The 56,867-nt window shown below is 71.2% G+C and carries 52 protein-coding genes and 2 riboswitches (1 of these 54 cut by a window edge); of the genes, 37 read left to right on the forward strand and 15 right to left on the reverse strand.

Going from position 1 to position 56,867, the window contains the following annotated elements; translation table 11 throughout:
• Positions 1-69: 69 nt before the first annotated feature.
• Complete coding sequence (locus tag ACFVFH_RS14210) at positions 70-999, reverse strand: LLM class F420-dependent oxidoreductase (RefSeq protein WP_383767295.1); 930 nt, start codon at positions 997-999, stop codon at positions 70-72.
• Between the two features lie 234 nt (positions 1,000-1,233).
• Between ACFVFH_RS14210 and ACFVFH_RS14215 the strand changes: the two genes are divergently transcribed.
• The 4 genes from ACFVFH_RS14215 (at position 1,234) to ACFVFH_RS14230 (ending at position 7,586) form a co-directional block, all read left to right on the forward strand.
• On the forward strand, positions 1,234-3,456 hold the full coding sequence (locus tag ACFVFH_RS14215) for an NADP-dependent isocitrate dehydrogenase (RefSeq protein WP_383767297.1): 2,223 nt from the start codon (positions 1,234-1,236) through the stop codon (positions 3,454-3,456).
• A gap of 532 nt (positions 3,457-3,988) precedes the next feature.
• Entirely contained in the window at positions 3,989-5,719 is a 1,731-nt protein-coding gene (gene ctaD / locus ACFVFH_RS14220) for a cytochrome c oxidase subunit I (RefSeq protein ID WP_383767300.1), read from the forward strand.
• Positions 5,716-6,093 (forward strand): hypothetical protein, encoded by a 378-nt coding sequence (locus tag ACFVFH_RS14225; RefSeq protein ID WP_383767303.1) that lies wholly within the window; start codon positions 5,716-5,718, stop codon positions 6,091-6,093. Before ctaD ends, ACFVFH_RS14225 begins: the two co-directional genes overlap by 4 nt.
• Before the next feature lie 131 nt (positions 6,094-6,224).
• Positions 6,225-7,586 carry an NAD(P)/FAD-dependent oxidoreductase gene (locus ACFVFH_RS14230; RefSeq protein WP_383767306.1) on the forward strand — a complete coding sequence of 454 codons (1,362 nt, stop codon included), beginning with the start codon at positions 6,225-6,227 and terminating at the stop codon, positions 7,584-7,586.
• A gap of 59 nt (positions 7,587-7,645) precedes the next feature.
• Here the strand turns inward: ACFVFH_RS14230 and ACFVFH_RS14235 are convergent, their stop codons facing one another.
• From ACFVFH_RS14235 to mutA, 5 genes are all read right to left on the reverse strand, one after another.
• Entirely contained in the window at positions 7,646-8,644 is a 999-nt protein-coding gene (locus ACFVFH_RS14235) for an aldo/keto reductase family protein (protein WP_383767308.1), read from the reverse strand.
• Between the two features lie 86 nt (positions 8,645-8,730).
• Positions 8,731-9,906, reverse strand: coding sequence for a transcription termination factor Rho (rho, locus tag ACFVFH_RS14240; RefSeq protein ID WP_383767311.1), 1,176 nt, complete (start codon positions 9,904-9,906; stop codon positions 8,731-8,733).
• Positions 9,907-10,520: 614 nt separating this feature from the next.
• Positions 10,521-11,510 (reverse strand): methylmalonyl Co-A mutase-associated GTPase MeaB, encoded by a 990-nt coding sequence (meaB, locus tag ACFVFH_RS14245; protein ID WP_383767313.1) that lies wholly within the window; start codon positions 11,508-11,510, stop codon positions 10,521-10,523.
• Positions 11,511-11,522: 12 nt separating this feature from the next.
• A complete protein-coding gene (scpA, locus tag ACFVFH_RS14250; RefSeq protein ID WP_383767316.1) occupies positions 11,523-13,724 on the reverse strand; it encodes a methylmalonyl-CoA mutase in 2,202 nt (733 codons plus the stop codon).
• The gene (gene mutA, locus ACFVFH_RS14255) at positions 13,724-15,586 is read right to left on the reverse strand and encodes a methylmalonyl-CoA mutase small subunit (RefSeq protein WP_383767319.1); all 1,863 of its coding nucleotides are present in this window, start codon (positions 15,584-15,586) and stop codon (positions 13,724-13,726) included. Before mutA ends, scpA begins: the two co-directional genes overlap by 1 nt.
• 554 nt (positions 15,587-16,140) lie before the next feature.
• Between mutA and ACFVFH_RS14260 the strand changes: the two genes are divergently transcribed.
• From ACFVFH_RS14260 to ACFVFH_RS14275, 4 genes are all read left to right on the forward strand, one after another.
• The gene (locus ACFVFH_RS14260) at positions 16,141-16,938 is read left to right on the forward strand and encodes a tyrosine-protein phosphatase (RefSeq protein ID WP_383767322.1); all 798 of its coding nucleotides are present in this window, start codon (positions 16,141-16,143) and stop codon (positions 16,936-16,938) included.
• A gap of 149 nt (positions 16,939-17,087) precedes the next feature.
• The gene (locus ACFVFH_RS14265; RefSeq protein ID WP_383767325.1) at positions 17,088-18,023 is read left to right on the forward strand and encodes a hypothetical protein; all 936 of its coding nucleotides are present in this window, start codon (positions 17,088-17,090) and stop codon (positions 18,021-18,023) included.
• Between the two features lie 139 nt (positions 18,024-18,162).
• Complete coding sequence (locus tag ACFVFH_RS14270; RefSeq protein ID WP_383767328.1) at positions 18,163-18,567, forward strand: DUF1992 domain-containing protein; 405 nt, start codon at positions 18,163-18,165, stop codon at positions 18,565-18,567.
• A 58-nt stretch (positions 18,568-18,625) separates the two neighbouring features.
• Positions 18,626-19,114 carry a GNAT family N-acetyltransferase gene (locus ACFVFH_RS14275; RefSeq protein WP_383767330.1) on the forward strand — a complete coding sequence of 163 codons (489 nt, stop codon included), beginning with the start codon at positions 18,626-18,628 and terminating at the stop codon, positions 19,112-19,114.
• Between the two features lie 70 nt (positions 19,115-19,184).
• Here ACFVFH_RS14275 and ACFVFH_RS14280 read toward each other — a convergent pair whose 3' ends face one another.
• Positions 19,185-19,574: a VOC family protein gene (locus tag ACFVFH_RS14280; protein ID WP_383767333.1), complete on the reverse strand. Its 390-nt coding sequence runs from the start codon at positions 19,572-19,574 to the stop codon at positions 19,185-19,187.
• Between the two features lie 212 nt (positions 19,575-19,786).
• Here ACFVFH_RS14280 and ACFVFH_RS14285 point away from each other — a divergent pair, with 212 nt between their 5' ends.
• The gene (locus ACFVFH_RS14285) at positions 19,787-20,302 is read left to right on the forward strand and encodes a DUF6328 family protein (RefSeq protein WP_383767335.1); all 516 of its coding nucleotides are present in this window, start codon (positions 19,787-19,789) and stop codon (positions 20,300-20,302) included.
• 24 nt (positions 20,303-20,326) lie between these two features.
• Here the strand turns inward: ACFVFH_RS14285 and ACFVFH_RS14290 are convergent, their stop codons facing one another.
• Positions 20,327-21,154, reverse strand: a complete 828-nt coding sequence (locus ACFVFH_RS14290; protein WP_383767338.1) for a VOC family protein — start codon at positions 21,152-21,154, stop codon at positions 20,327-20,329.
• Positions 21,155-21,291: 137 nt separating this feature from the next.
• Positions 21,292-21,624 carry a DUF6479 family protein gene (locus ACFVFH_RS14295; RefSeq protein WP_383767341.1) on the reverse strand — a complete coding sequence of 111 codons (333 nt, stop codon included), beginning with the start codon at positions 21,622-21,624 and terminating at the stop codon, positions 21,292-21,294.
• A 284-nt stretch (positions 21,625-21,908) separates the two neighbouring features.
• Here ACFVFH_RS14295 and ACFVFH_RS14300 point away from each other — a divergent pair, with 284 nt between their 5' ends.
• From ACFVFH_RS14300 to ACFVFH_RS14330, 7 genes are all read left to right on the forward strand, one after another.
• Positions 21,909-22,298 carry a hypothetical protein gene (locus ACFVFH_RS14300; protein ID WP_383767344.1) on the forward strand — a complete coding sequence of 130 codons (390 nt, stop codon included), beginning with the start codon at positions 21,909-21,911 and terminating at the stop codon, positions 22,296-22,298.
• A gap of 106 nt (positions 22,299-22,404) precedes the next feature.
• Entirely contained in the window at positions 22,405-22,971 is a 567-nt protein-coding gene (locus ACFVFH_RS14305) for a 2Fe-2S iron-sulfur cluster-binding protein (RefSeq protein WP_383767346.1), read from the forward strand.
• The gene (locus ACFVFH_RS14310; protein ID WP_383767348.1) at positions 22,968-23,954 is read left to right on the forward strand and encodes an FAD binding domain-containing protein; all 987 of its coding nucleotides are present in this window, start codon (positions 22,968-22,970) and stop codon (positions 23,952-23,954) included. Before ACFVFH_RS14305 ends, ACFVFH_RS14310 begins: the two co-directional genes overlap by 4 nt.
• A gap of 37 nt (positions 23,955-23,991) precedes the next feature.
• Positions 23,992-26,091 (forward strand): xanthine dehydrogenase family protein molybdopterin-binding subunit, encoded by a 2,100-nt coding sequence (locus ACFVFH_RS14315; RefSeq protein ID WP_383767351.1) that lies wholly within the window; start codon positions 23,992-23,994, stop codon positions 26,089-26,091.
• A 149-nt stretch (positions 26,092-26,240) separates the two neighbouring features.
• Positions 26,241-26,774: an ATP-binding protein gene (locus ACFVFH_RS14320; protein ID WP_383767354.1), complete on the forward strand. Its 534-nt coding sequence runs from the start codon at positions 26,241-26,243 to the stop codon at positions 26,772-26,774.
• Between the two features lie 169 nt (positions 26,775-26,943).
• The gene (locus ACFVFH_RS14325) at positions 26,944-28,368 is read left to right on the forward strand and encodes an NADP-dependent succinic semialdehyde dehydrogenase (RefSeq protein ID WP_383767357.1); all 1,425 of its coding nucleotides are present in this window, start codon (positions 26,944-26,946) and stop codon (positions 28,366-28,368) included.
• 98 nt (positions 28,369-28,466) lie between these two features.
• A complete protein-coding gene (locus tag ACFVFH_RS14330; RefSeq protein ID WP_383767360.1) occupies positions 28,467-30,863 on the forward strand; it encodes a phosphoketolase in 2,397 nt (798 codons plus the stop codon).
• A 65-nt stretch (positions 30,864-30,928) separates the two neighbouring features.
• Here the strand turns inward: ACFVFH_RS14330 and ACFVFH_RS14335 are convergent, their stop codons facing one another.
• Positions 30,929-31,252 carry a plasmid stabilization protein gene (locus ACFVFH_RS14335; RefSeq protein ID WP_383767363.1) on the reverse strand — a complete coding sequence of 108 codons (324 nt, stop codon included), beginning with the start codon at positions 31,250-31,252 and terminating at the stop codon, positions 30,929-30,931.
• A 179-nt stretch (positions 31,253-31,431) separates the two neighbouring features.
• Entirely contained in the window at positions 31,432-32,547 is a 1,116-nt protein-coding gene (locus tag ACFVFH_RS14340; protein ID WP_383767366.1) for a chemotaxis protein, read from the reverse strand.
• 128 nt (positions 32,548-32,675) lie between these two features.
• Here ACFVFH_RS14340 and ACFVFH_RS14345 point away from each other — a divergent pair, with 128 nt between their 5' ends.
• Together ACFVFH_RS14345 and glsA are read left to right on the forward strand one after the other, a co-directional pair.
• Complete coding sequence (locus tag ACFVFH_RS14345) at positions 32,676-32,942, forward strand: hypothetical protein (protein WP_383767369.1); 267 nt, start codon at positions 32,676-32,678, stop codon at positions 32,940-32,942.
• Positions 32,943-33,071: 129 nt separating this feature from the next.
• Positions 33,072-34,421 (forward strand): glutaminase A, encoded by a 1,350-nt coding sequence (gene glsA, locus ACFVFH_RS14350; RefSeq protein ID WP_383767372.1) that lies wholly within the window; start codon positions 33,072-33,074, stop codon positions 34,419-34,421.
• A 33-nt stretch (positions 34,422-34,454) separates the two neighbouring features.
• Here glsA and ACFVFH_RS14355 read toward each other — a convergent pair whose 3' ends face one another.
• Positions 34,455-35,279, reverse strand: a complete 825-nt coding sequence (locus ACFVFH_RS14355) for an endonuclease I family protein (protein ID WP_383767375.1) — start codon at positions 35,277-35,279, stop codon at positions 34,455-34,457.
• Positions 35,280-35,528: 249 nt separating this feature from the next.
• On the opposite strand from ACFVFH_RS14355, the gene ACFVFH_RS14360 reads away from it, so the two are divergent.
• The 12 genes from ACFVFH_RS14360 to ACFVFH_RS14415 all read left to right on the forward strand — a co-directional run bounded on the left by ACFVFH_RS14360 (position 35,529) and on the right by ACFVFH_RS14415 (position 48,942).
• Positions 35,529-35,729, forward strand: a complete 201-nt coding sequence (locus tag ACFVFH_RS14360) for a hypothetical protein (protein ID WP_329201853.1) — start codon at positions 35,529-35,531, stop codon at positions 35,727-35,729.
• A 296-nt stretch (positions 35,730-36,025) separates the two neighbouring features.
• Positions 36,026-37,183, forward strand: a complete 1,158-nt coding sequence (locus ACFVFH_RS14365) for a methyltransferase (RefSeq protein ID WP_383767380.1) — start codon at positions 36,026-36,028, stop codon at positions 37,181-37,183.
• Between the two features lie 166 nt (positions 37,184-37,349).
• Positions 37,350-38,528, forward strand: a complete 1,179-nt coding sequence (locus ACFVFH_RS14370) for an acyl-CoA dehydrogenase family protein (RefSeq protein ID WP_383767383.1) — start codon at positions 37,350-37,352, stop codon at positions 38,526-38,528.
• A 321-nt stretch (positions 38,529-38,849) separates the two neighbouring features.
• Positions 38,850-38,914, forward strand: a riboswitch (Fluoride riboswitch).
• A 133-nt stretch (positions 38,915-39,047) separates the two neighbouring features.
• On the forward strand, positions 39,048-40,010 hold the full coding sequence (locus ACFVFH_RS14375) for a respiratory chain complex I subunit 1 family protein (RefSeq protein WP_383767386.1): 963 nt from the start codon (positions 39,048-39,050) through the stop codon (positions 40,008-40,010).
• Positions 40,010-40,693: a hydrogenase gene (locus tag ACFVFH_RS14380; protein WP_383767389.1), complete on the forward strand. Its 684-nt coding sequence runs from the start codon at positions 40,010-40,012 to the stop codon at positions 40,691-40,693. Before ACFVFH_RS14375 ends, ACFVFH_RS14380 begins: the two co-directional genes overlap by 1 nt.
• A 7-nt stretch (positions 40,694-40,700) precedes the next feature.
• Positions 40,701-42,173 (forward strand): proton-conducting transporter membrane subunit, encoded by a 1,473-nt coding sequence (locus ACFVFH_RS14385; protein ID WP_383767392.1) that lies wholly within the window; start codon positions 40,701-40,703, stop codon positions 42,171-42,173.
• Positions 42,170-43,693, forward strand: coding sequence for an NADH-quinone oxidoreductase subunit C (locus tag ACFVFH_RS14390; RefSeq protein ID WP_383767395.1), 1,524 nt, complete (start codon positions 42,170-42,172; stop codon positions 43,691-43,693). The genes ACFVFH_RS14385 and ACFVFH_RS14390 overlap by 4 nt, the downstream gene beginning before the upstream one ends.
• Positions 43,694-44,482 carry an NADH:ubiquinone oxidoreductase gene (locus tag ACFVFH_RS14395; protein WP_383767398.1) on the forward strand — a complete coding sequence of 263 codons (789 nt, stop codon included), beginning with the start codon at positions 43,694-43,696 and terminating at the stop codon, positions 44,480-44,482.
• Positions 44,479-46,536, forward strand: coding sequence for a proton-conducting transporter membrane subunit (locus tag ACFVFH_RS14400; RefSeq protein WP_383767400.1), 2,058 nt, complete (start codon positions 44,479-44,481; stop codon positions 46,534-46,536). Before ACFVFH_RS14395 ends, ACFVFH_RS14400 begins: the two co-directional genes overlap by 4 nt.
• A gap of 39 nt (positions 46,537-46,575) precedes the next feature.
• Positions 46,576-47,031, forward strand: a complete 456-nt coding sequence (locus ACFVFH_RS14405) for a universal stress protein (protein WP_383767403.1) — start codon at positions 46,576-46,578, stop codon at positions 47,029-47,031.
• A 703-nt stretch (positions 47,032-47,734) separates the two neighbouring features.
• On the forward strand, positions 47,735-48,379 hold the full coding sequence (locus ACFVFH_RS14410; protein WP_383767406.1) for a phosphatase PAP2 family protein: 645 nt from the start codon (positions 47,735-47,737) through the stop codon (positions 48,377-48,379).
• 127 nt (positions 48,380-48,506) lie between these two features.
• A riboswitch (Fluoride riboswitch) is annotated at positions 48,507-48,586 on the forward strand.
• 149 nt (positions 48,587-48,735) lie between these two features.
• Complete coding sequence (locus ACFVFH_RS14415) at positions 48,736-48,942, forward strand: DUF2180 family protein (protein ID WP_383767408.1); 207 nt, start codon at positions 48,736-48,738, stop codon at positions 48,940-48,942.
• 236 nt (positions 48,943-49,178) lie between these two features.
• Here the strand turns inward: ACFVFH_RS14415 and ACFVFH_RS14420 are convergent, their stop codons facing one another.
• Both ACFVFH_RS14420 and ACFVFH_RS14425 read right to left on the reverse strand, forming a co-directional pair.
• Positions 49,179-49,724: a hypothetical protein gene (locus ACFVFH_RS14420; protein ID WP_383767411.1), complete on the reverse strand. Its 546-nt coding sequence runs from the start codon at positions 49,722-49,724 to the stop codon at positions 49,179-49,181.
• Entirely contained in the window at positions 49,721-50,005 is a 285-nt protein-coding gene (locus tag ACFVFH_RS14425) for a DUF211 domain-containing protein (RefSeq protein WP_383767413.1), read from the reverse strand. The genes ACFVFH_RS14420 and ACFVFH_RS14425 overlap by 4 nt, the downstream gene beginning before the upstream one ends.
• 1,012 nt (positions 50,006-51,017) lie before the next feature.
• Between ACFVFH_RS14425 and ACFVFH_RS14430 the strand changes: the two genes are divergently transcribed.
• From ACFVFH_RS14430 to ACFVFH_RS14460, 7 genes are all read left to right on the forward strand, one after another.
• Complete coding sequence (locus ACFVFH_RS14430) at positions 51,018-51,290, forward strand: hypothetical protein (protein ID WP_383767416.1); 273 nt, start codon at positions 51,018-51,020, stop codon at positions 51,288-51,290.
• Positions 51,291-51,761: 471 nt separating this feature from the next.
• Positions 51,762-52,265: an inorganic diphosphatase gene (locus ACFVFH_RS14435; protein ID WP_383767419.1), complete on the forward strand. Its 504-nt coding sequence runs from the start codon at positions 51,762-51,764 to the stop codon at positions 52,263-52,265.
• A 303-nt stretch (positions 52,266-52,568) separates the two neighbouring features.
• A complete protein-coding gene (gene eno, locus ACFVFH_RS14440; RefSeq protein WP_383767422.1) occupies positions 52,569-53,843 on the forward strand; it encodes a phosphopyruvate hydratase in 1,275 nt (424 codons plus the stop codon).
• A gap of 234 nt (positions 53,844-54,077) precedes the next feature.
• Positions 54,078-54,584: a fluoride efflux transporter CrcB gene (crcB, locus tag ACFVFH_RS14445; RefSeq protein ID WP_383767425.1), complete on the forward strand. Its 507-nt coding sequence runs from the start codon at positions 54,078-54,080 to the stop codon at positions 54,582-54,584.
• Positions 54,581-54,928 carry a DUF190 domain-containing protein gene (locus tag ACFVFH_RS14450; RefSeq protein ID WP_383767427.1) on the forward strand — a complete coding sequence of 116 codons (348 nt, stop codon included), beginning with the start codon at positions 54,581-54,583 and terminating at the stop codon, positions 54,926-54,928. The genes crcB and ACFVFH_RS14450 overlap by 4 nt, the downstream gene beginning before the upstream one ends.
• On the forward strand, positions 54,925-55,314 hold the full coding sequence (locus ACFVFH_RS14455; protein ID WP_383767430.1) for a fluoride efflux transporter FluC: 390 nt from the start codon (positions 54,925-54,927) through the stop codon (positions 55,312-55,314). The genes ACFVFH_RS14450 and ACFVFH_RS14455 overlap by 4 nt, the downstream gene beginning before the upstream one ends.
• 363 nt (positions 55,315-55,677) lie before the next feature.
• Positions 55,678-56,304, forward strand: coding sequence for a phosphatase PAP2 family protein (locus tag ACFVFH_RS14460; protein WP_383768025.1), 627 nt, complete (start codon positions 55,678-55,680; stop codon positions 56,302-56,304).
• Between the two features lie 279 nt (positions 56,305-56,583).
• Here ACFVFH_RS14460 and ACFVFH_RS14465 read toward each other — a convergent pair whose 3' ends face one another.
• A protein-coding gene (locus ACFVFH_RS14465) for a hypothetical protein (protein ID WP_383767433.1) crosses the window boundary here: on the reverse strand, positions 56,584-56,867 show its 3' portion. Its footprint extends 97 nt past the window's final position; the window shows 284 of its 381 coding nt (coding positions 98-381); the start codon falls outside the window, past its right edge; it ends in the stop codon at positions 56,584-56,586.

Genomic DNA, 56,867 nt, shown 5'->3' on the forward strand with positions numbered 1-56,867 from the left:
GGCGGGTACCGCGCAGGGCCGCCGACGAAGCCCCGGCCGTCCCCTTCCGTACCGGGCGCCGCCGTGCGGTCAGACGCCTGCCGCCCGTGCCTCCGCGTACACCTCGGCCGCCACGTCGATCAGCTCCGCGGCGTCGCGGGTCGTGCCCTGGAGGTCCAGCAGGATCTCCGGGACGCCCGTTTCGGCGTGCGCCACCAGGTCCTCGACGATCTGCGCCACACTGCCGTGGAAAGGCGCGCGGTCCGCGCCGTCGACCGGTTCGGCGCTGTACCTGGCGTTGGCGCGGGCACAGACGCCGACCGGACGTTCCCGGCCGCGCTCCGCGGCCAGGTCCCGTACCCGCTTCCACTGCTCGGCCAGCTGGTCGGCGCCCATGGCCACGGGCATCCAGCCGTCCGCCCGGTCGACCACGCGGCGGGTGGCCCGGGGGCTGTTCGCCGGCAGATAGACCGGGATGGGCCGGACCGGCTTCGGACCGACCACGGACGGTGCGATGGTGGTCAGCTCGCCCTCGTACGAGACCGGGTCCGGGCCCCAGACGGCCGCGCACACGTCGAGCAGCTCGTCCAGGACCGCGCCGCGCTTCTCGAACGGGGCGACCGAGGCGGCGGCGTACTCGTCCAGCGACCAGCCGGTGCCGAGGCCCGCCACCACACGTCCGCCGCTCGCGGCATCGAGCGAGGCGAGCGAACGCGCCAGCTGGAACGGCACGTGCAGCGGCGCGACCAGGACGCTGGTGCCGAGGCGGGCCCGGCCCGTCGCCCCGGCGGCCAGCGCCAGGGTGATCAGCGGGTCGGCGACGCTGCGGTACTGATCGGGCCAGGGCAGCCCCGGAACGCCGTACAGCCCCTGGGTGGCGGGCTCGGGGAAGAGGACCCGCTCGAAGACCCACAGACTCTCGTAACCGGTCTCCTCCGCGGCGCGTGCCACGGCGGCCACATCGCGGCCGATGTCGTACTGCTTCATCTGCGGGAGACCGAGACCCAGCGAGACCGGCATGAGCGCACTCCTTCTGATGGGCGGTGGGGCAACCACCGTATGCCACCGGCCCGTTGCCCGCCGGGCCGCGCGCCGGGGGAGCCGCCCGCAGGGGCCGCGCTCCGGGCCGGGTGCGCGCCGCGCGACCGGGCGGTCACGCTTCGCCGTCGGCGTAAGCAGGGCCCTGTCGAGGCCGGGGCGATCACGAGATATCTTGATGTCAAGCAATGTTGCAGACGTGGAGCGGAGCACAGGGTGACTGACTCGACCATCATCTATACACACACCGACGAGGCCCCGGCCCTGGCGACGTATTCGTTCTTGCCCGTCGTCCAGGCGTACGCCTCGACGGCCGGGGTCAATGTCGAGAGCCGTGACATCTCGCTGGCCGGACGCATCATCGCCGGCTTCCCCGAGCGTCTCCAGGAGGGCCAGCGCATCGACGACGCGCTCGCCGAGCTCGGTGAGCTGGCCAAGCGCCCCGAGGCCAACATCATCAAGCTTCCGAACATCTCGGCCTCGATCCCGCAGCTGAAGGCGGCCATCGCCGAGCTCCAGGCACAGGGCTACGCGCTTCCGGACTACCCGGACGACCCGCAGACCGACGAGGACAAGGACGTCCGCGCGCGCTACGACAAGGTCAAGGGCAGCGCCGTGAACCCCGTGCTGCGCGAGGGCAACTCGGACCGCCGAGCCCCCGCCTCGGTCAAGAACTACGCCAAGGCCCACCCGCACCGCATGGGCAAGTGGTCCGCCGACTCGAAGACGAACGTCGCCACCATGGGCGTCGACGACTTCCGCTCCACCGAGAAGTCCACGACCATCACCGAGGCCGGTTCGCTGCGCATCGAGCTCGCGGGCGACGACGGCAGCACCACCGTGCTGCGCGAGTCGGTTCCGGTGCTCGCGGGCGAGGTCGTCGACGCGGCGGTCATGCGCGTCGCGGCCCTGCGTGAGTTCTTCACCGCTCAGGTCGCCCGCGCCAAGGCCGAGGACGTGCTGTTCTCCGTCCACCTCAAGGCCACCATGATGAAGGTCTCCGACCCGATCATCTTCGGCCACGTGGTCCGCGCCTTCTTCCCGAACACCTTCGCCAAGTACGGCGAGGTGCTCGTCGCGGCCGGTCTCTCCCCGAACGACGGCCTCGGCGCCATCCTCCAGGGCCTGGACTCGGTGCCGCACGTGGGCGCCGAGATCAAGGCGTCCTTCGAGGCCGAGCTGGCCGAGGGTCCCGCCCTGGCCATGGTCGACTCCGACAAGGGCATCACCAACCTGCACGTCCCGAGCGATGTCATCGTCGACGCCTCCATGCCGGCCATGATCCGCACCTCCGGTCACATGTGGGGCCCGGACGGCCAGGAGGCCGACACCCTCGCGGTCCTCCCGGACAGCAGCTACGCGGGCGTCTACCAGGTCGTCATCGACGACTGCCGCGCCAATGGCGCCTTCGACCCGTCGACCATGGGCTCGGTGCCGAACGTCGGCCTGATGGCGCAGAAGGCCGAGGAGTACGGCAGCCACGACAAGACCTTCGAGATCCCCACCACCGGTACGGTGCGGGTCGTCGACGGCAAGGGCGACGTCGTGCTGGAGCAGGCCGTCGGTGCCGGTGACATCTTCCGCATGTGCCAGGCCAAGGACCTGCCGATCCAGGACTGGGTCAAGCTCGCCGTCACCCGCGCCCGCGCCACCGGCGTCCCGGCCGTGTTCTGGCTCGACGAGGACCGCGCCCACGACGCGCAGCTGATCGCCAAGGTCAGGACGTACCTCGCCGACCACGACACCGAGGGTCTGCAGATCGAGATCATGTCGCCGGAGAAGGCGACCGCGTTCTCGCTGGAGCGCATCCGCCGGGGCGAGGACACCATCTCGGTCACCGGCAACGTGCTGCGTGACTACCTGACCGACCTGTTCCCGATCCTGGAGCTGGGCACGAGCGCGAAGATGCTCTCGGTCGTCCCGCTCATGAACGGCGGCGGTCTCTTCGAGACGGGCGCGGGCGGCTCCGCGCCCAAGCACGTCCAGCAGCTCGTCAAGGAGAACTACCTGCGCTGGGACAGCCTCGGCGAGTTCTTCGCGCTCGCGGCCAGCTTCGAGCACCTGGCGACGACCACGGGCAACGCGCGCGCCCAGGTCCTCGCCGACACCCTCGACCGCGCCACCGGCACCTTCCTCAACGAGGACAAGTCGCCGAGCCGCAAGCTGGGTGGGATCGACAACCGCGGCAGCCACTTCTACCTGGCCCTCTACTGGGCCCAGGAGCTGGCGCAGCAGACCGACGACGCACAGCTCGCGCAGGCGTTCGCCGGGCTCGCGAAGACGCTGGGCGAGCAGGAGCAGACCATCGTCGACGAGCTGATCGCGGTACAGGGCTCGCCGGCCGACATCGGCGGCTACTACCAGCCCGACCCGGCAAAGGCCGCGGCCGTCATGCGCCCGTCGGCCACGTTCGTCCAGGCCATCGCCGCCATCGGCTGACGAAGGACCCGCGAACGGGGGCGCGTCCAGGCGCCCCGCACTCCCGCCCCGGTCGGCACCCTGCCCGGCCGGGGCGGTTCCATGCCCCGGGCCGGAATCCGCGCCCCGGCACACTGCGGTCCGCGCCACGGGCGCCCGCCAACAGCACCGTGCAGCGAAGGAGTTCGGCCCGCCACCGGTCGCCCCGCGCCGAACCGCCGACATGAAACGCCGTGCGTCAGCCGTCGGTTGACGGCACGGTGGCCCCGCGCCCCGCGCGCCCGACCGGCACGGCGCCCCGTCGCGCCGCCGGTACGCGTACGGGGCCCGCCCCCCCCCACGACCCCGCCACGGCGCCCGCGGACGGACACCCTGACGGGTGAAAGTCACGCGGCGGCGGGCGGTGGGCCGCGCATGGCGGCCGCGTGGCTGATTTGCTGCACCTGGAATCCGGCGTGACGCGCGTGGGACCGGTCGGCCGGCCGTCCCGGTGGACACGGTGCCCTGCCGGGTGCCCGGTCCACCCGCGAACGACGATCGAAGGAGCGGCCCAGTGACGACGACGGGCACAGCAGGGGCAGCCGAGGAAGAGGAGTCGTACGCGAACGAGGTTCCGGTCCACGCCAAGGAACCGGGAAACGTCGTCATCAAGTGGCTGACCACCACCGACCACAAGACGATCGGCACGCTCTACCTCGTCACCTCGTTCGCCTTCTTCGTCATCGGCGGTGTGCTGGCCCTGGTCATGCGCGCCGAGCTGGCGCGGCCGGGGCTCCAGATCGTCTCGCCGGAGCAGTTCAACCAGGCGTTCACGATCCACGGCACGATCATGCTGCTGATGTTCGCGACGCCGCTGTTCGCCGGTTTCACGAACTGGATCATGCCGCTGCAGATCGGCGCGCCCGACGTGGCGTTCCCGAGGCTGAACATGTTCGCCTACTGGCTCTACCTCTTCGGCTCACTGGTCGTGGTGGCCGGTTTCGCCACGCCGAACGGTGCGGCGGACTTCGGCTGGTTCGCCTACTCCCCGCTGACCGACGCGGTCCGCTCGCCGAACATCGGCAGTGACATGTGGATCATGGGGCTGGCCTTCTCCGGCTTCGGCACGATCCTCGGCTCGGTCAACTTCATCACCACGATCATCTGCCTGCGCGCCCCCGGCATGACGATGTTCCGCATGCCGATCTTCGTCTGGAACGTCCTGCTGACCGCGGTACTGGTCCTGCTGGCCTTCCCCGTCCTCGCCGCCGCCCTCCTGGTGCTGGAGGCGGACCGCAAGTTCGGCGCCCATGTCTTCGACCCGGCCAACGGCGGCGCGCTGCTCTGGCAGCACCTCTTCTGGTTCTTCGGCCATCCGGAGGTCTACATCATCGCGCTGCCGTTCTTCGGGATCGTCACCGAGGTCTTCCCGGTCTTCAGCCGCAAGCCGGTCTTCGGCTACATCGGGCTGATCGGCGCCACCATCGCCATCGCCGGGCTGTCGGTCACGGTGTGGGCCCACCACATGTTCGTGACCGGTGGTGTGCTGCTGCCGTTCTTCTCGTTCATGACGTTCCTGATCGCGGTACCGACCGGGGTGAAGTTCTTCAACTGGATCGGCACGATGTGGAAGGGCTCGTTGTCCCTCGAAACACCGATGCTCTGGTCGATCGGGTTCCTGGTCACGTTCCTCTTCGGCGGTCTGACCGGTGTGATCCTGGCGTCGCCCCCGATGGACTTCCACGTCTCGGACTCGTACTTCGTCGTCGCGCACTTCCACTACGTCGTCTTCGGCACCGTGGTGTTCGCGATGTTCGCCGGATTCCACTTCTGGTGGCCGAAGTTCACCGGGAAGATGCTGGACGAGCGGCTCGGCAAGATCACGTTCTGGACGCTGTTCGTGGGCTTCCACGGCACGTTCCTGGTGCAGCACTGGCTGGGTGCCGAGGGCATGCCGCGTCGTTACGCGGACTACCTCGCCGCGGACGGCTTCACCGCGCTGAACACGATCTCGACGATCTCCTCGTTCCTGCTCGGTCTGTCGATGCTGCCGTTCTTCTACAACGTGTGGAAGACCGCCAAGTACGGCGAGAACGTCGGGGTCGACGACCCGTGGGGCTACGGCCGCTCGCTGGAGTGGGCGACCTCCTGCCCGCCGCCCCGGCACAACTTCCTCACCCTGCCGCGGATCCGTTCCGAATCCCCGGCGTTCGATCTGCACCATCCCTCGGTCCGCGCACTCGACGAAGCCGCCCGCCGTCCGGTCACCGAGATGCCCGGCGCCCCCGGGGACGGGCCGGCGTGAGCAGGGCGGCCCGGCGGACGGAGGAGCGAGCGGCCCCGGACGAGGAGGACAGCGCCCGCGGTCTGGTGCGGCTGCAGGGCTACCTGGTGTGGAGCGCCGAGGTCGAGGAGGCCCGCCGCCGGGCCGTCCGCTTCACCGACGAGCTGCCCTGGCTCACCACGGCGCAGCGCGAGGACGTGGCACGCGTCTACACCGCCGACCGTCTCGCCGCATCACGGGCGATGCTCTGCCGGGTCACCGCCCGCGCCGCCGCGCTGCGCGGCGAGTACGAGGCGCGCTACCGCGTGCTCAAGGCACGCTGCGTGGCCACCGGCGTGGTGCTTGTCGGCGCGATCGGCGGCACCTGCACCGCACTCACCCTGCTGACCCGCTGACCGGGTGGCGTCGTCCGTCCGCCGTTCCCAGCAGGCGAACTCGTCCGGGGCTCGTGAAGATGGGGGTGACGGCCGCGTGCGACGGGGCAGGCGAACGGATGACCGTCCACGCCCGAGAAGGGACGAACACTGTGGCACGACCCAGGATCCTCGTTGTCGGCGCCGGATTCGCCGGAGTGGAGTGCGTACGCCGTCTGGAGCGCGGGCTCGTCCCCGGCGAGGCCGAGATCGCGCTCGTCGCCCCGTTCTCGTACCAGCTCTACCTCCCTCTGCTGCCCCACGTGGCGGCGGGCGTGCTCACCCCGCAGTCGGTCGCCGTCTCGCTGCGCCGCAGCCGCAGGCACCGCACCCGGATCGTTCCGGGCGGGGCCATCGGCGTGGACCCCGAGGCGAAGATCTGCGTGATTCGCAAGATCACCGACGAGATCGTCTACGAGCCCTACGACTACCTCGTGATCAGCGCCGGGAGCATCACCCGCACCTTCGACATCCCCGGCCTGGTGGACAACGCGCGAGGCATGAAGACGCTGGCCGAGGCCGCCTACATCCGCGACCACGTGATCGCCCAGCTCGATCTCGCGGACGCCAGCCACGACGAGAACGAACGGGCCTCCCGGCTGCAGTTCGTGGTGGTCGGCGGCGGTTACGCGGGCACCGAGACGGCGGCCTGCCTCCAGCGCCTCACCACGAACGCGGTCAGGCACTATCCTCGCCTCGACCCGAAGCTGATCAAATGGCATCTCATCGACATCGCCCCGAAGCTGATGCCCGAACTGGGCGACAAGCTGGGCCGGAGCGCCCTGGCGATGCTGCGCGCCCGTGGCATCGAGGTGTCGCTCGGCGTCTCGATCGCCGAGGCCGCCCCGGAGAAGGTGACCTTCACCGACGGCAGGGTCCTGCCCTGCCGCACCCTGATCTGGACGGCGGGCGTCACCGCGAGCCCGCTGGTCAGCACGTTCGACGCGGAGACGGTACGCGGCCGGCTGGCCGTCACGCCCGAGATGAGCCTGCCCGGCTTCGACGGCGTCTTCGCCCTCGGCGACTGCGCGGCCGTACCGGACCTGAGCAAGGGCGACGGGGCCATCTGCCCGCCGACCGCGCAGCACGCCATGCGCCAGGGCCGCAGGCTCGCCGACAACCTCATCGCCACCCTGCGGCGCCAGCCGCTGAAGCCGTACGTCCACAAGGACCTCGGTCTCGTCGTGGACCTCGGCGGCAAGGACGCGGTCTCCAAGCCGCTCGGCATCGAACTGCACGGGATCACCGCCCAGGCCGTCGCCCGCGGCTACCACTGGTCGGCGCTGCGCACCAATGTGGCCAAGGCCCGCGTCATGACCAACTGGGTGCTCAACGCGGTCGCGGGCGACGACTTCGTACGCATCGGCTTCCTGTCCCGGCAGCCGGCCAAGCTGCGCGACTTCGAGCACACCGGCGCCTACCTCACCCCGGCGCAGGTCCGCGAACACACCGCCGCGCTGCACACCCGCGCCTGACCGCGCGCCCCCGGCCCCGGCCTCGCACGTGGCGGGACCGGGGCCGGGGGCGCGGCGGATCAGCTGTTGTCGGCGTGACCGGCCGTCAGCCCGGGGTCGCGCTCGACCACCGGGCCCAGGACGTCGTCGATGCCCTTCAGCAGCTCCGCGTCGAGCGTCACCCCGGCCGCCACGATGTTCTCCGTCACCTGCTCGGGCCGGGAGGCGCCGATGATCGCGGCGGAGACATTGGCGTTCTGCAGCACCCACGCGACGGCGAGCTGGGCCAGGCTGAGCCCGGCACCGTCGGCGAGCGGCCGCAGTCGCTGGACGCGTTCCAGCACGTCGTCGCGCAGCCACCTGGCGACCATGGTGGCGCCGCCCTTGTCGTCGGTCGCCCGTGAACCGGCCGGGAGCGGCGCACCGGGCCGGTACTTGCCCGTCAGCGCGCCCTGGGCGACCGGGGACCAGACGATCTGACCGATGCCCAGCTCCTCGGAGGCGGGCACCACCTCGTCCTCGATGACCCGCCACAGCGCGGAGTACTGCGGCTGGTTGGAGATCAGGGGGATCCGCAGCTCGCGGGCCAGTCCGTGTGCGGCGCGGAGCTGGTCGGCGGTCCACTCGGAGACGCCGATGTAGAGGGCCTTGCCGGAACGGACCACGTCGGCGAACGCCTCCATGGTCTCTTCCAGCGGGGTCGCGTGGTCGTAGCGGTGGGCCTGGTAGAGGTCGACGTAATCCGTCTGCAGACGGCGCAGCGAGTTGTCGATGGACTCCATGATGTGCTTGCGGCCGAGCCCCCGGTCGTTGTGTCCCGGGCCGGTCGGGAAGTAGACCTTGGTGAACACCTCCAGGCCCTCGCGCCGTTCGTTGCCGAGCGCCCGGCCCAGCACGGCTTCCGCCCGGGTCTGGGCGTAGACGTCGGCGGTGTCGAAGGTGGTGATTCCGGCGTCCAGGGCGGCACGGATACAGGCGACCGCCGTGTCCTCCTCCACCTGGGAGCCGTGGGTCAGCCAGTTGCCGTAGGCGATCTCACTGATGGTCAGGCCGCTGCGGCCGAGTCGGCGGAACTCCATGTGGCTGCTCTCCCTGTGCTCGTGAGGCGCTGATCATGCCCGATCGGCCCATGCTATTGCGCGCTCGCGGATCCGCCCGGACCGGCTCAGGCGTCCGGGACGGTGCCGTGGACGGCACGGAGGAAGGCGGCGTTGTCCGGGGTACGCCGGATCCGGTCCAGCAGCGTCTGCAACGCGGTCTGCGGGTCCCTGGTGTGCAGTGCGCGCCTCAGACCCCGTACCGCGCGCAACTCTCCCTCGGGCACGAGGAGTTCCTCGCGCCGGGTGCCGGACGCCGTGATGTTCACGGCCGGGTGGACGCGCCGTTCGGCCAGCGAGCGGTCGAGCCGGAGCTCCATGTTGCCGGTGCTCTTCAGCTCCTCGAAGAAGTAGTCGTCGGCGCGGGACCCGGTCTCCACCAGGGCGGTGGCCAGGATGGTGAGGGAGCCGCCCTCCTCGGCGAGCCGGGCGGCGCCGAAGAGCTGCTTGGGGCCGAGCAGGGCGGACGCGTCGACACCGCCGCTCAGGGTGCGCCCGCCCGCGGCGGAGGCGTTGTTGTGGGCGCGGCACAGACGGGTGAGGGAGTCGAGCAGGACGACGACGTCCCGGCCCTGCTCGACCAGCCGCTTGGCGCGTTCGACCGCGAGTCCGGCGAGGGCGATGTGCTCCTTCGCCGGCCGGTCGAACGTCGAGGCGAGCACCTCGCCCCGTACGGACCGGCGCATGTCGGTGACCTCCTCGGGGCGCTCGTCGACCAGTACCACCATCAGGTGGCATTCGGGATGGTTGGCCGCGACGGCGGCGGCCACCTGCTGGAGCAGCACCGTCTTGCCGGTCCTGGGCGGCGCGACGACGAGCCCGCGCTGTCCCTTGCCGATCGGTGCGACCAGGTCGACGAGGCGCATCGCGGCACTGCCGGACGGTGTCTCCAGCCGCAGCCGCTGCCGGGGGTGGAGCGGGGTGAGGTCACGGAAGTGCGGCCGGCCGCGCAGCGCCTGCGGGGGACGGTCGTTGACCCGCTCCACGGCGGACAGGGTGCGGGGCCGGTCGCAGAGCCCTTCGACGGCGTCGCCCCGGCGCAGGCCGTGGCGGCGGATCAGGGCGGCCGGGACCGTCACGTCTCCGGGGGAGGGCAGGCCGTCCCGGGCGCGCAGCGCGCCATTGCCCTGGTGCGTGATGTCGAGGACCCCGGCGGCGCGGACGGCCCGGGGCGCCGCGGCTGCCTCGACGGCTTCTGTGGTCGACTCCCGCTGGAGCAAAGGGAGTTCGAGGGTGCTGGTCATGGTGGGAAGTCCTTTCGCGGACATGGCGAACGAAGGGGCCGGACGGCGCGGGCGGAAGGAATCACGCCCCGCGCGACGGCGGGAGAGCCCGGAAGGGGAAGTCCTGGTCCGGACTGGGCGAGGTGATGCGCGAAAGCTGGATCGCCGGAAGAGAACGGGCGCGGCAGCCTCGGAGAGATGATGCGGCACCGGCGCCTCGAACCGAGGCGGACTCATGTGCCATCTGCACCGTACCACGGACCTCGGGCGGCAGGACCGGGCCGGACGTCCCGCATTCGGTCGCCACGGCGTTCGCGGAGCGGCGTGGCGCTCCTCGCGGGCCGCCCGCTCACCCGTTCCACCTGCGGTGACCGTGGAGGACCCCGCCCCCGGCGCACCGCTCCCCACGGCTTCGCCGGTGGATGAAGGAGAGGCCCGTCCTCAGCCCCTGCGAGGGCTCCCGGCACCCGGCCGGGCCGCTGACGGACCCCGCCGACGGCGATGCGCGGTGGCGGAGCGTCGATGAGGCGCTCGGCCACCGGCGGTCGCGCCGCTCGGTCCCGTACCGGCGCGACCCGCGGGAGCGGTACGGCCGGTGTCCGGGACGGGCTCCCGGACACCGGCCCGCCCCAGGATCAGCCCGTGCCCCGGAACGCGGCCAGGATCTGCTCCGCCGCCAGCGTGGCCGTCAACTCGCCGTCCCGCACCCGCTGTTCCAGCCCCGGTGTGAGCGCGCGCACCTCCGGATGGCCGCGCAGACTCTCCAGCAGCTCGTCACGCACCATCGTCCAGGTCCAGTCGACCTGCTGGTCACGCCGCTTCGCGGCGAGCCGGCCGGTCGACTCCAGCAGCGCGCGGTGCTGCTCCAGCCGCTCCCACAGGGTGTCGAGACCGGCCGACTCACGGGCGCTGCAGGTGAGGACCGGTGGAGTCCATGCCGCGTCCACCGGGTGCATCAGCCGCAGCGCGCCCGCCAGTTCACGCGCGGCGGCACGGGCGTCGCGCTCGTGCGGACCGTCCGCCTTGTTGACCGCGATCGCGTCCGCCAGCTCCAGCACCCCCTTCTTGATGCCCTGGAGCTGATCACCGGTGCGGGCCAGCGTCAGCAGCAGAAACGTGTCGACCATATTGGCCACCGCCGTCTCCGACTGCCCGACGCCGACCGTCTCCACCAGCACCACGTCGTACCCCGCGGCCTCCATCACCACGATGGACTCCCGGGTCGCCTTCGCCACCCCGCCGAGCGTCCCGGCGGTCGGGGACGGGCGCACGAAGGCCGCCGGGTCCACCGCGAGCCGCTCCATCCTGGTCTTGTCGCCCAGGATGGAGCCGCCCGTACGGCTGGAGGACGGGTCGACGGCCAGTACCGCGACCCGGTGCCCCAGCCCGGTGAGCATGGTGCCCAGGGCGTCGATGAAGGTGGACTTCCCGACCCCGGGCACACCGCTGATGCCGATCCGCCGGGCGGCCCCGGAGTGCGGCAGCAGCGCGCGCAGCAACTGCTGGGCCAGCGCCCGGTGGTCGGCACGGGTGGACTCGACGAGAGTGATGGCGCGCGCGATGTGCGCACGCTTCCCGTCGAGCACCCCCTTCGCATAGCTGTCGATGTCGATCGTCGGAGCCATCGGGTCAGCGGCTCACAGCTCGTGACCGTGCGCGGCACCGAGCCGCGTCACCAGGTCGTACGCGGCATCCGGAATGACCGTGCCGGGCGGGAACACCGCCGTCGCACCCGCCTCGTGCAGCGCCTCGACGTCCTGCGGCGGGATCACCCCGCCCACCACGATCATGATGTCCTCGCGCCCCTCGGCCGCCAGCTCCTCGCGGAGCGCGGGCACCAGCGTGAGGTGTCCGGCGGCCAGCGAGGAGACGCCCACGATGTGCACGTCCGCCTCCACCGCCTGCCGCGCCACCTCGGCCGGTGTCTGGAACAGCGGGCCGACGTCGACGTCGAAGCCCAGGTCGGCGAAGGCCGTCGAGATCACCTTCTGGCCGCGGTCGTGGCCGTCCTGTCCCATCTTGGCGACCAGGATGCGCGGACGGCGCCCCTCGGCCTCCTCGAACCTGTCCACCAGCGCCCGGGTCCGTTCCACGGAAGGGGACTCACCTGCTTCGTTGCGGTACACACCGGAGATGGTACGGATCTGGCCCGCATGCCTCCCGTACACCTTCTCCAGGGCGTCCGAGATCTCGCCCACGGTCGCCATCGCACGGGCCGCGTCGACGGCGAGGCCCAGCAGATTGCCTTCGAGGCCGGGGCCGGGATCCCGCTCCGCCGCGGCGGTGAGCGCGCGCAGCGCGGCCCGGCACGCCGACTCGTCGCGCTCCTCGCGCAGCCGCCGCAGCTTCTCGATCTGCTGGGTGCGCACCGACGAGTTGTCGACCTTGAGCACATCGATCTGCTCATCGGTCTCCACCCGGTACTTGTTCACCCCGATCACCGGCTGGCGTCCGGAGTCGATCCGCGCCTGGGTGCGGGCCGCGGCCTCCTCCACCCGGAGCTTCGGGATGCCCGCGTCGATGGCCTGCGCCATGCCGCCCGCCGCCTCGACCTCCTCGATGTGCTGCCAGGCCCGGCGCGCCAGGTCGTACGTCAGCTTCTCCACGTACGCGCTGCCGCCCCACGGGTCGATCACCCGGCCGGTCCCCGACTCCTGCTGGAGCAGCAGCTGGGTGTTGCGGGCGATCCGGGCGGAGAAGTCCGTCGGCAGGGCGAGCGCCTCGTCGAGCGCGTTGGTGTGCAGCGACTGGGTGTGGCCCTGGGTGGCGGCCATCGCCTCCACACAGGTCCGGGTGACGTTGTTGAACACGTCCTGCGCGGTCAGCGACCACCCGGACGTCTGCGAATGGGTGCGCAGCGACAGCGACTTGGTGTTCTGCGGACCGAACTCCTTGACCAGCTTGGCCCAGAGCAGCCGGGCCGCCCGCAGCTTCGCGACCTCCATGAAGAAGTTCATGCCGATCGCCCAGAAGAACGACAGCCGGGGCGCGAACGCGTCCACGTCCAGCCCGGCGTCCCGCCCGGCCCGCAGATACTCCACCCCGTCCGCGAGGGTGTACGCCAGCTCCAGATCGGCCGTCGCACCCGCCTCCTGGATGTGATACCCGGAGATGGAGATCGAGTTGTAGCGCGGCATCTTCTGCGAGGTGTACGCGAAGATGTCGGAGATGATCCGCATCGAGGGCTTCGGCGGATAGATGTAGGTGTTGCGGACCATGAACTCCTTCAGAATGTCGTTCTGAATGGTCCCGGCCAGCTTCTCGGGCCCGACGCCCTGCTCCTCCGCGGCCACGATGTACAGCGCCAGCACGGGGAGCACCGCGCCGTTCATCGTCATCGACACCGACATCCGGTCCAGCGGGATGCCGTCGAAGAGCTGACGCATGTCGTAGATCGAGTCGATCGCCACGCCCGCCATGCCGACATCGCCGGTCACCCGCGGATGGTCGCTGTCGTAGCCGCGGTGGGTCGGCAGGTCGAAGGCGACGGAGAGGCCCTTCTGCCCGGCCGCGAGATTGCGGCGGTAGAAGGCGTTGGACTCCTCGGCGGTGGAGAACCCGGCGTACTGCCGGATCGTCCAGGGCTGGTTGACGTACATCGTCGGGTACGGGCCCCGCAGATACGGGGCGATGCCCGGATACGTGCCGAGGAAGTCGAGCCCTTCCAGATCGCGCCCGGTGTACAGCGCCTTGACCGGGATGCCTTCCGGGGTCTCCCACAGCAGATCGCCGTCGGAACTGCCGGAGGACTCCTTCACCGAGGTACGCCACCGGTCCTCGGACACCTCGGCGGCGGCGCCCGGACCGAGCTCGATGCCGGAGAAGTCGGGGATACGCATTACGCCACATCCATACGGTCGAGAAGGGAGGAGAGCACGGCCACCACGTCGCAGCCCGCGAAGACGTATGTGTCGACACCGGCGTATTCGGCGGGCCGGCCGGCCAGGAGGACCTGGCGCGCACCCGCGGAGCCGAGCGCCCCGGCGACCGCCTCGGCCTGCTCCGCGTAGAGCGCGTCTCCGGAGCAGAGGCACGCCACCGTCGCCCCGCTCGCCGCGAACGCGTCGGCGGCCGTGGCCGCGTCGACCGTGACGGGGTCGTGGACCGGCTCGATGCCGCCCGCTTGGAAGAGATTGGCGGCGAACGAGACCCGCGCCGTGTGCGCCGCGGCCGGGCCGAGCGCGGCGAGGAACACCTTCGGCCGCTGCCCGGTCGCCGCGAGGTGCGCGTCCGACCGGGCCCGCAGCGCCTCGAACGCCTCGTCGCGGCGGACCCGGGGCAGACCGCCCGGAGCCGCGGCCGGACCGGCGGGGAACGGCTCGCGCTCCACCGGACGCTCCGCCAGCTGCGGGAACTCGCTGACCCCGGTGATGGGCTCCTTGCGGCGCGCCAGGTCCTTGCTGCGCGCCGCCCAGGTGGCCGCGAGGCGCTCGCCGATCATCCCCGAGCGAAGGGCGGTGGCCTGCCCGCCGGACCGCTCGATCTCCTGGAAGAACGACCAGGCGGCGTCGGCGAGTTCGGCGGTGAGCCGCTCCACGTACCAGGAGCCGCCGGCCGGGTCGATCACCCTGGCCAGGTGCGACTCCTCCAGCAGGATCGTCGACGTGTTGCGGGCGATGCGCCGGGCGAACGCGTCCGGCAGGCCCAGGGCGTGGTCGAAGGGCAGCACGGTGACGGAGTCGGCGCCGCCGACACCCGCGCCCAGACACGCCAGCGTCGTGCGGAGCATGTTCACCCAGGGGTCGCGCCGCGTCATCATCACCGACGACGTCACCGCGTGCTGGCGCTGCGCCCCGGATCCGGGGGCGCCGCAGACCTCGGCCACCCGCGACCAGAGCCGCCGGGCGGCCCGCAGCTTGGCGATGGTCAGGAACTGGTCGGCGGTCGCCGCGTACCGGAACTCCAGCTGCCCGCAGGCCTCGTCGACCGTAAGCCCGGCGTCCGTCAGCGCCCGCAGCCAGGCGACACCGGTCGCCAGCGAGGCGCCCAGCTCCTCGGCCGCCGAGCCGCCCGCCTCGTGGTACGGCAGCGCGTCGACGGTCAGCGCCCGCAGCCCGGGGAACTCCCGGGCGCACCGCCGTGCCCAGTGGACCGCGTCCGACAGATCGGGTTCGGCGCCGCTCCGGGCGGCCCGGCCGAACGGGTCCGCGCCCAGGTTGCCGCGTACGCTCCGGGCGTCCACGCCCCGCTCCGCGCAGATCCGCAGCAGCTCCGTCGCCGCGGCACCGGTCTCGTCGCCGGCGTCGAGCACCACGGGCGCCAGATCGAGGTAGACGCCGTCCAGCGCTCCCGCCAGCGCGGCCACCGGAACGCCCGCGGCACCGCCCACGGCCAGCCACAACGAGGTGACACCGTTCTCCAGATCGGCGAGCACCGCCTCGTTGAGACGCGCGGGGTCCGGGAGGGCGTGCCGCTGCCGTACGTCCCAGCCGCCCGTCGCGTTGCCCTCGGCCTTGCTGCCTCGGGTGAAGGGGGCGAAGCCCGGGTATCCGGCATCGGGCGCGCTGTCGCGCGAGGTGTAGAGGGGGCGGGTGATGAGCCCGTCCTCCACCGTGGTGGACAGTGCTTCCTCGGCTGCCGGACCCGCGACGTCCTTGCCCGACTTGCGCAGCACGCCTTCGACGAGGCGTTGCCATTGCTCATGGGCGGGGGCGGGGAACTCGGCGGCCAACGAAAGCCCGTCGGCAGGCAGGACCGTCATGCCCAGATGCTAGGTCAGGGCGCTCGGGGGCAGCATCGCTTCTTCTTGTGACCTTGCCCTCTCCGGAACGCACTTGATCCTTCACCCACCGTGGCCTAGACGGCGCCCACCTGCGGGAGGGCGGACGGGCAGGGCCGCCGGGACGGGGTGCGGGCGGCGCCGGGCTCCTCGGCGGATGTGCTCCGCCCGGGGCGGCGCCCCGGGCGGCCGAGGCCCGTGCCGTCCCGCCGGGGACGAGGATTCCGCGCCCGGCCATATCGGGGCCGGGAATTCGGGACGGAAATCAGGAACGGCGACCGCGGTCCGTCCGAGGGCCCGCACCACCCTCGGCGCGGAGTTCCGGAACACATGTTCCGGGGAACATACCGCCATGTGTGTGACACGTCCCTGACCTGGGCGAGAGCCGTTTCGTTTTCACATTTCCCGTGTCCCCGGACGTGCCATCGATCGATGCCGACCGGCGTTTTACTTTGTCGATTTCCCGGCCGCGTGCGACGTTTGTCCGGCCAGGCCGAATGAATTCGGAAAAGCGTCGGGAAAAGGGGAAGTTCATCGTGCAGACCGCCAGGACCGTCCCGGCATCCACCGTCCTCAACCTGCGCGACCTGGGCGGCATCGCCCTGGGTCCGGACCACCGGGTCCGGGCGGGTGCCGTGCTGCGGTCCGGACAGCTCAGCGGGCTCGACGCGGAACAGGACGAGCAGGTGGCCGCCCTCGGCATCCGTACCGTCGTCGACCTGCGGACCGCCGACGAGCGCGCCGCGGCACCCGACCGGCTGCCTCCCGGCGCACGGCTGTTCGTCGCCGATGTGCTCGGGGACAACCCGGGCGTGGCGCCCGCCCGGCTGCGCGCGCTGCTCACCGACCCGGTCGAGGCCGAGCGGATGCTGGGCGGCGGAAAGGCGGAGGGGCTGTTCGCCGACACCTACCGCCAGATGGTGCTGTCGCCGGGAGCGTCCGCCGCCTACCGGGCCTTCGTCGAGACGGCAGCCGACGACCGGGCCCGCCCGGTGCTCTTCCACTGCACGGCCGGCAAGGACCGCACCGGCTGGGCCACCGCCCTCCTCCTGATGGTGCTCGGCGCGTCGCGCGAGGTCGTGCGCGCCGAGTTCCTCGCGGTGAACCCGGTGGTCCGGGCCGCCTTCGCGCCCTACGTCCAGGACTTCCTCGACGCGGGCGGCGATCCGGACATCGCCTCCGCGATCACCGAGGTGCGCCCCCGTTACCTCGACACGGCGCTGGACGCCATGGACGAGCGGTGGGGCGGGCTCGACGGGTACGTGCGCGACGGCCTGCGCATCCCGGCGGCGGCGGTGGAGCGGTTGCGGGAGGGGCTGATGGTGCCCGCCTGAGCGCCGCGCCCGGTCCGGCGGTTCCTCTGTCGTGCCGGGCGCACTCCCTCCGGTGATGGCACCCACCCGGGTTGACTTGATACCCCCAGGGGGTATCTTGTGACGCGTCGGGGAGCACCGCCCCCGGTCCACCGCTGGAGGAGACCGTCATGAACAACGCACTGAGGATCACCGCCTTCGCCGCCGCGCTCGCCGCGACCTTCGGCGCCGCGTACGGAGTGGGCAGGGGCGTCGACCCGCTGGTGGCCGCGGAGGACCGTCCCGCCGGGCAGCACCGCGGCCACGACGGAGGAGGGGAGGGTGGCGCGGAGGCCGCGGCGGACCATGCGCCCGGCGGACTCCAGATCTCCGAAGGCGGCTACACGCTGGCTCTGGAGACACCGGTGGTCCCGGCCGGGGCCCGGTCCGAGCTCCGGTTCGCCGTCGAGGACGGCAGCGGACGGAAGGTCACCGCGTACCGGCGCGAGCACGGCAAGGAGCTGCACTTCATCCTCGCCTCCACCGACCTCACCCAGTACCGGCATCTGCACCCCGTCCGGGCGGCCGACGGCACCTGGTCGACCTCCGTCGATCTTCCCGAAGCCGGTGGCTACCGGGTGTTCGCCGACTTCACCCCGGCCGCGGCGGATGCCGTGAACCTCACGCTGGGAGCGGACCTGGCCGTCTCCGGCACCTACCGCCCGGCCGCTCTCCCGGCCCCGGCCGCCGTCGCGGAGGTCGACGGCTACCGCGTCACGCTCGGCGGCGAGCTCCGCGCCGGGCGGCCCGGCGCACTGAGGCCGTCCATCAGCAGGAACGGCCGGCCCGTCACCGACCTGGAGCCCTACCTCGGCGCCTACGGACATCTGGTCGCCCTGCGCGCCGGTGACCTCGCCTATCTGCACGTTCACCCCAATGAGGGGAAGCCCGGCCCGGAGGTCTCCTTCACCGCGACGGCGCCCAGCGCCGGGACGTACCGGCTCTTCCTCGACTTCAAGCACCGGGGCGTGGTCCGCACGGCGGCGTTCACCGTCCGGGCGGCGGCGCCGGGCGACGACGCGCACCGGGGGAGCGGGACCGGGGCGCCCGCCGGGCACGCGCACTGACGGGCCACGGCGGCCCTGGTCCCGAAGTGCCCTGAGAAGCGGGCGGGTTGAGCTCTCGGCACCGCAGTGCCGGGGCCCGTCGCGGCGGCTGGGTATCGTGGGAGGACCGGATGCCGAGAACCTCCGAGAGGGGCGTACGTTGACCGAACGCAAGCCTGCGGGCGTCAGCTTCGAATCATGGGTCGACAAGCAGATCCGGGAGTCCGAGCAGCGCGGCGACATCTCGCAGTTGCCGGGATTCGGCAAGCCGCTGGACAGCCTCGCCGCTCCCTACGACGAGAACTGGTGGATCAAGCAGAAGATGCAGCGCGAGGGGGTGTCGGTGCTCCCGCCGGTGCTGGCCCTGCGCAAGCAGGTGGAGGACGTCGCCGAAGCCGTGTCCGGGGCGCGGTCGGAGGCCGAGGTGCGGCGCATGCTGGCCGAGGTCAACGAGAAGATCCACGCGGCCATCAGGCGGCCGCCGCCGGGGCCGGTGCTGAACGTGCAGCCGTTCGACATCGATGCCGTGGTCGACGAGTGGCGCACGGCGCGCGAGTCCTCCTGAATCCCGTGCCCCCAGGGGCGCGCGGTGCCATGGAATCCGGGTACGTCATACTCGGCTCATGACATCGGGCACGACGCGCCGGGGCGAGGCGCAGCGGGAGAACGTACACGTCAGACGGGCCACGGCGCGGGACGCGGAGCGACTCACCCGCCTGGTCAGATCGTCCCGCGCCTACGAGGGGCAGTACGCGGCCATGGTCGCGGGGTACCGGGTGGGTCCCGACTACATCGAGACCCACCGGGTCTTCGCGGCGGTGGACACCGGCAGCGAGCGGGTGCTGGGCTTCTACTCGCTCGTCCTCTCGCCGCCGGAGCTCGACCTCATGTTCGTCGCCGACGAAGCGCAGGGGCTCGGCATCGGACGGCTCCTCATCGGGCATCTGCGCGGCGAGGCGGAACGCGCGGGCCTCACCGGCGTCCGCATCGTCTCGCATCCGCCCGCCGAGGGCTTCTACCGGAGTGTGGGCGCCCGGCCGACCGGCACCCTGGCGGCCAACCCGCCCGTGGTGTTGTGGGACCGGCCCGAACTGCTGCTGCCGATCGGCTGAGCCCGCCCGGAAGGGGCCGGCCGGGACCCGTGCGCGAGCCCCGGCCCAACCCCCCGCTCACCAGGCGGGGTTACGCGGGAAAGCCCCCGTACGGGCGGGTGATGAGCTCCATGGCGTGACCGGCGGGATCGAGGAAGTACACGCCCCGGCCGCCGTCGTTGTGGTTGATCTCGCCCGGATGCTTCCGGTGCGGATCCGCGTAGTACGTGAGCCCGAGCTCCTTGATCCGGGCGTACGCCGCGTCGAACTCGGCCTCCGAGACGAGGAAGGCGTAGTGCTGCGCGGTGATCGAGGCCTCGGGAATGGTCGCGAAGTCCAGAGTGACTCCGTTCGCGGTCTCCAGCGCGACGAACGGGCCCCATTCCGCGCCGACTTCCAGCCCCAGAATGTCCGCGAGGAACTCGGCGGACTCCCGGTTGTTCCGGGCGTGGACGATGGTGTGATTCAACTCGACTGACACTGTGGAATGCCTCCAACGGGCATCTCACGGGCACCTCCACGCCTCACCCGGCCGGTGACCGGCGCGCGATGCCGTACTCAAAGCCTAGGTGACGTCGAACGGGCCGTCGAGGGCGGGCGGGCGATTCGGCCACGACCCCCGATCCGGTGACCGGTTACGGTGGGGACGGGGGAAAACACGACGTACTCCGGGCATGCGGACGGAGGCTCCCGGTGACCTCGACAGCACCTCCTCCCGACGGCGAGGGCCGCGATCCGGGCCGTCACGAGACGCCCGAGGAGCGGGCGGACCGGCGGTGGACCGATCTGCTCCAGGAACTGCGGGTGGCCCAGACCGGCGTGCAGATCCTGTTCGGCTTCCTGCTGGCCGTCGTCTTCCAGCCCCGCTTCGCCGAGATCTCCCACACCGACCGCACCATCTACGTGGTCACCGTGCTGCTGGGATCGGCCACGGCCGCCGCCCTGATCGGGCCCGTGTCGTACCACCGGCTGCTCACCGGACGACGGCTCAAACCACAGACGGTCACCTGGGCCTCGCGCATGACCGTGGTCGCGCTCGGTCTGCTGTTCTGCACCATGTGTTCCACCCTGCTGCTCATCCTGCGGGTGGCCCTGCACGACGCGGGCGCCCTGTGGCTGGCCGGCGGCATGGCGCTGTGGTTCCTGATCTGCTGGTTCGTCTTCCCGGCCTGGGCGCTGACCCGCTCCCCGCCCGGACGCGAGAAGTGACCGGGGCGCGGGGGAGCGCCGGGGTCAGCCGGGATGGGGCGTCGTGACCCCCTGGACGTCGGTGACCGTGAACAGGCCGCCGTCCGGGTCCAGCAGGGTCGCCTCGCTGCCCTGCGCCAGCCGCTGCCGCTCCACCAGACCGCCGCCGTTCTCCCGCGCCGCCGCGACCGTGGCCGCCACGTCGGAGACGAGGAAGTACACCTGCCAGTGCGGGCGGACCAGCGGATCGGGGGCCGACTCCACCGCGCCGGAGCTGATCCGCGCCAGCCGGCGCCCGTCGCAGTCGACGACCACCTCGTCCTTCTCGTACGAGACCTCGCAGCACCCCGGGTGCCCGCTCGCCCAGCCGAGCACCTCTCCGTAGAAGATCGCGGCATCGAAGGCGTTCCTGGTGTGCAGGCGCAGCCAGGCGTGCGAGTGCTCGTCCGGTGCGGGTGGTGAGGACGCGGGCTCCACCCGCTGCCAGAAGCCGAAGACCGCGCCGTCCCGGTCCGCCGCCAGCGCCCCGCGTCCCTTGCCGAGCGCCATCGGGCCCACGGCGACCGTGCCGCTGCGCTCGCGGACGCGTGCGGCCGTCGCGTCGGCGTCGGCGACGGCGAAGTAGGGCGTCCAGGCCACGGCCACCCGGTAGGCGGTCGCCACCGCGCCGATCCCGGCGACCGGTACGTCGCCCCGGCGGGCGACCGAGAACTCCTGCCCCAGCCTGGCCGGACGGAAGCTCCACCCCAGCACGGCACCGTAGAACTCCTGCGCCGATGCCAGGTCGCGGGTCATGAGGTTGACCCAGCAGGGCGCTGCGGATCCGGTCAGCGGCGCCGGTGTCGGCGCCTGCCCCGGGTGGCTTCCGGTCATGGTCCTACTGCCTTCATCGGTTCCGAGGTCTGTGTCCGCCCGCGGACGTCGGGCCCACACCAGCCTCACCGGGGGCGGCCGCCCCCGCAACACGCGACATCCCTCCCCGTGGACGGCTGCCGGAGAGGGACGCGGGGTCAGTCGCGCCGCTCGTCGTTCTCGCGGCGGATGGTCTCGTTCCCGTGGTCACCGAGCTCGTAGGGCGACAGACCCCGGCCGTCCGGCGGGAAGTGGTCGTCGCCGTGCACATCGCGTTCCTCGATGTGGCTGCGCTGCTCCGGCCGCAGGGGCTGCTCGTCGGGCGTGGGCGGCGGCAGCTCCTCGGCCCGGCGCCGCCTGCCCAGCCAGACCGCGCCGATCAGCACGGCCACCAGCACCACTCCGACGATGCCCATCACCGAGCCGGTCGCGCCCCGGTCGTCGGCGAGGAACAGGGCCAGCGAACTCAGGTCTGCGTTCGAAACGTCCATGCTTGCCGGATACCCCGAGGCAGACACCTCACTCGATAATCAACACGAATTCATGTTTTAAGTGGATATGACCTGAAAAGAGTTTCGTGTCGGGTCTGCCGTGACCGGCCCGGTTCCGGGGGCGGGACGCGGCGTGGGCCGGTGGTCTCGTGTCGCCGTAGTCCCGGCGCGGGGTGAGCCTGGAGACATCCACGAATCGCCCCACGGACGCGGCGGCCGCCGCCGGGGCGGTCGGACTCGTGCGCGGGGACGTGCAGCGGAACGCCGAGCGGAAGGAAACCGCGGTGAACACCATCAAGGAGAAGCAGACGGAGGAGAGCGGGTACGGCCAGGAGGTCTCGGTCGTCATCAGCGGATGCGAGAAGGCCGACGCGCGGATGGTCTTCGACGTGCTGCGGGCCGCGTTCACCACCGACCGGGCCTCGGCCGACGTCCCCCGGAACCTCGCGGAGAAGCGTCCCACCGCCTGGGCGGTCACCGTCGACGTCACCGAGGAGAGGGTGGTCTCCGGCCCGGTCGCGCTCGGCGCGCCCGTGAGCGTCGACGTGCAGGGCGGCTACTGGGCGGTGGAGCGGCTCCGCCGCAGCCTGGCGCACGCCTTCGACGTCAAGGTCGTCGGGACCGTCTCCGGTGACCAGGAGGAAGAGGTGCGGCTGCGGCTGTCGAGCCGGTAGCCCGATGGGCCGACGGAGCACGGCCCGGCGGTGCGGCAATGAGGCGGGGAGCCATCGTGCGTCTGGTAGAAAGCGGACAAAAGCCACCTCTGAAAGGTGCGAGTGCGTGGACCCCTCTCACGGGCGGGACGACGGTGCGCGACAGCCGGGAGCAACCGGTGACCGTTCCACCCTGACCCTGCACATCAACGGAACCGAGCGGACGCTCACGCTCGATCACCGCACCACCGTCCTGGACGCCCTGCGCGAGCACCTGGACCTCACCGGTGCGAAGAAGGGCTGCGACCACGGACAGTGCGGGGCGTGCACCGTCATCGTCGACGGGCGCCGCGCCAACAGCTGCCTGCTGCTCGCCGTCGCCCACGACGGCGCCGCCATCACCACCGTCGAGGGCCTCGCCGACGGCGACCGGCTCCATCCCCTCCAGGAGGCCTTCCTGGAACGCGACGCCCTGCAGTGCGGCTACTGCACCCCCGGCCAGATCTGCTCGGCCCTCGGCATGCTGGGGGAGGCGGCGGACGGATTCCCGTCCCACGTCACCCCCCGAACCGCGCCCGTGACGGCCTCGGCGTCGCTCGGCGCCGAGGAGATCCGCGAACGGATGAGCGGCAACCTCTGCCGCTGCGGCGCCTACCCCCGCATCGTCGAGGCGATCGAGGACGTGGCGCCGTGAAACCCTTCGCCTATCTCCGCGCCCGGTCCACCGAGGAGGCGGTCCAGCAGAGCGCCGCCCGCCCCGATGCCGTGTTCCTCGGCGGCGGCACCAACCTCGTCGACCTGATGAAGCTCGGCGTCGAGGCCCCCGAACTGCTCATCGACATCACCGGACTGCCGCTGGACCACGTGGCCGACACCGCCGACGGCGGCCTGCGGATCGGCGCCACCGTACGCAACAGCGACCTGGCCGCCCACCCCGGCGTACGGACCCGCTACCCCGTGCTGTCCCAGGCGCTGCTCTCCGGTGCCTCCGGGCAGCTCCGCAACACCGCCACCACCGGTGGCAACCTGCTCCAGCGCACCCGCTGCCCGTACTTCCAGGACACCTCCAAACCCTGCAACAAGCGGGAACCCGGGACCGGCTGCCCCGCCCGCGACAGCGCCCAGCGCGATCTCGCCGTGCTCGGCCACTCCGCGCGGTGCGTCGCCACCCACCCGTCCGACCTGGCCGTCGCGCTGTCCGCCCTCGACGCCACCGTCCACCTGCACGGACCGGACGGCGCGCGGACCGTACCCGCCACCGGATTCCACCGCCTGCCGGGCGACACCCCGGAGCAGGACACCGAGATCCGTCCGGGCGAACTCATCACCGAGGTGGTCCTGCCGCCCCGCCCCGACGGCGCCGTCTCCCTCTACCGCAAGGCCCGTGACCGCGCCTCCTTCGCCTTCGCCCTCGCCTCCGTCGCCGCCGTGCTGAGCGTCCGCGGCGGCCGGATCGGCCACGCCGCCCTGGCCTTCGGCGGGCTCGCCCACCGGCCCTGGCGGGCCCACGCCGCCGAGGACGTGCTCCGGGGGGCACCGGCCACCGACGAGACCTTCGCGCGCGCCGTGGACGCCGAGCTCGCCGCCGCCCGGCCACTGCGCGAGAACGCGTTCAAGGTGGGCCTCGCCCGCAACCTGGCCGTCGACGCCCTCGCCGAACTCGCCGCCGACCACTGACCCCGCCAACGCCGACCCCTGCCGTGAGGACCCCGTCATGAGCCAGGCCCCGCCAGCCCTGGGCACCCCCGTCGTCCGCCGTGAGGGCCGGGACAAGGTCACGGGCACCGCCCGCTACGCCGCCGAGCACACCCCGCCCGGGTGCCTGTACGGCCGGCCCGTTCCCGCCACGATCGTCCGCGGCCGCGTCGACGCCGTCCACGCGGACGAGGCCCTGGCCCTGCCGGGAGTGCGCGCCGTCCTCACCCACGACAACGCGCCCCGCCTCAAGGAGCCCGACGACCCGATCCTCGCCGTCCTCCAGAACGACCGGGTCCCGCACCGGGGCTGGCCCGTCGCGCTCGTGGTGGCCGAGACCCCGGAGGCCGCCCGCGCCGGGGCCGAGGCGCTGCGGATCACCTACGAGACCAGCGGTCACGACGTCCTGCTGACCGAGGACCACCCCGGCCTGTACACCCCGGAGACGGTCAACGGCGGCTACCCCGCCGTCCGGGAGCGCGGCGACACCGACCGGGCCCTCGCCACGGCCCCCGTACAGATCGACGCCACCTACACCATCGGCGCCCTGCACAACCACCCCATGGAGCCGCACGCCACGACGGCACGGTGGGACGAGCACGGCCATCTGACCGTCCACGACTCCAGCCAGGGCTCCACCACGGTCCGCGACAGCCTGGCCACCGCGTTCGGCATCCGGCCCCAGCAGATCACCGCCGTCTCCGAGCACGTCGGCGGCGGCTTCGGGTCCAAGGGCACCCCGCGCCCGCAGACCGTCCTGGCGGCCATGGCCGCGCGCCACACCGGGCGCCCCGTCAAGATCGCGCTTCCCCGCCGCCAGATGGCCGCCGTGGTCGGCCACCGCGCCCCCACCATCCAGCACATCCGCCTCGGCGCCGACCTCGACGGCAACCTCACCGCGGTCGACCACGAGAGCATCACCCACACCTCCACCGTCAAGGAGTTCGTGGAGCAGGCGGCCGTACCGACCCGCGTCATGTACGGTTCCGGCGCCGGCCGCACCACCCACAGGGTGGTCGCCCTGGACGTGCCGAGCCCCTCCTGGATGCGCGCACCGGGCGAAGCCCCGGGCATGTACGCGCTCGAATCGGCCATGGACGAACTCGCCTCCGCGCTCGGCATGGACCCCGTCGAACTGCGCATCCGCAACGACCCGGCGAACGAACCGGACTCCGGACGCGCGTTCAGCAGCCGCGGCCTGACCGCCTGTCTGGAGAAGGGCGCCGCCCGCTTCGGCTGGTACGACCGCGATCCCCGTCCCGCGATCCGTGAGGAGGGCCCGCTGCTGCTCGGCACGGGCGTCGCCGCCGCCACCTACCCGGTGTACGTCTCCGCCTCCAGCGCCTCGGCGCACGCGGCCCCCGACGGCTCGTACCGCATCCGGGTCAACGCCACCGACATCGGCACCGGTGCCCGCACCGTGCTCGCACAGATCGCGGCCGACGTGCTGGGCGCCCCCGTGGAGCTCATCCGGACCGAGATCGGCAGCAGCGACCTCCCCGACGCCCCACTGGCGGGCGGCTCGTCGGGCACGGCCTCCTGGGGCTGGTCCGTGCACAAGGCCTGCACCCTGTTGCGCAGACAACTGGACGAACGCACCGGCCCGGTCCCCGCGGACGGGCTCACCGTCACCGCCGACACCCGGCGGGAGACCGAGCGGGAATCCCCTTACGCGCGCCACGCGTTCGGTGCCCACTTCGCCGAAGTCGCCGTGCACGCACGGACCGGAGAGGTGCGGATGCGCCGGATGCTCGGCGTCTTCGCCGCCGGACGCATCCTCAACTCCCGTACCGCGCGCTCCCAGTTCATCGGCGGCATGACCATGGGGATCGGCATGGCGCTGACCGAGGCCAGCACCATGGACCCCGTCTTCGGCGACTTCACCGAGCACGACCTCGCCTCCTACCACGTGCCCGCCTGCGCCGACGTGGCGGAGATCGAGGCACACTGGATCGACGAGGAGGATCCGCACCTCAACCCGATGGGCAGCAAGGGCATCGGTGAGATCGGCATCGTCGGTGCCGCCGCAGCCGTCGGCAACGCCGTCAGGCACGCCACCGGTATCAGACTGCGGACTCTTCCGCTCACCCCGGACGCGCTGCTGCCGTATCTGCTGTGACCTGGGCGCTCGTGCCCTGTGTTGCGCGACCGGTTCCGCCGGGCCACGCTGGGGAGTGACCCAGAAGAGACATCTGCTCACTCTTCGTGCTCGGGGGTCGTTGTCCAACGGGGCGAAGCCAGTGGGCCTCGATGTGAGGAGCCTCGACGATGACCGTTCCACTCGACCGGCACTATCTGGTCGAACTCCAGGTTTCGGCAGAGCGTGTGTCCCAGCTGCGGCGAATAATCGCGGCGCACCTCCGCCACTGGAGTCTCGAACTCCATATCCGGCCGGTGTGCCGTGGTGTGGAGGAGCTGCTGACCAATGTCCACCGGCATGTCGGTGACGACAACAACTGCGTCGTCGAACTCCGCTGGTCCGGGCGGCATCTCACGGTTTCCGTCGCCGACAACGGCTCCGAGATGCCGAAGCTGCTCAGCACCGGAGGCGGTGGCCTGAGCCGGGTCATGGCCCTGAGCGACAGCTGGGGGACCTGCCGTACGGCCGAGGGCAAGGTCGTCTGGTTCACCAGGTACGCCAAGGAGCCGTTCGACGTCGACCTGGTGCCGCTCCCGCCGCTGCCCGGTGTGGGTGAGTTCCGCAGCTCGCCCGGCGTGGTTGCGGCGCCCGTCGGGGAGCCCGGCACCCTCGCGGCCCCCGCCGGCGAGCCCGAGACGGCGCCGGATCCCGCCCTGGTCTGAAAGGGACCGCCGGTCCCCGTATCCGCTGGACGTTTCCCCTCCCGGCGCGGACGACGTGCACCGCGCACGCACGGACCGCGCCGGCCGGGTGTCCGCCCGGCGGCGTCCGCCTTGCGGCGCGGCGCGCGGCGCGGCACGGTCGAAGAACCGAGTCAAGGAGGACACGGCCATGCCCATCGCGACGGTCAATCCCGCGAACGGCGAAACCATCAGAACGTTCGAAGCGCTGGACAAGGCGGGGATCGAGCAGCGGCTCGACGCCGCCGACTCGGCGTTCCGGCGCTATCGGACCACCGGGTTCGCCGAGCGGGCCCGCCTGCTGAACCAGGCCGCCGTCCTGCTCGACGAGGACCAGCGGGACATCGCGCGCACCATGACCATCGAAATGGGCAAACCGATCGGGGCGGCCCGCGCGGAGACCGCCAAGTGCGCCAAGGCGATGCGCTGGTACGCGGCCCACGCGGAGGAGCTCCTCGCGGACGAGCACCCGTCCGCGGCCGACGTACGGGACTCCGGCGCCTCCCGGGCCCATGTCCACTACCGGCCGCTCGGCGCCGTGCTCGCCGTGATGCCGTGGAACTTCCCGCTCTGGCAGGTCGTGCGCTTCGCCGCCCCGGCCCTCATGGCGGGCAACGTCGGCCTGCTCAAGCACGCCTCCAACGTCCCGCAGACGGCCATGTACCTGGAAGGACTGTTCCGGCGGGCCGGATTCCCGGTGGGATGTTTCCAGTCGCTGCTGGTCGGATCGGGCGCGGTGGAGGGGATCCTGCGCGACCGCCGGGTCGCCGCCGCGACCCTCACCGGCAGCGAACCGGCCGGCCGCTCGGTGGCGTCGATCGCCGGTGACGAGGTGAAGCACACCGTCCTGGAACTGGGCGGCAGCGACCCGTACCTCGTCATGCCGTCGGCGGACGTCGCCAGGGCCGCCCGCACCGCCGTGACCGCGCGGGTGCAGAACAACGGGCAGTCCTGCATCGCGGCCAAACGGTTCATCGTGCACACCGAGGTGTACGAGGAGTTCGCCGAGCGGTTCACCGTGGGCATGAGCGATCTGACGGTCGGCGACCCGATGGAGGAGTCCACCGACATCGGCCCGCTCGCCAGCGAACAGGGCCGCGCCGACCTGGAGGAACTGGTGGACGACGCGGTGCGGCAGGGGGCGAGTGCCCTGTGCGGCGGAGCCAGGCCGGAAGGTCTGGCCCCCGGGCTGGAGCGCGGCTGGTTCTACGCCCCCACCGTCCTCACCGGAATCACCCCCGCCATGCGCATCCATCACGAGGAGACCTTCGGCCCCGTCGCCTCGCTCTACCGGGTCGACGGGCTGGACGAGGCCGTCGCGCTCGCCAACGACAGCCCCTTCGGCCTCAGCTCCAACGTGTGGACGCGGGACCAGGACGAGGCCCGCCGCTGCGTCCGCGACCTGGAGGCGGGCGGTGTCTTCTTCAACGGCATGACGGCGTCCCATCCCGCTCTGCCCTTCGGCGGTGTCAAGCGCTCCGGCTACGGGCGCGAGCTCGCCGGGCAGGGCATCCGCGCGTTCTGCAACGCGACCACGGTCTGGTACGGGCCCGAGCCCATGGGCGACACCGACTGAGGACTCCCGTCGGGACCGCGCCGAGCGCGTGTGCCCCCGCTCCCCGATCCGGCCCGGTCCGGACGAAAGACGCCAGAGCCTTCCCGCTGGAGACAACCATGAGCAACGCCCCCGGCCCGTCGGCCACCGTGGGCCCGTCAGGCCCGTCCGACGAGGAGATCGCGGCCCTCGACGCGCACTGGCGGGCCGCCAACTACCTGGCCGTGGGCCAGATCTATCTGATGGACAACCCGCTCCTGACCCGGCCGCTGGTCCGGGAGGACATCAAGCCGCGCCTGCTCGGCCACTGGGGCACCTCGCCCGGACTGAACCTGGTCCACACCCACCTCAACCGGGTCGTCAAGTCCCACGGCGTCCAGGCCCTCTGCGTCTGGGGGCCCGGCCACGGCGGACCCGCCGTCCTCGCCAACTCCTGGCTGGAGGGCAGCTACGCGCAGACGTATCCCGATGTCGGCCGTGACGCCGAAGGCATGGGGCTGCTGTTCAAGCAGTTCTCCTTCCCCGGCGGGGTACCCAGCCACGTGGCACCCGAGACACCCGGCTCCATCCACGAGGGCGGCGAACTGGGCTATGCCCTCACCCACGCCTACGGAGCCGCCCTCGACCACCCCGATCTGCTCGTCGCCTGCGTCATCGGCGACGGCGAGGCCGAGACCGGGCCGCTCGCCGCGTCCTGGCACTCCAACAAGTTCCTCGACCCGGTGCACGACGGAGCCGTCCTCCCGGTCCTCCACCTCAACGGCTACAAGATCGCCAACCCGACCGTGCTCGCCCGCCTCCCCGAGACGGAGCTCGACGCCCTGCTGCGCGGCTACGGGCACGACCCCCTGTACGTCGGCGGTGACGACCCGGTCTCCGTCCACCGGGCGATGGCCGCCGCGATGGACCGGGCCGTCGACCGGATCCGGGAACTCCAGGCCGCCGCCCGCGTCGGCGGCGGCACCGGCCGTCCGCACTGGCCGATGATCGTGCTGCGCACTCCCAAGGGCTGGACCGGCCCGGTGGAGGTCGACGGGGTGCCGGTCGAGGGCACCTGGCGCGCCCACCAGGTCCCGCTCCCCGGGGTTCGCGACAACCCGGACCACCTGCGGCAGCTGGAGGAGTGGATGCGCTCCTACCGCCCCGAGGAACTCTTCGACGCCTCCGGGCGGCCCAGCGCCCAGGTGCTCGCCTGCGTGCCCGCGGGCGACGCCCGGCTCGGCTCGACCCCCTACGCCAACGGCGGTCTGCTCCTGCGCGATCTGCCCATCCCGCCGCTGGAGGACCACGCCGTCGAGGTCGACAGGCCCGGCACCGTGCTGCACGAACCGACCCGGGTGCTCGGCGGACTGCTGGAGGCCGTCATGGCCGCCACCGCCGAGCGCCGCGACTTCCGCGTCGTGGGGCCCGACGAAACGGCGTCCAACCGGCTCGACGCCCTCTACGGGGCCACCGCCAAGGCGTGGCAGGAACGCGTGCTGCCCACCGACGAGCACCTCTCCCACGACGGACGCGTCATGGAGGTGCTCTCGGAGCACCTGTGCCAGGGCTGGCTGGAGGGATATCTCCTCACCGGCCGGCACGGACTCTTCTCCTGCTACGAGGCGTTCGCCCATATCGTCGACTCGATGGTCAACCAGCACATCAAATGGCTCAGGACCTCCCGCCGGCTGGCCTGGCGCCGCCCCATCGCCTCGCTCAACTACCTGCTCACCTCGCACGTCTGGCGCCAGGACCACAACGGCTTCTCCCACCAGGACCCCGGCTTCGTCGACCACATCCTCAACAAGAGTCCCGAGGTCGTACGGGTCTACCTGCCGCCGGACACCAACACCCTGCTCGCCGTCGCCGACCACGTGCTACGCAGCCGCGACTACGTCAATGTGATCGTGGCGGGCAAGCAGCCCTCCTTCGACTGGCTCACCCTCGACCAGGCCCGCGCGCACTGTGCCCGGGGCGCCGGTGTGTGGAAATGGGCGGGTACGGAGGACGGCAGCCGCGCACCCGACGTGGTGCTCGCCTGCGCGGGCGACGTCCCCACGCTGGAGACCCTGGCCGCGGCGGACCTGCTGCGCGAGCACCTGCCGGAACTGGTGGTACGGGTGGTCAACGTGGTGGACATGGCACGGCTGCTGCCCCGCGAGGAACACCCGCACGGAATGCCGGACTTCGAGTACGACGCGCTGTTCACCAGGGACGCCCCCGTGATCTTCGCCTACCACGGCTATCCCTGGCTGGTCCACCGGCTCGCCTACCGGCGCGCGGGCCACGAGCACCTGCACGTGCGCGGCTACAAGGAGGAGGGCACCACCACGACGCCCTTCGACATGGTGGTCCGCAACGACCTGGACCGCTACCGGCTGGTCATGGACGTCATCGACCGGGTGCCCGGTCTCGGCGTCCGTGCCGTGGCGGTACGCCAGGCGATGGCGGATGCCCGCACCCGCCATCACGCCTGGATCCGTGAGCACGGCACGGACCTGCCCGAGGTGGCCGAATGGACCTGGAGCGGCTGACGTCGCCCGGTTTCCCGTGGCGCGGGCTCAGCGGCTGACGTCGCCTGGTTTCCCGTGGCGCGGGCTCAGCGGCCGACCGCCCGTGCCAGCTCGGCCTTCGTCATGCTCGACCGGCCGTGGACGTTCTTCTTCCGCGCCTCTTCGTAGAGCTGGTCGCGGGTCGGCCCCTCCGCTCCGCTGTGGGAGCGCAGACCGCCGCGCCGGGAGGACGAGATGTCCTCGATCGAGGTCCGGCTCGCGGTCCTCGACTCCCCGGCGCGGGCGCGGGCCTTGTTGACCGTACGGGCCGCGATCTCCTCGGCCCGTTCCTCGCTGACCCCGCGCTCCTGCGCGCTCTCCTTGATGTGCTCGTACTGCCGTTCCCGCTTGGCATCGGATCCGCGTGGCATGTGGCGTCACTCCTCTCCGGGGGCCCGCCCGGCCCGATGGCGCTCGATGGGCCTGATGGAACCCGGTGGGGGCAGGTGGGGGCCGGTGGGGCCCTTCCTCAGTCTCCCAGCGACGCCCCGGGCCCGCATGCCTGGGGCATGCGGGCCCGGGGGAGGGGCGCGGCGCGGCGCCGGTCGGTTCAGTAGCGCAGGGCCGCCGCGATCCGTCCGTGCTCCGCGAGCGAGTCGTCGGGGAGGAAGACCACCTCGGCTCCGCTGTCCAGGGCCCGCTCGACGAGCTCGTCCACGACGTCCTCACGGACCGCGCTGTCCGTGAGGTCCGCCGCCTCGCCGCTCACCGGCTCCAGGTGCTCGTCCGCCATCCGTACCGTCTGCTGGAAGTGCTCCTCCACCGCGACCAGACCGGCCCGGCCCTCCCGTACGGCGGCCCACACCTCGTCGAGACCACCGGCGAAGGCACGGCGGCCGCGGGCCTCGTCCAGTCTGCCGTCGATCTCCGCGGCGAACCGGCGCTGCCGTTCGTCGAGCACCGGCCGCAGCTCCTTGAGCAGGTCGCCCGGCGACAGGTCGGCGGGCGCGCCCTTGGTGAGCCGGCCCGCGGCCGAACCGGCGGTCTCCCCGACCTCGTCCAGCAGAGCGAGCGCGGGGGCGAGGCCGACCAGGTAGAACGGGCGCGGATCCGCGGCCAGCACGGCGCGCAGCTTCTCGTCGACCGTGCGCAGGAAGTGGCGCGTCTCCTCGTCGCTGAAGGTGCTCGGTGTGTCGCCGATCTGCTCCTCGCGCTGCGGATTGGGCGGCTCCTGCGGCGCCGTGAGCGGGAATCCGCCGGTCTTCTCCTCACGCAGGGTGTCCGCCGTGCCGCTCCACAGGGCGACGCGCCCGGCCGAGACGGTGAGTGCCCAGAACGGCTGGGCCTGTGCCTTCGCGGCGACCAGATTGCGGGTCAGATACGTGTCGCTCAGCACCACCCGTTCGGGGGCGGTGCGCGGAAGCTGCCAGATTTGGTGCTCGTCGGCGGTGACGAGCAGCACCAGGGCGTCCAGGGACCGGCGGGGGTCCACCTCGTCGACCGCGCGGTCGAGCTGGTCCTTGAGCGCGGCCCGCGCCTCGCGGGTGACCGCGGGGTCCGCCTCCAGCCGCCCGGCGGCCTCCGCCACCAGATTGCGGAGCCGGACGGAGTCCTGGGCGTTGTCCGGAGCACGGCGGTGCGTCGGCATCGTGAGGGACAGTGCCGGATAGGGCTTGACCGCCCGCAGTTCCTGCAACAGACCGGCGGTCAGGGCATCCGTGTCCATCGTTCTCTCCCAGGGGTTCTCGGCCGGAATCCGCTCCCGGACGAAGCGGGTGAATTCGACGAGTCAATTCATACCTTTTGTTCCTACTATGGGCGAGTTCTTCATCGGTGCTCCAGGAGGTGCATGGCATGGCCACGCTTACCGTGTGGAAGGTCCCGTCCGCCGAGGGCGCCGGGGGCGTGGAGACCCCGCTCAAGCCCCTCCGGAAGGTGGGGCCGATCAGGATCGTCGACGCGGCCGGGGCCGGCCGGCCCGCCGACCGGGCGGAGCCCAGGGCCGAGCAGTCGCTCGGCCCCGCCGGTGCCGGGGCGCCGGGCGGCATGCTGACGCACAGTGACCTGGACGCCCGGAGCGAGGAGCGGCCGCGCGAGACCTTCGGTGACGAGGCGGCCTGAGCGGCCGGGGAGAGCGGCCGTGCGTACCCGTCCGCAGTGTGCTCTCTGCCCGTCCCTCCTCGCCCTTCCCCGCTGCCGGTCCCTCTCCCCGGGCCGTCCGGGGCGGGCGCGACCGGCGGCCGGGGCCGGGTGAGCTCCGCCGCCGAGGCCGTCACCGACGCCCTGCGGGAACTGCACGCCCGGTTCGCCGGGCTGCGCGACGGCCGGCTCGCCGACTACATCCCGCAGCTCGCGCTGACCGACCCGGATGCCTTCGGGCTGGCGCTGATCAGCATGGACGGCCACCGTTACAGCGCCGGCGACGCCGCCGCCCCGTTCACCCTGCAGTCCGTGTCGAAGCCCTTCGTCTACGCACTGGCCCTCTCCGCCCTCGGGCTCGACGAGGTGTGCCGCTGGGTCAACGCCGAGCCCAGCGGGGAGGCGTACAACGCCATCAGCCTGGAACCGGAGACCGGGCGCCCCGACAACGCCATGGTCAACGCGGGGGCCATCATCACCACCGCGCTGGTCCCGGACACCCCCGACGCCCCGAGGTTCGCGCGCATCCTCGACGGCCTGAGCCGGTTCGCCGGACGGCGGCTGGAGGTGGACGAGCAGGTGTACGCCTCGGAGGCCGCCACCGGCGACCGCAACCGGGCCCTGGCCTATCTCCTCCGGAGCACCGGCCCGCTGCCCGTCGACCCGGTCGCGGCGGTCGACACGTACTTCAGGCAGTGCGCGGTGCGGGTCACCGCACTGGACCTGGCCGCGATGGCCGCCACTCTCGCGCACGGCGGTGTGAACCCGCTCACCGGCGACGAGGTGGTCCCGGAGCCGGTGGCCGCGCAGGTGCTGGCGGTGATGGCGACCTGCGGCATGTACGACGCCTCGGGGGACTGGCTGCTGCGGGTCGGGCTGCCCGCGAAGAGCGGGGTGTCCGGCGGACTGATCGCCGCGGGGCCCGCACGGTTCGGCCTGGCGGCCTACAGCCCGCGGCTGGATCCGACCGGCACCTCGGTGCGCGGGCGCGCCGCGCTCGGTGCCCTGTCGGAGCGGCTCGGCCTGCACCTGATGCACAATCCGGCCCTGGCCGCCAGCACCGTCACCCTTGTCGCCACCGCCGACGAACCGCCCGCCGCCGGGGCCGCGCCGCACGACCGTGCCCCGCGCGAACGGGTCGCCGTCGTGGCCGCGCAGGGTGCCCTCGACTTCACCGCGGCCGAGCGTGTGCTGTACGCGCTGGACGAGGCGCGCCCCCGGGCGGTGGAACCGGTCGTGCTGGACCTGCGGCGGGTGACCGGCGTCGACAGGGTGGCGCGGGCGATGCTGAGCGGCGGGCTCGCCCGGATCGCGGCGGACGGGGCGCGCGCCGCCGTCACCGATCCGGCCCGCCGGCTCGCCCCGCCCGGTGCCGGGCGGCGGGACGGACCGGCCGCCCCGCGGTGCTTCGCGACCCGCGCGCAGGCCGTGGCCTGGTGCGCGGGCGGCGGGTCCGGCTGAGCGCCGGGGCCCGCGCATCCGCGGCGACCGGGTCTACCAGATGGACTCGACCCACTCGGGGTGGTCGATGAACGGGTTCCGGTTGTGCTGGTACTGGTCGAATATGACGTCGTTGCGCCGCTTCTCGAAGGCGTCCGGCGGGTCCTCCTGGCTCCACGTCTTCAGTACCGAGAGCCGGCCGATGTTCGGGGCGGAGCCGTTGGAGACCTTGTCGTTGGGCTCCAGGTCGGGGAAGGAGTCGTCGCCCTCGTAGCGCACCGCCATGTAGAGGAGCATGCGGGCCACATCGCCCTTGACCGCGTCACGCGGCTCGAAGGAGTCGCTGTCGGTGTAGTTGCCCGGTGCGCCGCTGACCGCGCTGCCGCCGTTGTCGAAGTCCTTGTTGCCGCGGATGGAGTTGACGGTGACGTCCTCCGGGCGCAGGTGGTGGATGTCGGTGCCCGGACCGGTGGCGGTGCCGAAGTTGCCGTGGGACTTGGCCCAGACGTGCTCGCGGTTCCAGTCCCCGACCGAGCCGCCGTTGGAGTTCTTGGACTGGGAGCGGCCGGTGTAGAGGAGGATCACGTTCGAGCTGTTGGACGGGTCCTCGTCGGTGTCCTTGAGGGCGTCCCAGACCTGGCTGTAGGACAGCTTGGTCTGGTTGCTGATGATCTTGTGCAGGGCGCTCTTGAGCTCGGTGCCGGTCTTGCCGAGCGCGTCCTGGTAGTACGTGTCGTCGAGCACCCGCAGTGGTGTCGCGGTGGTGGACGTGGCCTCGGGCGTGGCGGCCGGTGCGGCGGCCGCGGTGCCGCCGAGCACCGCGAAGGCGGCAAGGGTCGCCAGCAGCGGGCGCCGGTAACGAAGGTGACGACGGGACATGTGGGGTGTCCTCTCCGGAAATGCGTGCGCCACGACACCGTCACAAGGTGGGGGGCGGCGCCGCGGCGATCGTGTGGTACGTGGTACGCGGGAGCCTTCCACACGCACCGTGACCAGGGTGTGAACAGCGTGTACCTATCATGTGCAGGTCAAGTGAGCGCCGGATCGCGGCGTCGCCGGAGGTCGTGGGGGTTCGGATGCGGCGGGCCGGGCACGGGGCGAGAATGACCGAAAGGACGAGGAGGCGGCATGAGCGACGAGCCCGAATCCGTATCCGCATCGCGGGGAGTGACTCCCGACAGCCTCTTGCACACCGGCGGCAGTGATCATCCGTCGGCGGAGGACCTGGTGCTCGCCTCCGGGCGGGACCTGACCCCGAAGAATCTCCAGTGGGCGGAGCGCAGGCTCGCCCGGGAAGGCCGGTCGGCGATCGACAAGGCGCTGCCCTAGGACCTGTCTTCGAACTGCGGTCGTACGGCCGGAGGCCGGGCCGTTCGGCGTCCGGTGCGTGCGAGCGCAAGGCGGAGGTTCGCCCCGGTACCGGACGTATCGGGACTGGGTGTATCGGGGCGATCCCGACAGCACGGCGAGCGTCCGTGCCGGGCGTCGTACGGCAGACGGCAGTTCGAAGACAGGACCTAGCGGTACCACGGGGTCCCGCGCCGGCGGGACGCGACGGCCCGGCGGCCGGGCGCGCGCGGGGAGCGTGCGGGTGCTCCCCGCGGCTCGGCTAGCCTGGGTGCACAATGAACCGTTTGACGACGTCAGGGGCGGGGTTCGAGCTCGCCCGCTACCCCGAGGACCCGCGCGACCCGTTCCGTGCCTGGGACGCCGCCGATGAGTACCTGCTGCGGCGGCTGGAGGGCGCCGACGGGACGGACCCGGTCGATCTCTCGGGCGCCGTGGTCGTGGTCGGCGACCGCTGGGGCGCGCTGAGCACCGTACTGGCCGGGCACCGGCCCGTACAGATCACCGACTCCTACCTGGCGCAGCGCGCGACCCTGGGCAATCTGGCCCGCAACGGCGTGGACGCGGACGCGGTGCGCCTGCTGTCGGCCAGGGACGTGCCGCCGGACCGGATCGACGTCCTGCTGGTACGCGTCCCCAAGAGCCTCGCGCTCCTGGAGGACCAGCTGCACCGGCTCGCGCCGGCCGTCCACCCGGGCACCGTGATCATCGGCACCGGGATGGTGAAGGAGATCCACACCTCCACCCTCAAGCTCTTCGAGCGGATCATCGGCCCCACCCGCACCTCGCTGGCCGTCAAGAAGGCCCGGCTCATCTTCTGCACCCCCGGCCCGGTCGCGGCCGCCACGCCGAGCCCCTGGCCGTACCGCTACCAACTGCCCGAAGGGCTCGGCCCGGTCTCCGGCCGGACCGTCACCAACCACGCCGGGATCTTCTGCGCCGAGCGCCTCGACATCGGCACCCGGTTCTTCCTCGGTCACCTCCCCGCGCGCACCGGCCCCGACCGGGTCGTCGACCTCGGCTGCGGGAACGGCGTCGTCGGGCTCTCCGCCGCGCTCGCCAACCCCGAGGCCAGGGTCACCTTCATCGACGAGTCGTACCAGGCGGTCGCCTCGGCCGAGGAGACCTTCCGGGCCAACGCCGGGCCGGACGCCGAGGCCGAGTTCCTGGTCGGCGACGGACTGGCGGACCTGCCGCCCGCCAGTGTGGACCTGGTCCTCAACAACCCGCCGTTCCACTCCCACCAGGCCACCACGGACGCGACGGCGCGCGCCATGTTCCAAGGGGCCCGCGCCGCGCTGCGGCCCGGCGGCGAACTGTGGGTCGTCGGGAACAGGCACCTCGGCTACCACACCCGGCTCCGCCGCGTCTTCGGCAACTGCGTCACCGTCGCGGGCGACCCGAAGTTCGTGGTCCTGCGCGCCGTCAAACGCTGACGGCCCCGTCCGCAGGCCCCGTCGCGCCGGGCGCGCCGACCGCCCCGCGCCATGTTGGACGCGGGGCCCACCCGTACCGTCCCGGCCCTTCCGGATTCTTGCAACACGTTCTACTGTGTGCGCCGCCGCACACGGACGACGCGACCGCGAGACTCCCGGAGGGGCCGTGCACCTCGAATACACGCCTGAACAGCAGCAGTTGCGCACCGAACTGCGCAGCTACTTCGCCGGACTGGTCCCCGACGACGCATACACGCGCTATGCGGCCCCCGAGGCCCAGAAGCGCTTCTACCGGGAGACGATCCGCCGCCTGGGCACCGACGGCTGGCTCGGCGTCGGCTGGCCGACGGAGTACGGCGGACGCGGGCTGTCCCCGATGGAACAGTTCATCTTCTTCGACGAGGCCGCCCAGGCGGGCGTCCCGCTGCCGCTGATGGCCCTCAACACGGTGGGCCCGACGATCATGCGGTACGGCACCGACGAGCAGAAGGCGTACTTCCTGCCGAAGATCCTCGCGGGCGAGATCGACTTCGCGATCGGCTACAGCGAGCCCGACGCGGGCACCGACCTCGCCGCGCTGAGGACCCGCGCCGTCCGCGACGGCGACGAGTACGTCGTCGACGGACAGAAGATCTGGACCACCAACGGCGACACCGCGGACTGGGTCTGGCTCGCCGTCCGCACCGACCCGGACGCGGCGCCGCACAAGGGCATCACCATGCTGCTCGTCCCGACCACGGACCCCGGCTACTCCTGCACCCTGATCAACACCCTCGCCTCGCACGACACGACCGCCAGCTACTACGAGAACATCCGCGTCCCCGTCTCCCGGCGCGTCGGCGAGGAGAACAAGGGCTGGCGCCTCATCACCAACCAGCTCAACCACGAACGCGTCACCCTCGCCGCCCACGGCACCATGGCGATCCGCTCCCTCCACAACGTCCAGCGCTGGGCGGCGGACACCCGGCTGGCGGACGGCCGGCGCGTGATCGACCTCGGCTGGGTCCGCGCCCTGCTGGCCCGCACCCACACCCGGCTCGACGCGATGAAACTCCTCAACTGGCAGATGGTCTCCGCGGTCCAGAACGCCACCCTCACCCCGCAGGACGCCTCCGCCGTCAAGGTCTACGGCTCCGAGGCCCGCCGCGACGCCTACGCCTGGCTGATGGAGATCGTCGGCTCGGCCGGCCCGCTCAAGGAGGGATCGGCGGGCGCCGTACTGCACGGCGAACTCGAACGCGGGTACCGCTCCGCGGTCATCTTCACCTTCGGCGGCGGCAACAACGAGATCCAGCGGGAGATCATCTCGTGGATCGGGCTCGGAATGCCGCGGGTACGGCGGTGAGCGCCTGACGTCCACTGAGCCAGTCGTCACGTACCGGAGCGCGCGAGCCCGGCATGATCCGAACGAGAGGCCCTGGGGGGCGGCTCCCGCAGGGCGGCGGCCACGTGGACGTCCGGGTCGCCCCGGACGAGCAGGATCGGGCGCCAGCCCGCTGGTGGGTGCGGTCAGCCGGTCCCGGTTCTCGCGCCGGGAGCCGCGTGGGTCAGCCTCCTGCCGCATCGACCGGCCGCCCGGAGGACGGCTCGGCCCATCGCGTCGACGCTTCCCTTCGGGTGAAGCCACGGCCCGGTTCGTTGACGCCGTGCCAGGGATTGCACACGCTGGTGACCAGGCGATGAGGCTCGCCTGAACCGCAGTTGTGCGCTGCTGATGGCCTCTACCGATCAACCGCACCAGTTTCTCGGTGCCGTATCAGGTGGAGGCGACAGTGACAAGGGCGGACCGGGCGCTACCAGGGCACGGCGATGTCGTCCCCAGCCGATTCACACGGCCGCCCCGCCAGGCGGGGCGGGTGATGCGATGAGTGCGTCTCTGCCACTTCCCCTCGTGCAGGCCCTCCAGCCGCTGACCGTCCTGGTGGCCGCCCCCGGCCTGTCGGGGGTGATCGCGAAGGTGGAGGCCAGGATGCAGGGCCGACGCGGGCCTCGTGTGCTCCAGCCGTACTACGACCTCGCCAAGCTGTTCCGCAAGGAGTCCCTCGCCCCGGCCGGGGCGAGCTGGTTCTTTCTGGCCGCGCCCGCGGTGGCACTGACCTGCTACCTGACGGTGCCACTCCTCATTCCCGTACTGACCAGCTTCGGGTTGCCGCTCGGTTACATGGGCGACATCCTCGGCGGCGGCTTTCTGCTGGCACTCGCCAGCTTCTCCGTGGCGGTCGCAGCGACGGAGAGCGGCGGCCCCTACGCCCAGTTGGGTGGCAGCCGCTCCAAGACATTCGGGGCCATCACCGAACCCGTGGTGCTGTTCGTGGTGTTCACCGTCGCCCTCGTCACCGCCACGGACCTTCCCTACGCACAGGCCGCGACGGTCCGCTCGTCGGCCGACCAGATCATTCGCCCGGCACATCTGCTGGCCGGCGTCGCGCTGTTCCTCGTGATCCTCTACGAAACGGCGCGCATCCCCGTCGAGACCCACACCGGCACCAACGAATTCGGGATGATCGAGGAAGCCCGCGCCTTCGAGCACTCCGGCCCGTACCTGGCCCTGCTCAAGTGGGGCTCGGCGATGAAACAGCTGATCCTCTACACGCTGTTGATCGACGTGTTCATCGCACCCTGGGGCCTGTCCTCCAGCACCGAGGCCACATCCGTGGCACTGGCCGTCCTCGCACTGCTCGGCAAGGCCGCACTGCTGGGCTGTGTGGTGGCCGTCATCGACAACAGCTTCGCCAAGTTGCGCCTTTTCAAGATCACGGAATTCGTGTCGGCGGCGTTCCTGCTGGCGGTGCTGGCCGTGTTCACCCTCTATCTGGGAGGCGGCTGATGGCCGACCTGCTCGCCGCCGACAGCGTACCGACCACGTTCGAAGGCGCCACCAACGCGGTCGCAGTCCTGCTGCTGCTCACCGAGTTCGCGATGCTGCGCGCCGCGCTGTCCCATTCCCAGGTGCGCCTGTACGCGGTGCAGTCGCTGCTTGTCTCCCTGCTCGCGGTGATCGTGGCGGCGGGCCGCGACCTGCCCGAGCTGTACGCCCTGGCCGCCGTGTCGCTCGCGCTGAAGGTGATCGCGGTGCCATGGGTGATCACCCGGCTGCTGCGCGACGCGCAGGTGGAGATCGCGGGATCGGGAGCGATCGGTGTGGCGAGCGCGACTCTGCTCTCCCTGGCCCTGGCCGGTTTCGGGTTCTTCGCGGTGGGGTCGCTCGACATCCGCAGCCGCTTCCTGCCGCAAGCGGCACTCGGCCTTTCGATGTCGATCGTGCTGGTGGCTTTCGTGCTGATGATCGTGCGCCGGGACGTCGTCTCCCAGGCCGTCGGATTCTTCTCCCTGGAGAACGGTGTGTCGCTCGCGTCACTGGTGGTCGCCGCCGGGATGCCACTGATCATCGAAGTGGCCTTTCTCTTCGACCTGCTGGTCGCGGTCGTGGTGTTCGGCGTGCTGATGCGCGTGCATCATCGCCGCACGGCAACCCTGTCCACCGAGTCCCTGACGTCGTTGCGGGGATGAGGCGCTGATGAACGTCGTACTCGTCCTGCTGGCCCTGGTGCCGCTTCTTCCGGCAGCCGCCGCACTCGTGCTCCCTCCGCGCATCACACAGGCGCTCACCCTCACCTCGGGTGTCGTCTGTCTCGGGCTGGCGGTCACGCTCGTACCGCACGCCGGACGACGGGACCTGCATACCGGGTTCCTGCGCGCGGACGCGCTGTCCACCGTCTTCGTCCTGGCCACCGGATTCGTCTACGCCGCGTGCGCGGCGCACAGCATCGGGTATCTGCGTCATGACGAACGGGCCAAGGACTTCCGCCGCTACGCGCGCCGCTTCTACGTCGGTTTCAATGTGTTCGCGTGGTCCATGCTGTGCGCACCACTGGTCGACGGACTCGCGCTGCTGTGGATCGCGGTCGAGATCACGACAGTGGTGTCCGCGCTCCTGGTCGCCGTGGAGAACACCGAAGGGGCCACCGAAGCGGCATGGAAATACGTGCTCATCGCATCCGTCGGCCTCGGGGTGGCCCTGCTGGCGACCATCTTCATGTACTACGCGGGCGCCCAGTCGCTGGGCCGGACCTACGACCTGTCGTTCGCCCCTCTCCTCGACGCCGCACCCCGGCTGCCGCAGACCGCCGTGCGGCTCTCGTTCGTCCTCGCGGTCCTCGGGTTCGGCACCAAAGTGGGTCTGGTACCCGTCCATACCTGGCTGCCCGACGCCCACGCGGAAGCACCGACCCCTGTCTCCGCGATGCTCTCCGGATCGTTGCTGGCCGTCAGCTTCTACGCGGTCCTCCGCTACTACCAGATCGCCGTCAGAACGCTCGGTCCGCACTTTCCACAGACCGTGCTGCTCGTATGCGGCATCGCCTCGCTGCTCCTGGCGGCTCTCTATCTGCTCGACCAGCACGACATCAAGCGGCTGCTGGCGTACTCCAGCGTCGAGCACATGGGGATTCTCGCCATCGGTGTCGGCTTCGGAGCGACGATCGCGTCCGCCGGGGTGCTGCTGCACGTCCTCGCGCACGCGGCGGCGAAGGGGAACGCCTTCATGGGGGCCGGAGCACTCGTACGCAAGTACCGCACCAAGGAGATCTGCCGACTGCGCGGCGGCATTCACGTACTGCCCTGGTCGGCGCCCCTGTTCCTGGCCGCCGTCCTCGCGCTGTCGGCCATGCCGCCCTTCGGGATCTTCCGCAGCGAGTTCCAGATCGTCTCCGGCGGTCTGCGGTCGCAGCGTTACGGCCTGGCGGCGATCCTCGTCGTCCTGGTCACCGTGGCCTTCATGGGCCTTGCCATGGCCGTGACCCGCCTCGTCTTCTCGCCGGCCACGACACCTGCGGGAACAGGGCGGCCGGACCGCGGGGAACCGAGCGCCTGGATGGTGGTTCCGGTCGTCGCGGGGGTGCTCGTGCTCCTGGTGCTCGGCCTGCACCCGCCCCTTGAACTGACCCAGCTGCTCACCCGCGGTGCGGCCGAACTGGGAGGAACCACATGACAGCAGACCGGCGGACCGGCGCGGCCGAGGCCCTCGGACCAGCGGCCTGGCGGACCCAGCTGCTGTCCCGGGTCGGCGGTGACCCGCCGGCGCGGTTCGCCGGTGTGTTCGGCGCGGCCGGGGAGGACGGAAGCGTCCGGCTCGTGGCAGTCGTCTTCCCGGAGGGCGCACAATCCCCACTCGTCCTGGAGACAACGCTGCCTGCCGGGGAGCTCTCCTACCCCGCACTCAGTCCCGAACTGCCCGCGGCCTTCTGGTACGAACGCGTGCTGCACGACCTGTTCGGCGTCACACCCCGGGGACATCCACGCCTCGACGCGCTCCTCCTGCCGCTGACGGACCCGGCACACGCCCCACTTCCCGGCACCGCCCGCCGCCCCGCGCCACAGCACCCCGACGAGAGCGCCATCCCACGGGCCGTCACCGGCCCCGGAGTCTTCACGATCCCGCACGGACCGGTCCGCTCCGGTGTGCTGGAGTCCGTCGAATACCTGGTGGAGACCCCGGGAGAAGACATCCTGCGTGTCCAGATCCGTGTCTTCCACAAGCACCGCGGCGTCTCCAAGCGCTTCGAGCAACTGCCCCTGCGGGACGCCGTCCTGGTGGCCGAGCGGGTGGAAGGCATCGCCTCCGTCGCGCATGCCCTCGCCTTCTGCCACGCCGCCGAGACCTGCGCCGGAATCGACGTGCCGTGGCCCGCCCGGCTGACCCGTTCGCTGTACGCCGAACTGGAGCGGATCGCCAACCACCTCGACGTCATGGTCAAGCTGACCGACGCCGCGGGCCTGGCCGTCGCCACCGCCCGCTTCGGGCTGCACAAGGAACGCGTCCTGCGCCTGGTCGGGCAGTCGTGCGGCAGCCGCTTCGGGCGGGGCGTCGTGGTGCCCGGCGGAGTCGGCGGGCTCCCCGCGCTCGCACCGCGGCCCCTGGACCGTGAACTCGCCCGTCTGCACCGTTCGATCGACTCCGACTGGCGCGCGGCCATGGCCACTCCGTCGTTCCTGGACCGGCTGCGCGGCACCGGTCCGCTGCCTCCCGGCATCGCCAAGGCCCATGGCGCGCTCGGACCGATCGGCAGAGCGTCCGGATGCGCGACGGACGCCAGATACGAGCGGCCCTACGACGCCTACGCCTCACTCGGACTGGGCCCGCCCCCCGATCACACCGACGGCGACGCAATGGCCCGCACCCGTGTCCGCGGCAGCGAGATCGCCCAGTCCTTCCACCTCCTCGGCCAGATCGTCGAGGAACTGCGAGACCTTCGCGACGCCGACGCTCCACCGCGCCTGCCGATGCCCGGGAACCTCACCGGGGAGAGCACCGGCTGGGCGGAGGCCCCTCAAGGCGAGGCGCTCTACCTGCTGCGCTTCGACCAGGGACGGGTGACCAGGTGCGTGCCACGCTCTGCCTCCTTCCACAACCTGGTCCTCTTCCACGAAGTGTTCGCGGGGGACATCCTCACCGACTTCCCCTTCATCGAGGCGAGCTTCGGGCTGTCGGTCGCAGGGGTGGCGGTCTGAATGCCCTGGCTCTGGCGTGGCCTGCGCGAAGGCATCGTCACCACGCACTACCCCGAGCGGCCCGACGCGTACGCGGACGGCTTCCCCGCGGCGATCTCGGTGCGCCCCTCCACCGCACCCCTGACACGGCAGGAGGCCGCGGCCCTGTGTCCCACCGGCGCCATCACGGTGGACGGCGAAGGGGCCGTCCGTCTCGATCGCGGACGGTGCATCATGTGCGGTCACTGCTCCCGCGCCAGGCCCGACACCTTCGGCACGGCCCATGGCACCGAGACCGCGGCCGCGGCCCGAACGGCACTCGTCGTACCGGAGACGGAAGGGAGCGGGGCCACGCTCCGCGAACTCAGAAAGGACCTCGCGTCCCGCACGGCCCGCTTCCGCCGCTCCCTGCACATCCGGCACGTCGACGCGGGCTCCGACGGCAGCGAGGAGTGGGAGATCGCCGCCCTGACGAACCCCCTCTACGACCTCCACCGGCTCGGCATGTTCTTCACCGCGAGCCCGCGCCACGCCGACGTACTGCTGGTCACGGGCGCCGGCACACGCGGAATGGCCGCGCCCCTGCGCCGGACCTACGAGGCCACCGCGCAGCCCGTGGTCGTCATCGCCGCGGGAGCCGACGCCTGCAGTGGCGGCCTGTACGCAGACTCCTACGCCACCCACGACGGGCTCGGCGATCTGGTGGACGTGGACATCTGGGTGCCCGGCTCCCCACCCAGCCCCTTCTCACTGCTGCACGCCCTCCTACTGGCCACAGGACGGCTCGCGGAAAGGGGCGCGGTCTCGTGAGCGTTCTCATCATGACCGCCCTGTTGCTGTTCGCGGCGTCCGCGGCTGCCGACACCCTGTTCGGCAACCGCCCGCACCGCGCCCGGCTCACCGCCGTGCCGTACCTCCTGTGCGCGGCGGGATCGGCCTGCCTCGCCGCGGTCGGCGCGAGCGCGCTGCGCACCTCGGGCGGCCCTCCGTCCCTGAGCTTCGGCAACTGGCTCGGATTCGGCGTGAGCCACCTGCAAGTCGACCGTCTCACCGCGCTGTTCTGGCTGCTGACCTTCGCCGTCGCCGTCGCGGCATGTCTGACCGCGGCGGGGTGGGCACCGGGCCGAGTGACCGGCCGGGGCCCGGCCGCGTACTGCGCACTCGTCCTCGCCTCGGTCGCCGTCGTCGAAAGCGCCGACAACGCCTTCCTGCTCCTGTTCGCCTGGGAGACACTGACCCTCGCCTTCTACCTGCTGACCGCGGCCGACGGCCGGCACACCGGCGCCGCAGTGGCCACCTTCGGTTTCGGCAAGATCTCCGGCGCCGCCCTGCTGCTCGGCCTCCTGCTGCCGGCGACCCACATGGGCAGCTATCGGCTCGCCGACTTCGCCCACGTTCCGCCCGGGCTCCTGCACAGCACCGCATGGACGCTGCTGGTCATCGCCTTCACGGTGAAGGTCGGGCTGGTCCCGGTGCAGGTGTGGATGCCACGCGGCTACTCCGCCGCGCCTGCAGGACTACGGCCTGTGATGGCAGGTGTGGCGGTCAACGCCGGTTTCTACGGACTGTGGCGCACCCTGGACCTGCTCGGGAGACCGCCCACCTGGGTCGCCGTCACCCTTCTGCTGATCGCCGCCGTCACCGCGCTCCTGGCCATCGCGCACGCTGCTGTACAAGGCCGCCTCGACCGGGTCATCGCCTACTCAAGCGTCGAGAACGCCGGGCTGATCTGCACGGGATACGCGGTAGCGCTCACCGGGGTCTGCCTCGGCATCGACCGGCTCACCGCCGTGGGCCTGATCGCCGCCACACTCCAGATGGTCGCCCACGCCATCGCGAAAACACTTCTCTTCGCCGGCGCCGCCGCACTTGAATCGGACCTGGGAACCGGCGAACTGGAACAACTGCGCGGCACCGCCCGACGACTGCCCTGGGCCGGGACCTCCGTAGCCATCGGGGCCATCACCCTGGCGGGCCTGCCCCCGACCGCCGGATTCGTGTCCGAATGGTTCCTCCTGGAAACCCTCATGCAGCAATTCCGGCTGCCCAACCTGCCGTTCGCGTTCGCGTTCGCCGTCGCGGGCGCACTCATCGCCCTCACCGTAGGCTTCGCTTCCGTCACGTTCGTACGCGTCGTCGGCATGACCGTCCTCGGACCTCGCACCGACAAGCCGGTCCGGCGGGCATCGAAGCGCGTGGATCTTGCTGTGCCGGGCCGAGCCGGCATGCTGGTTCTCGCTGTCGGCGGATGCGCACTCGCCGCGCTCACACCGCTCGAACTCCGCGTCATCACCGCGGGACTCGGCGGGCTCGTACCCGTCGCCACCAGTACAGGGGCGCTGAAATCGCCCTGGGTCCTGCAACCCGTCTTCGGCGACTTCTCCGTCCTGTCGCCCTCCTGGCTCTGGGTCGTCATGCCCTTGCTCCTCACCGCCGTGGTGGTCGTCCTTCTGCTCGGCGCCTCCCGCGGCACGGCCGTGCACGTGCGGCGGACGCCGGCGTGGCGGTCCGCGAGCGGCGGAGTCCACGGCGACGACCAGTACACCCCCTTCGGCTACGCGAACCCCACCCGCCGGGTGCTCGCGTCCGTCCTCCTCACCCGGACCCGGCTCTCCTCGTCCACCGCCGAGAAGAAGGCTCCGGGTCGGACCACGGCTCCCGTCGCGACGACGAGCGGAGTGCTGGGCTACTCCTCCGATGTGGTCGAGGTCGTGGAGGCATATCTGTACCGGCCCCTCCTCCGGCCGCTCAGCGCCATGGTGACCGCTGCCAAGCGCCTGCAGTCCGGGCGACTGGATGCCTATCTCGCCTACATGCTGATCGTCCTGGTGGCCGTCCTCGCCGTTGTGGCGGCCCTGGCATGAACAACACACTGTCCCGGCAAGAAGGAGCAGAACACCGCGATGCCAGCTTCTCCGTTCCACAGGATCCTCACCGGCTGGGACGCCTCGCCCGCCGCCCGCACCGCGCTGACCACGGCGATGAGCCTCGCGGACGGTCGCGGGGTGGTCATCGCGAGAGCCGTTCTCACTCCGCCCCAGCACATCGAGACCGGCGGAGAGCAGGAACGCGACCTCGGAGCCCAACGCCGGTGGCTGCAAGAGGAGTTCGAGAACACCCTGCGAACAAGTCCCACTCATGGCGCCCGAGTGCGCCTGGAATGGGGCGAAAGCCCCGACATCGCGGACGACCTGTGCACCTACGCCGTGCGGCACGGCTGCGACCTCGTCGTCATCGGTCGGCACGGCAGCGACAGCCGTCTGCGGATCGCCGGGGTCGGGCCGGTGGCACGAGATCTCAGCAGCCGCACTTCACTGCCGGTCCTCTTGGTGAGCGGGCCCCGGAACCGCGAGACCTGAGGAATGCCGCAAGGAGGACCGGCCCACGGATCCCGCTCCCCGTGGTGCCGATCGTCGGCGTGCTCGGCCACCGGGGGGCGGGGAGACGCACTCGGTGCAACGGTTGTCCCGCGCAGCGCGCGGCGTTACCGTGACATTGCGGGCGTGGTGCCGCACGGCGCTGGATCTCGCCGTGACCGCTCTGCCGAGCGGTTGAACCGCCGAACCGGCCGACGGCTCCTGTCTCTCCCGCACGGCGGAGGACGAAGCCATGGATGGTCCTACGGCGTTCCGTCCCGGACATGACGGCTGTCTGAACGTCCTGTCGAGCATCCTTTTCCTTGATGCCGGGGACGCGGCGGAAGCGCAGCGGGAAGCCTCCTCCTGTTTTGCCGACCCGAACTGCCGTGGCCGACGCGCCGCCAAGGAGGAAACCCGTCTGTTCCCCCGAGCCCCTCGCCGCGGTCCGGCCCGTGCTGTCGTGCCGTGGTTCGTGCAACGCCTGCCCGGCCCTGCGCCGCCGAGTGCAACGCCGGGATCACACACTCCTTCTGCGGGCCGAACGCCAGGCCGACGGCCGATGGCACCTGTCGGCTCGTCGCGGGCGAGCCTCTGCCGACCGGCCAAGACGAGGACCTGTACCAGTGGGTCTGCGGCACTACGGCCCGCTCGGAGAGGGCCGTTCACGCAATGCCGGACCCCTGACGCGGAAGGGAGCAGGACAATGACACTCGCACCCCTTCCACGCATGCTGTCTCGCGTCGGCACCGGATTCCTCGGGACGGCACTGCTGGCGACCGCTGCCCGGCGGAACGGCACCCTGAACCGCATCGACGCGCACCTGGTACTACCGGCCGCCGAGGCCCCTTCCGCCCGGCGGGCCTGGCTGGCGGTCACCGCACTGGGGTCACGGCCCTTGGCCTACTCCGCAGTGGCCGCTCGGTGCCTGCTCTCCAGGAACAGCGAGCCCTGGACGGTCCGCTTCCAGCCACTCCTGGTCCTGGCAAGCTCCGACGCGGTGCGCACCGGCTTGTGTTACTTGATCCGCCGCCCCAGGCCCCCTGCGGCAGACAGGCTCGCGGCCACCCACGGCCCGAGCTTCCCTTCCCGGCACACCTCGACCGCTCTGATCGCCTGTCACCTGGCCTTCGCGCCGAGGGGACGGCACACCGGCAATGGCGTTGCCGAAGCCGTCGCCGCCGTCGTCGGAGTCAGCCGGTTGACATTGAGGGTTCACTGGCCGACGGACGTGGCCGGCGGCTGGTTGTTCGGCTACGGCTGGTCGGCCGCGGCCGACCTTGCGTACGCAGCCGTCGGCGCATGTCCGCACCGGGCATCCGGGCCAGGGCGGGTCGGCACCGGAAGGTGACGCAGCCCGGCTACGGACCGTCTGCCCCGGATGAAGGCGGTTGTCCGGTGAACGACGAGCCAGTGGACTCCGGTCATCCCGCTTCACGTCTCCGTTGTCTTGACTGACCGGCACGGACCTGGTCAACTCGAATTCCGGCGATGGAACCCGCCTGGGTCGATTTCGGGCCCGAACCGCCCTCCGGAGGCTGATGGCTCCTGACTCCATGTCAGGACGTATGCCTTGAGGAGGTGCACAGGTTGAACCGTTTCGCCATCCTGGTGCGGTCCCCGGCATGCGTCGATTCCCACGCTCAGCCCGGCATTCCGGGCGGTGATGTGGCATGCGTCGCACATGCCACAAGAAGGGACCCAACGATGAACTGCTACGACTGCCACACCGGCGCCATCAGCCGGCCCGCCGTTGCCGTCTGCCACTGCTGCGGGGCGGGAATCTGCGGTGACCACTCCACCGTCCTGCCCCGGACATTTCACCGGATCAACGGATTGGGCGTGACGACCTTGCCCCGGGCCGCCCGGCGGCTCCTGTGCCCGACGTGTACCACGGCCGAGCAGAGCGCCTAGCCGGACCGGCGGCCGACACCCGTAGCATCGATCGGTGTCGAACCTTCCACATCCACAGGTACTTTCGCCGACGCTGCCGCCTCACCGACAGGTCTCGGAGGTGAGGCGGCCCGGAGGCCACGGGCCTCGGTTCTCCGCATGCGGTTCTCCTCGCCGGAGCGGGTGAGCGGCACCGCCATGTCCGAGCACCGGCCCACGCGTCGCCGTTCTGATCCCCGAGGCCGGGATCGTGGCTGTCAGGCGATGTGCAGCCACACGCCGATCCATGTGACGACACCACCGCCGACACCCATGGTGATGGCCCACAGCCCCATCCGGCCCGCGATCACCTTCCCGAGCGTCGCCCCCAGCGCGGCGAGCGCCCCGATGGCCAGCACGACCACACCCCACGAGAGACGGGGTGCCGCGGCTCCCGCGAGCAGGGGCAGAACCGCACCGACGAAGCTTGCGGCGCAGGCCACCGCCATGGCCCGAAGCGACCTGAGCAGAGCCAGATGCCCGAGTCTTGTTGTCGCGAGGTGTCCGCGAGAGGTGAGGTTGAGTTCACGGGAGGCTCGGACGAGTTGGCCTCTGCGTTCCGCGTAGTCCGAGACGAAGACCGAGAACGCGGCCGTGACCAGTGCGACGACCGCCACCCGGACGGCCAGTGAGTAGGAGATCGGTGAACCACTGCCTACCAGCGAGGCGCCCGCCAGCGTGAGTGCGTTGAGCAGTCCATCCGTCAGTCCCAGCACCAGGGGCAGGCGCGTCTGGGTCAGCGCGCGGGCCAAGCGCCCCGTCATCGGAGGCGGGGCCTGCCCTCGACCGTGTACTCACCGGCGACGACCTGATCGGTGCTGTGCACGACCGCTCCCGTGCGCTCGATGGCGCGGACAAGGGCCTCTACATCGATGTCCTCCCCCTCGACGGTGACGTCCGTACCGACGGTTTCCAAGTCGATTTCCGTGACGACGATGTTCACTGCTTGGACGCCGGCAGAGCCTTCGATGGCCCGAGCGAGGTGGACCAGATCAGGCTCCTGGACTGTCTTGTCGACATCGAGGACCAAACGGCGGATGGGCATCGCTACTCCTTCTCGGGCACCAGGTACTGCGACGTCGACTTGCCTGTCCATCTATGACCGAATGCCGGGTCGTCGAACGCAAGCGCAACTCTGTCGTCGAGGGCCAGCTGATCGGGGCAGCGAACCATGATCGGTCGTCGTGGAGGTGCCACAGAGATCTGGCTGGTCCTCGTCGAAGGTCTGCCCTGTGCCGGTGGACGAGTTGTGTACGACCCGCTCCCGTGGCATGGCCCATTCGGGCGAGCCCCCGCGGGAGGGGAAAGGGGTGGCCGACTGCGCTGCGGACCGAGCACGGTGCGGCCCGGACAGCCCACGCAGCGTGTGGGAGGCGGTCTCCAACGGGCTGGAGCATATTCAGGTGGGCAATGTGGAGACACCGTCGCGTGCTCGTGTTGCGACCTTCGGTTGCGAGGCGTCACCAGCAGGAGCTGGTCGGAGCGCTGTGCGGCGGCGAACGGAAATGCCGCGACTTGGCTCTTATCCGGCACGGTGTCCTCTGCTATGGTCGGCGTCCACTTGTTGCCGCGTTTCGTCTCGCGCAGATGCCCGAAGTGGGCGGCGGACCGGCCGGGCAGACGCGATACGGGTCGCTGGCATCCCACCGCGATTGGTACGCTGCAGCGTAGGAGCAAGAGGGGCACACTGAAAGTGTGTTCCGTGTGTGCCGGTGATGGGGCTCACCGAAACCGTGGCCGATGGCCTCTGACGGTCCCTGGTTGTCGAACTGCGACCAGGAGGAATCATGTCTGCGCCCGCCGTGCCCCCACCTTCACGAGGATCGCATCACGGCGTCCGGCATGCTCTGAGGCGGACGGCTCACTCATGTGGGCGTTGGCGGCCCAGGTTCCGCTCCTCGTCGCCGCCCGCGCAGCGGAGTCGGCTGCTTGATCTGACAGCACTGCTCGATGAGGCGGTGGACGCCCAGCCCCTCGCCGACCTCGCAGTGGCGGCGTGCGGAGCTCCCGGCCCGGTCCCGGCGTCCGCCGCTCAGGACGCCGGGAGACAGAACTCGGTGTACCACCAGTTGCTCGTGCGCCTGCGGGAAATGGACCTGGACACGGAGATCGCTCCGCTGGGTGAACGAGCTGCAAGACTTCTCGCGTACCACCAGTGGATCCTTCACCAGGCCGTGAACCTCGCCTTCACCTCACGACCCGATCCGCGCGTCGAGGGTGCCCGACTGCGTCTGAACGGTCTGGGCAGACCGGCCGTCGATCTGCGTGAGCTGCGGGACGAGGCAAGGGAACGAGCCGACCGGGAGCGCCGGGAGCGAAATGCGCCATGAGCTGCTCGGCAAGGACAGGCAGCGCAGAGTTCCTCCGCGAACGGACGGGAAGTCTGCCGTGGCCGGCACGGACGCGGCGCACGGCGATGGAACGCGAGGCGCCCGTGCGCGCCGAAGCTCTGCACCTGTTGCACAGCGCGAGCACACGCCCTCACATGGCACGCCTCACATGGCACCCGCGCCGGGCTACTGCCCGTTGTGCCTGGCAGAACACCGGTCCACCCGATGCCTGTTGAAGTGGACCGCCGCCACTACCGGGGCCGGTGCGCGAGGAGTGTGCTCCGCACGCCCCACCTGTACGACCTCGCGGCGGTCGGAGGGCCGGATGCCGAACCAGTTCTCGCCGGGAGCCGCAGTCAGTGGGACGCCCGATTGTCGGGTCCGCGCTGGACCGCCCGGTCCGGCCGAATGCCGTCCCGACCGATCCGATGACGCTGCCGACCACCAGCACCCCATCCACAGGAGGCCGTAATGGAGTTCGATGTTCTGGTCGAGATCCCACAGGGGTCCCGCAACAAGTACGAGATGGACCATACGCTCCATCGCATCCGGCTGGACCGGCTGCTGTTCACCTCAACCAATTACCCCGCGGATTATGGCTATGTGGAAGGGACGCTCGGCCGTGACGGAGATCCCCTCGACGCCTTGGTGATCGTGGGGGAGCCGACGTTTCCCGGCTGTGTCATCGAGTGCCGCGCCGTCGGAATGTTCGTCATGAAGGACGAGAAGGGCCCCGACGAGAAGATCCTCTGTGTGCCGGCCCACGATCCCCGCTATGCCCGGGTACAGGACATCGATGATGTGCCCTCCTTCGACAGACTGGAAATCACACACTTCTTCGAGGTCTACAAGGATCTGGAGCCGGGCAAGTCCGTCGAAGGAAGCCACTGGGAGGGCCGAGAACGGGCGTATGCCGAGATCGAGGCTTCCCGCAGGCGCGCTGACGGTGGTTCCGCAGGCCCGGGATCGTCATGATCTTCCCCGGCACACTGGTTCTTCCCCGTCACGCACAGAGCCCGAGCAACGCCGGGAGGTGCTTCGCCGGCCGGACCGATTCACCTCTCGCCACCCGCGGCGGGAAACCGATCCCTCAGGCGGCTGGGCTGCCGGCTCGCAAGCGACTTGAACCCGATGTGGTGCACGCCTCCGTACCGCACGGGCCCACCGTAGGGATCCGTCCGCCGCGGCTGCCGCGCCCGACGACGCCGCCGCCCAGAGGTATGACGGACATGTCTCCCCTCAGCAGTTGCCACCAGCCGACCGACGAAGGAAACAACCATGCCGTTGCGAATTTCCGAACTGCGCGCTGTCGAGATTCTTGACTCCCGCGCCCGCCCGACTCTCGCAATCACCCTCACCACGGCGGATGGGACGCACATCCACGCAGGAGTCCCCTCCGGAGCATCCACCGGCACACGGGAGGCTGTTGAACTCCGTGACGGCGACCCGGCCCGGTTCGCCGGGCAAGGAGTCCAGCAAGCCGTCGGCCACGTCAACGCCGAGATCGCACAGGCCCTCGTGGGCCGCGACTTCGCATCGGCGGCCGAGGTGGATGACGCGCTCATCGCCCTGGACGGCACCGCAACCAAGGCGCGACTCGGAGCCAACGCGATCGTCGGAGTCTCGCTCGCGGCTGCCCGAGCAGACGCAGCCGTCAGCGGCAAGGAGCTGTGGCAGTCCCTCGCCGACGCCGCCGGCACCACTGCCCGACTCCCGGTTCCGCACTTCAACGTCGTCAACGGCGGTGCCCACGCCGCCAACAACCTGGACTTCCAGGAGTTCATGCTCGCACCGCTCGGCGCGCCCAGCCTTCCCGAGGCGGTACGCGCCGGCGCCGAGGTGTACGCGCGGCTCAAGGCACGGCTGAGAGCGGCCGGGCATCCGACCGGGCTGGGCGACGAAGGAGGCTTCGCCCCCGACCTCGACCGTCCCGAAGACGTGCTGACACTGCTCGTCCAGGCAATCGCGGACGCCGGGTACACCCCGGGCCGGGAAGGAATCGCCATCGCACTCGACCCGGCCGCCAGCGAGTTCTTCACCAACGGCCACTACCGCGTGGCGGGCCGGGACCTCACGACGGACCAACTCATCGACCGCTACGAAGAGATGATCGACCGGTTCCCGGTGTGGAGCATCGAGGACGGGCTCGCCGAGAACGACTGGGACGGCTGGGTCCGGCTCACCGAGCGTCTCGGGGACCGGATCCAGCTCATGGGCGACGACATTTTCGTCACCAACCCGGACATCATCACCGAGGCCATTGAACGCAAGGTGGGAAATTCAGCCCTGATCAAGGTCAACCAGATCGGCACTGTCACCGAAACGCTGGAGGCCATGACTGTGTGCGACCGTGCCGGGTACACACAGATGATCTCCCACCGCTCGGGAGAGACCCCGGACGCCTTCATCGCCGACCTGGCCGTCGGCACCGGCTGCGGACAGATCAAGTCGGGAGCCCCCGCCCGTGGGGAACGCGTCGCCAAATACAACCGGTTCCTCGAACTCGCCGCCGTTCACGCCACCTTGCCGTACGGACTGCGGAGTGCCACCTGAGCGGACGATCGGGGGAGCCCCACCTGTCGGGGGAGACCCACCCCGATCGGACTCCGGGCCGGGCCGAGTGGCCTGCCGCACCGAGCAGGCGATAGCCTGATGCCTTGCCGCAGCCGGTGACGGCTGCTGCGCGGCGGTGGGGCCCGCCGTACCCGAACCGCGGCACAGGCGCCGCCAACGGTCCCTACTTGCGAGGGAGTGTGCCCGCACGGGCACCCAGCGAGTAGGAGACGGATGCCCAGGCAATCCCAGCAGCGGCCGGCTCCCGTGGCGGCGCACGAGCCGGAGCCCGTCGACCCCGACATCGACCTTGCCGTCCCCCGTCAGCGCACCGAACTGCCCGAGCGGCCTTGGCCGGTCGTGGCCGCGATCTCTTTCGGCGGGGCGCTCGGGGCATCCGCCCGCTACGGGGCATCGCTCATATGGCCGACCGCCCCGGCGGGATTCCCGTGGACGACGCTGGTGGTCAACGCGATCGGGTGCGCGGTGATCGGCGTGTTCATGGTGGTCATCAGCGATGTGTGGGCGGCGCACCGCCTGGTGCGGCCGTTCTTCGGCACCGGCGTCCTCGGCGGTTTCACCACGTTCTCGACGTACGCGATGGACATCGAACGTCTGGTCGATGCTGGTCGCGCTCGAACGGGCGTGGCCTATCTGGGTCTGACGCTGTTCGCGGCTCTCGCGGCGGTATGGACCGCGGTGTGGGCGACGCGCCGCGTGCTGGCATGGAGGCAGCCATGACGACTCCGAAGGGCAGGGCGTTGCGGGTCACGGTCCTGATCGGGGAATCCGACGGGTGGCATCACCGGCCGGTGTTCACGGAGATCGTGCACCGGGCGCACAAGGCGGGGCTGGCCGGCGCCAGTGTGTTCAGAGGGATCGAGGGCTTCGGCGCCGGGTCGCTGATCCACACCCAGCGGTTGCTGTCGCTGAGCGAGGACCTGCCGGTCGCGGTCGTGATCGTCGACGCCGAGGACAAGATCCGGGCCTTCCTGCCCCAGCTCGACGAACTGATCACCGACGGTCTCGTCATCCTGGACGACTGCGAGGTCATCCGCCACACCGGCGGACAGGACAGCCGATGAACTGGATTCTGGTCGTGGTCGTGGTCGTGGTCGTGGTCGTGGTCGTGGTCGTGGTCGGAGCGGCGACAGGCGCCCCGCTCCGATACCTGGCCGACCGTACAGTGCAGTCCCGGCACGACACCGTCTTCCCCTGGGGCACCTTCGCGGTCAATGCCACCGGCTCACTGATCCTTGGCCTGCTCACCGGCGCCCCGACAGCCGGCGCGGCGTCCTCGCGGCTGCAACTGCTTCTGTGCTTCTGGGCACCGGCGCGGGTGAGGCGGTCGCCCTCGGGCTCCGACCCTTCTCGGGGCCGCTCGCGGACCGCACCGGCCGGTGCCGGGTCCGGACGATCGGCGGATACGCGCAGGCGCCGCGCGCTGAACCTGTCATGTATGAAACCGTGATGGCACCGGATCCCGTGGCCGGGCAGAAGACGCGAGCACGAGCGTCGACGGTCGGCTGCCGGGGGAGCTCCGGCGGTATGCGGCGTTCACGGCCACGACCACGACGCCGCTCCTCGGTTCCTCCGCACATCACCGTCTTCGCAGCGATACAGGTGGCGGCGTCGGCACTGCTGTCGGCCATGCCGATCCCGCGGACCTGGTCTCGAATCGGGGCGCGGTCAGGCGGTCCCGCCCTCTGTACCCCCTGAAGCGCCGCAGTCGCTCGCTTCTTGACTGTTTCCCGTTCGCAAGAGTGGTCGCCGCATGGCACCCCGGGTTTCCCCGCCGGGTGCGCGGTGCCCCTATCAATCGGAGTTGCGCACCATGATCGGTTCCACCACCATGCCGCAGGCCCTGGACGGCGCCAGGATCGACGGCGGTCTGTACGGAGACGTCACGGAGTTCGCCCGGCACACACAGTGGCTGAACGGTCCGGCGTACACGTACACGAGCTACGGGATCGCGTTGTTCGCCGTGCTCCTCCTTGTCGGGTGGTGGGTCGCCCGCCGTCATGATGCGAGGAGCATGGCCGTCGCACTGATCGCCCCGTTCGCGGTCATGGCGGCGTATCTGGCCAATGACGGCATCAAATCGGTGTTCCTGGAGCCCCGTCCGTGCCGGGCCCTGCCGTACGACTTCCTGATCGAGAAGTGTCCGCCCCCGGACGATTACGCTTTCCCCAGCAATCACACCACCGTCGCGGCGGCCGTCGCCGCGGCACTTCTCCTGGTCGACCGGCGTCTGGGCGCTGTCGCCACAGTGGCTGCGCTGTTGATGGGCGCCTCGCGCGTCTACGTGGGCGCTCACTATCCGCACGACGTCCTGGCCGCCCTCGCCGTGGGCGCTGTCGCCGGATGCGGGATCGCCTGGGCTGCGGGGCGGCTGGCCGTACCGATGGTGACCCGTCTGCGTGAGGGGGCATTGCGGCCATTGCTGATCGCCACCGAGTGAAATGGCGGGCCGTGGCAGGTGGGGTGAGGACCCGTCGAGAAGCGGCCGACCACGCGGCGCCCGGACGCTCCGGCACGATGAACAGGCCGGGCGGCGCTCTCGTTTCGCCGTCCGCGCTCACTCGGTGCTCGGACACCGCCTCCAGCGGTGCGGCCCGTGGTCGAAGTGCCGGGCAGGGGCCCTGCCCCACGACAGGGCACCGACGAGCCTGCACAGCGGGAGACGGAGCCGCCCGCGTCGGGCACGGCCGTTCTCCGGGAGGCGGATCGGCCGAAGCGGCTATCGCCCGCGTTGCCGGGGCCTGCGTACCGGAACGGGAAAGGTCGGCCGCTTCTGCGGCCGGAGCAGTTCGGGCAGGCACATCATCAGTACGCCCTCGGCCCGACCATATGACGCCGACGCCACCCAAAGGCGCCAGACGGAACCCGGAGGACGTTCGCCGGGAAGCAGGGAACGCACCGAAGCAGGGGCCTTGGCCACATAGGCCGGGATGTTGGCCGAGGCCATCAGATCGAGCACGGTGGCAGCGGTTCCGGCAGGAAGATCGGCGACCGGAGCCCAGG

The organism is Streptomyces sp. NPDC057697, from assembly GCF_042799335.1.
GTDB lineage: Bacteria > Actinomycetota > Actinomycetes > Streptomycetales > Streptomycetaceae > Streptomyces.

What these genes read in the sequence shown, in the direction of transcription:
- ACFVFH_RS14210 (WP_383767295.1), bottom strand. Translation starts at nt 999, where the DNA reads ATGCCGGTCTCGCTGGGTCTCGGTCTCCCGCAGATGAAGCAGTACGAC.
- ACFVFH_RS14235 (WP_383767308.1), bottom strand. Translation starts at nt 8,644, where the DNA reads ATGGAGTTCCGCCGACTCGGCCGCAGCGGCCTGACCATCAGTGAGATC.
- rho (WP_383767311.1), bottom strand. Translation starts at nt 9,906, where the DNA reads ATGACCAGCACCCTCGAACTCCCTTTGCTCCAGCGGGAGTCGACCACA.
- meaB (WP_383767313.1), bottom strand. Translation starts at nt 11,510, where the DNA reads ATGGCTCCGACGATCGACATCGACAGCTATGCGAAGGGGGTGCTCGAC.
- scpA (WP_383767316.1), bottom strand. Translation starts at nt 13,724, where the DNA reads ATGCGTATCCCCGACTTCTCCGGCATCGAGCTCGGTCCGGGCGCCGCC.
- mutA (WP_383767319.1), bottom strand. Translation starts at nt 15,586, where the DNA reads ATGACGGTCCTGCCTGCCGACGGGCTTTCGTTGGCCGCCGAGTTCCCC.
- ACFVFH_RS14265 (WP_383767325.1), top strand. Translation starts at nt 17,088, where the DNA reads ATGAACAACGCACTGAGGATCACCGCCTTCGCCGCCGCGCTCGCCGCG.
- ACFVFH_RS14275 (WP_383767330.1), top strand. Translation starts at nt 18,626, where the DNA reads ATGACATCGGGCACGACGCGCCGGGGCGAGGCGCAGCGGGAGAACGTA.
- ACFVFH_RS14290 (WP_383767338.1), bottom strand. Translation starts at nt 21,154, where the DNA reads ATGACCGGAAGCCACCCGGGGCAGGCGCCGACACCGGCGCCGCTGACC.
- ACFVFH_RS14295 (WP_383767341.1), bottom strand. Translation starts at nt 21,624, where the DNA reads ATGGACGTTTCGAACGCAGACCTGAGTTCGCTGGCCCTGTTCCTCGCC.
- ACFVFH_RS14315 (WP_383767351.1), top strand. Translation starts at nt 23,992, where the DNA reads ATGAGCCAGGCCCCGCCAGCCCTGGGCACCCCCGTCGTCCGCCGTGAG.
- ACFVFH_RS14320 (WP_383767354.1), top strand. Translation starts at nt 26,241, where the DNA reads ATGACCGTTCCACTCGACCGGCACTATCTGGTCGAACTCCAGGTTTCG.
- ACFVFH_RS14325 (WP_383767357.1), top strand. Translation starts at nt 26,944, where the DNA reads ATGCCCATCGCGACGGTCAATCCCGCGAACGGCGAAACCATCAGAACG.
- ACFVFH_RS14330 (WP_383767360.1), top strand. Translation starts at nt 28,467, where the DNA reads ATGAGCAACGCCCCCGGCCCGTCGGCCACCGTGGGCCCGTCAGGCCCG.
- ACFVFH_RS14335 (WP_383767363.1), bottom strand. Translation starts at nt 31,252, where the DNA reads ATGCCACGCGGATCCGATGCCAAGCGGGAACGGCAGTACGAGCACATC.
- ACFVFH_RS14340 (WP_383767366.1), bottom strand. Translation starts at nt 32,547, where the DNA reads ATGGACACGGATGCCCTGACCGCCGGTCTGTTGCAGGAACTGCGGGCG.
- ACFVFH_RS14345 (WP_383767369.1), top strand. Translation starts at nt 32,676, where the DNA reads ATGGCCACGCTTACCGTGTGGAAGGTCCCGTCCGCCGAGGGCGCCGGG.
- ACFVFH_RS14355 (WP_383767375.1), bottom strand. Translation starts at nt 35,279, where the DNA reads ATGTCCCGTCGTCACCTTCGTTACCGGCGCCCGCTGCTGGCGACCCTT.
- ACFVFH_RS14360 (WP_329201853.1), top strand. Translation starts at nt 35,529, where the DNA reads ATGAGCGACGAGCCCGAATCCGTATCCGCATCGCGGGGAGTGACTCCC.
- ACFVFH_RS14365 (WP_383767380.1), top strand. Translation starts at nt 36,026, where the DNA reads ATGAACCGTTTGACGACGTCAGGGGCGGGGTTCGAGCTCGCCCGCTAC.
- ACFVFH_RS14375 (WP_383767386.1), top strand. Translation starts at nt 39,048, where the DNA reads ATGAGTGCGTCTCTGCCACTTCCCCTCGTGCAGGCCCTCCAGCCGCTG.
- ACFVFH_RS14380 (WP_383767389.1), top strand. Translation starts at nt 40,010, where the DNA reads ATGGCCGACCTGCTCGCCGCCGACAGCGTACCGACCACGTTCGAAGGC.
- ACFVFH_RS14385 (WP_383767392.1), top strand. Translation starts at nt 40,701, where the DNA reads ATGAACGTCGTACTCGTCCTGCTGGCCCTGGTGCCGCTTCTTCCGGCA.
- ACFVFH_RS14390 (WP_383767395.1), top strand. Translation starts at nt 42,170, where the DNA reads ATGACAGCAGACCGGCGGACCGGCGCGGCCGAGGCCCTCGGACCAGCG.
- ACFVFH_RS14395 (WP_383767398.1), top strand. Translation starts at nt 43,694, where the DNA reads ATGCCCTGGCTCTGGCGTGGCCTGCGCGAAGGCATCGTCACCACGCAC.
- ACFVFH_RS14405 (WP_383767403.1), top strand. Translation starts at nt 46,576, where the DNA reads ATGCCAGCTTCTCCGTTCCACAGGATCCTCACCGGCTGGGACGCCTCG.
- ACFVFH_RS14410 (WP_383767406.1), top strand. Translation starts at nt 47,735, where the DNA reads ATGACACTCGCACCCCTTCCACGCATGCTGTCTCGCGTCGGCACCGGA.
- ACFVFH_RS14415 (WP_383767408.1), top strand. Translation starts at nt 48,736, where the DNA reads ATGAACTGCTACGACTGCCACACCGGCGCCATCAGCCGGCCCGCCGTT.
- ACFVFH_RS14420 (WP_383767411.1), bottom strand. Translation starts at nt 49,724, where the DNA reads ATGACGGGGCGCTTGGCCCGCGCGCTGACCCAGACGCGCCTGCCCCTG.
- ACFVFH_RS14425 (WP_383767413.1), bottom strand. Translation starts at nt 50,005, where the DNA reads ATGCCCATCCGCCGTTTGGTCCTCGATGTCGACAAGACAGTCCAGGAG.
- ACFVFH_RS14435 (WP_383767419.1), top strand. Translation starts at nt 51,762, where the DNA reads ATGGAGTTCGATGTTCTGGTCGAGATCCCACAGGGGTCCCGCAACAAG.
- eno (WP_383767422.1), top strand. Translation starts at nt 52,569, where the DNA reads ATGCCGTTGCGAATTTCCGAACTGCGCGCTGTCGAGATTCTTGACTCC.
- crcB (WP_383767425.1), top strand. Translation starts at nt 54,078, where the DNA reads ATGCCCAGGCAATCCCAGCAGCGGCCGGCTCCCGTGGCGGCGCACGAG.
- ACFVFH_RS14450 (WP_383767427.1), top strand. Translation starts at nt 54,581, where the DNA reads ATGACGACTCCGAAGGGCAGGGCGTTGCGGGTCACGGTCCTGATCGGG.
- ACFVFH_RS14455 (WP_383767430.1), top strand. Translation starts at nt 54,925, where the DNA reads ATGAACTGGATTCTGGTCGTGGTCGTGGTCGTGGTCGTGGTCGTGGTC.
- ACFVFH_RS14460 (WP_383768025.1), top strand. Translation starts at nt 55,678, where the DNA reads ATGATCGGTTCCACCACCATGCCGCAGGCCCTGGACGGCGCCAGGATC.